Raw genomic sequence first — 53,616 nt, 5'->3', positions numbered from 1 at the left:
TCACCGAGCCCGCCGGCCATGCTGTCCGCGCCCGCGCCGCCGACCAGCCGGTCGTCGCCGGCACCGCCCAGCAGCTGGTCGTTCCCGCCATTCCCGACCAGCGCGTCCTCGCCATCCAGCCCGGAGAGGATGTTCGCCCCGTCGGTGCCGAGGATGCGGTTGTCGAGCGCATTGCCCGTGCCCGAAACCGCCGCGCCCTCCAGCATCAGCTTCTCGACATTCGCGCCCAGCACGTAGTCGATCCGCGCCGTCACCCGGTCGTAGCCCTCGCCGGCCAGCTCCACCACCACGTCCCCGGCATCGTCCACCATGTAGCCGTCATCGCCCAGGCCGCCGAACATCTGGTCGCTGCCGGCACCCCCGAGGAGACGGTCGTCGCCGCCGAGGCCATGGAGCGCGTCGCGCCCACCATCGCCCAGCAGGCGGTCGGCGCCTTCGGTGCCCTGCTGCGGGCTCCCTAGCACCGTATCCTCGCGCACCGCGACGTTCTGGATGCGCTCGTCGCCGGCCTGTCCGCCATCGGCCTCGTCATAGGCGGCCTCCGCCGTCCCATGCACGGCCTTCAGATACTCGGCCAGCGCGTCCTGCTCGCTTCCCTTGGCGGCGAAGCCCGAGGCGCCGTCGGAGAGAAGGGAGTTGTTCAGCAGGTCCACCCGGTCCTCGGCATAGAGGCCGATCGGATAGCCGTCGCCGCCATCCGCCAGGAAGCTCAGCGTGACCATCCGGATGGCACGGGCCGCATCGCCCACCAGCTCGCCGTCGCGCATGATGGTGTCCAGCACCGCGCCGTCCTCGCCGAGGATGACCAAGTTCTGCACCCGCTGCCCGGCCCGCTGCACGCTGCCATCCGCATTCAGGACTTGCGAGGGCGCCGTCGCGTCATAGCTGAAGGAAACGCCGCCGATCTGGCCGAACGAGCCCGGCGTGGCGCCCGGCGCGACGCCGGCCACCGCATGCTCGAAGATCCGCACCAGCTCCTCGGCCGAGACGGTCACGATGGACAGCGCGTTGTTGAAGCGCAGCGAGTTCTCGATGTCGAGCTGGCTCACCGCGCCGGCCGGCTTGCCCGCAGCCGGGTTGCCTTGCGGCGGCAGCTCGCCCGCCTCCGCGCCGGTGCCGATGGCGCCGATCTCGGCCCGGATGCCCCCGCCATTCTTGATGGACACGGTCACGGCCGCATCCACCTGCTTCGCGACGAAGAGGTTCGCATCGGCCGAGAGGTTGCCGAGATTGGTCTCCTCCGTGCGCACCTCGGCGCGGCGGCCCTCCAGATACACGTCGGTGAAGCCCAGGACGTTGCCGTCCTTCTGGGTGATCACGGCCGAGACGGCATCCGTCACGTCCTTCACCTCGCCGCCGCGCGTGCCCTCCGCATAGGCGTCCTCATTGCCCCACAGGTCGGCGACGGTGTCCTCGTTCACCACCACGGGGCCGGAGAGGCCGGGGTCGATGCTGTCGGGGACGATGTCGCCATTCTCGTCGAAGGTGACGACGAGGCGCCCGACATAGGAGTACTCGCTGCCCGTGTTCACCACGGCCACCGGCTTGCCGTTGGCGCCTGTCACGATCACCGGATAGGTCTGGGCGGCGGCGTCGCCGGGCTGCAGCGGCTCGTTCCCGTCGGCAAAGACGGCATGGCTGCCGCCGGCGACGATCACGTCCACGCCACTCAGCTTGCCGGCCAGGTCGAGCTCCAGCTGGTACTGCTGCAGGTGGCTGAGCAGGATAATCTTGTCCAGGCCCTGCGCCGTCATCTGGTCGATCAGCGGCTGCAGGATGGCGGCCAGCTCATCAGTGTTGTCCACCCCGCCATCGCCCGCGGGGTCCTTCACCGCCACGCCACCCACGGAGGAGATGGAGGCCAGGAGCTGCGTCGTGACGCCCAGCACCCCGATGGTCTCGCCACCCTCGGTGATCGTGGTCCAGGGCGCGACCTGCTGGTCCGCGGCCTCGGCCGCCAGGCCGCCCGGCGTGGCCAGGTCCCCGGCCGTCGTGGCGTAGCTCGCCGCGTCGCGCAGCAGCTCGGTGAACAGCGCCTTCATCGCGCTGTCGTCGCTGAAGTCCAGATTGGCCGAGAGATAGGGGAACAGCGCACCAATCGAGGTGATCGCCCCGCTCGTCGTGCCGCTCCCCTTCGCGAAGTCGATCGCCGCCGCCAGCGCGTTCGAGCCGTAGTCGAACTCGTGGTTGCCGATGGTGCTGGCCTGCACGCCGAGCGCGTTCATGATGGCGATGTCGATGCCACCCTGGCTGAGCGAAAGCCCGCTCAGCTCGCTCGCCGGAACGCCGAGCAGCCAGGCATAAAGGTCGATCATCTCGTCGCGGACGGTGGGGTCGGTCCCCGCCGCGCCGAAGGGGCTCGGGATGAAGTTGTCACCCGAGGAGAGGGTGATGCTGTTGGCGACGCTGTCCTCGAGCCTGTCGACGATGGCGGCGAACTGGCTCGCGCGGGTGGTGGCCGCCAGCCCCGCCTCGAAGTCGGAGGCGTGCAGGATCTGCAGCGTGAAGTGGCCCGAGGACGGCGCCTCGACCTCCAGCTCATGCACGGTGGTCAGGCCGGAGCCCTCGTTCGGCGAGATCAGGAGCGGCCCGTCCACGCCATCCGGCCCATCCCCGGCCGAAACCACATGGATCACCTCCGGCGCGTCATCCGTCTCGATGAGACCGGCATATTCGGCGCTGGTGGGAGAGGTGATGGCGAAGGCCATCACGGAATCGGCCCGCTCCAGCGCGACGAAGGCGTAGAGCTGGCCGTCGATGGTGCCGAGGGTGATGCTCTCCGGCTCAGGCCCCTTGCTGTCCGAGCGGTTGTCGTCGAACAGGTCCGGCCGGGCCTCGGCCAGCATGCGCTCGATCATGTCGCCGGAGTCGAAGGTCTGCTCCAGCCCGTTCTCCGTCACCTGCCAGATCGAGAAGCTCCGCCCGCCCATCGAGTGCAGGACGTCAATGTCGCCGTCCCCATCCGTGTCACCGTCCACGGCGGAGACCTCGAGCCGGCCCAGCACCGCATCGGCCTTCAGCGCGGCCACCGCTTCCGCCCCGCCGAAGCTCGCCTCGTCGAGATTCAGGTCCTTCACCCGGGCCACGTCGTCGTAGTCGCCCCATTCCGAGGCATCGCCCTCATTGGCGGTGACGAGATAGGTGGCGCCCTCATACTCGAAAGTCGCGATCCCGTCCGGCATGTAGAGGCCGCTCAGCGGGGCATTCACGATGTTTACCCCGCCATCCCGGTCGGAGATGTCGAGACCGTTGCCCTCGGCCGAATGATCCTTGGTACCCAGCCCGTAGACGCCCTCATAGGTCAGCGTCTCCAGGTCCAGCACCGCAATGGCGTTGTTCTCCTGCAGCGTGATGTAGGCCATGCCGCCATCGGCCGAGAGCGCGATGTATTCCGGCTCCAGATCGGTCGCGGCGGTGACGCCCTCGACGCCCGTGATCCGCACCCCGGCCGCGCGCAACGCCTCGGTGTCGAAGCCGCCGAAGCCGAGGAAGGTGCTGGCACCCGTCGCCACGTCGATCACCGCAACGCCGCCCACCGGGTCGCCCGAGGCATTCACGCCGTAATCGTCGTTCGGCTCGCCCTCGATCGCGACAAGGAGGCGGCTGCCATCGGGAGTGAAGGTCAGCATGTCCGGCACGGCGCCGACCTCGACCTGGCGGATCAGCTCGGCGCCGCTGCCATCGGCGGCCAGGCGATAGAAGGCGATGACGCCGTTGCCACCATCCTCGGCATTGTCATAGGCGACCGCCATGATGTCGCCCTGCACGGCGACGCTGTTCCCCGTGCCCAGGCTGCCGAGATCCGCGGCGGCGAGGCTGAAGCGCAGCGTGCCGTCGGCGATGTCCAGCGCCTCGACCCCCGTGGGCCCGAGCACGAGCACGAGGCCGCGCTGCGCGTCATAGGCCACGACCTCCGCGCTTCCCGCGGTGGATCCCGAGCTGTCCTTGGTCCAGAGGAGCTCTGAATTGATCGCAGGCATGTACATCATCCCAGACATGGCGTGACTGGGCGCAGCGCTTAACGAAAGATGAATCGCGCTTCATGCATGGTTTCGTGACACTTACCTCCGCCCTCCGGCACGCGCCCCGTCGGCAAGCCGCCGGAGCCAGCCGAGCCGGGCCATGCAACTCCGCCCAGGCGCAGCCCGATGTTCAGCCAGCGGCCGCAACCTGGGAAAGGGACGAGCGATGACGGATCCCGACGAGGAGGAGCCGGCGGAATACGCCTCCCCCGCCTGCTTCCTGCACGAGCTCAGCCCTGAATTCGCCGGGCTCACACCGGCCGCGCCGCCCCCCGGCGCCCCGCCCGGCGCGGGAGCATCACCGCCGGAAGCCGGATTGCCGGAAGAGAAGGGGCAGGCCCCCGCGATCCCCGCCCACGCGCCGCTCCCCCGCGCGGAGGAGAAGGGCTGACCGGGGCGCCCGCCAGCGCCCTACTGCAGCGCGCCCCAGCGCGGCACGGCGGGCTCCGCCGCCGCCCATTTCCAGCGCCCGTCCTGGCGGCAGGCGGTGGTGACGAACCAGTCGCCATCGGAGACGGAGAACAGCGCCTCCCGGCAGGTGGCGAGCGGCGTCACCATCTCCCGCACCAGCCGCACCTCCCCCTCCTCGTTGCCGATGGGGATGTCATGCTCGATCCGCCAGCGGCGCACCTCGCCCGGCGCAAGGCCGCCGATCGCCTCGGCCACCGCATCCTGCTCGCCCCGCGCCCGGACGCGCACGGCCCAGTTCAGCCCGGCCTGCACACCCGCCCGGGTGCCCACCGCGATGGCGAAGCCCGCCGCCGGATTGCCCGTGGCCGTGCCGGCCGCGATTCCGGCCACGGCCCCCGTCACATCGGCCGCCACGCCGCACCCGGCCAGGGGGAGCAGCAGCAGCAGGGCCAGTGCCCGGCTCATTGCAGGCTGCCCCAGCGCTCCGTCGCCGGCTCGGCCGAGGCCCAGCGCCAGGCCTGCCCGTCGCGGCAGACATAGGCGGTGTAGAAGCCGCGCCTCGGCGCCTCCTCCGGCCGCGTCGTCGCATCGACCGAGAAGATGATCTCCTTGCAGTGGATCGGCCCGGCCTCGATCACCCGGACCACCGTCACCTGGCCGCGCTCATCCGGCTCGATCGGCACGTCATGGGCAATGGCCCAGCCGGCCACGCCGCCCACGGGCAGCGGGCCCGCCGCGGCGGCCACACGGTCCTGCGCCGCCGCATGGGCGCGCCGCTGGGCATAATGCAGCCCCGCCCGCACCCCGGCCTGCACGCCCAGCCCTATGCCGGTGGTGGTAGTGGCCCCGGCGCCCACCGCATCGGCGATGGCAGCGCCGCCCAGCCCAGCGCCGGCCGCACTGCCTTCGGCCAGCAGCTCGGAGCAGCCCGGCAGGGCCAGCCCCGCCAGGGCGACCAGCAGGAGAGGGTGGCTGGCCAGGGGCCATCGCAGCCATCGGCTCGGGGTCATGCTCTCTCCTGGCCCTGGTTCTTCAGCAAACAGGCCCAGGAAGCGCAGCCGGCGATCTTCCGCAACCGTCGCCCGGGCAGGTCTCGCGCGCCCCGCGATCAACTCGCCGCGCTTACGGCGCCGGCTGCCGGGGCGCCTGGGCGCCGCCTACCGGGGCGCGTCCTCCGCATCCGCGGGCTCGCCCTCGGGCCGCCCGGACCCGGCGGCGTTCTCCTCGGCCGCCTTCTGGTCCAGCTTCTTCTGGGCCTTGGCCTGGGCCTTCGCGGCCTTGTCCCGTTCCCGCTGCGCGCGGTCCTGGCTGTAGTTCGGCTTTCTCAAATCAGCATCCTTCCGGTGTGGTCGGGCTCGTGTGCCGCCTTCCGCGGCCCGGCGCCAGACCCTTCCCCAATCCTGTGATCCAGGGCAGCGCCGGCCACGGGGCCAGCCCCGGCCCGCCGCGCCGCCGCCCGGCCCCGGCTAGCGGTTCCGCGGCCCACGCCCGAGATGCGCCAGCGCCGCCGCATAGGCGTCCTCCGCGCTGCGGAACCCGCCCGGCCCGCTCTTGAAAGGCTGGTCGTCCCGCGTCAGCCGCCAGCCCCAGCCGGCCGCTCCGGGACCTCGACGCTCCACGACGATTTCAGGAGCGGAAGCGGAGGGCTGGGTGGACGGGCGAGTCATCATCATGGCACCCGGACAGGCCGCGACGCCAGCCGCTCACAGATAGGAAGAATGGAGGAGATATGCCCGAAGGCGGCCCGACCCGCATCGGAAGGCTGGCAAGGCCTGCGCCCGCCAACGCCCGATGGCGTCCCCAAGGGGATTCGAACCCCTGTTACCGCCGTGAGAGGGCGGTGTCCTAGGCCTCTAGACGATGGGGACGTTGTGGCCGTCGGTGGAGGCGGCTTCTATCCGCCATGCGGGGGGTGATCAAGCGGGGTCCGGCGCTTTTTCCGAATTCTTTTTCGCCAGAGGCTTCGCCAGCGGGCTCGCAAGTGGGTGCCGCCCCTCCCGGCAGGCGGCGGAGCAGAAGCGCACCGCCTCCCAGTCCCGCGCCCATTTCCGCCGCCAGGCGAAGGGGCGGGCGCAGGCCGCGCAGGTCTTCTCCGGCAGGGAAGCCTAGCGATGCGCCACGCCCTCGGTCGCCCCTGATCAATCGCCCAGCCGGATCTCGCCCAGCGCCCGGCCGTTCCGCGTGTCGAGGATCACGAGCCGCTCGCCATCCGGGCGCTGCACCCACACGGCCACCCGCCCCTCGAAGCCCGGCGCGATGCCGGCGATGCGGCTTCCGGCCGGCTGGCCGAGGGACATCTCCACCGGCGGGCCGGAGGGCGCGGCCGGAATGGCCTTGCCGGCGCGCTGCACGATCATCACAACCAGCGCCACGCTGGCGGCGACGATCAGCACCCCCATACCGACGACGAGAATCTTGAGCGCGCGCACCGAACCCTCCGAAAGCCTGCCCGGCACCCTGGAATTCACCGCCACCGCCGAACAGGCGGGGGACAGGCTGGACCGGGCCTTCGCCGGCATGGGCGGTCTCTCGCGCTCCCGCGTCAAGGCGCTGGTCGAAGCCGGGCACGCGGCGCGGGGTGGCGTGACCACCACCGACCCCTCCGAATCGCTCCGGCCCGGGCTGCGCTACACCCTCGCCGTCCCCCCGCCCGAGGCCGCCACCCCCCAGCCCCAGGCCATGGACCTGACCATCCTCTTCGAGGACCGGCACCTCATCGTGCTCGACAAGCCCGCCGGCCTCGTCGTCCACCCCGCCCCCGGCAACCCGGACGGCACGCTGGTCAACGCCATCCTCGCCCATGCGGGGGAGGAGCTCTCGGGAATCGGGGGGGAGAAGCGCCCCGGCATCGTCCACCGGCTGGACAAGGACACGAGCGGGGTGATGGTCGTCGCCAAGTCCGAGCCGGCACACCACGCCCTCTCCACCGCCTTCGCCGAACGCGACCTGGAGCGCAGCTACCTCGCCCTCACCTGGGGCACCCCCTCCCCCATCTCCGGCAGCGTGGAAGCCCCGATCGGCCGGCACCCGGCGGACCGCAAGCGCATGGCCGTGGTCGACCGCGGCGGCAAGAACGCCCTCACCCACTACGCCACGGAACGCGCCTGGGGGGCGGCCTGCGCCCTGGTCCGCTGCCGCCTCTCGACCGGCCGCACCCACCAGATCCGCGTCCACATGGCCCATATCGGGCACCCTCTGGTGGGCGACCCCGTCTATCTCCGCCGCACCCCCGCCGCCGCCCGCGGCCTGCCCGAAGCGGCACGGGAGGCCCTGCTGGCCTTCCCCCGCCAGGCGCTCCACGCCCAGTCCCTCGGCTTCCGCCACCCCGTCACCGGCGAGCCCCTCTCCTTCTCGTCGCCCCTCCCGCCGGACATGGCGGCCCTAATCGCCACCCTCGACGCCGCCGCCTGACCACCGCGCGCGGGCAGCCCCGCATGACCGGCGAGCAGGCCAGGGCTGCACCCCCGCGCCAGGTAACCAGACTGTATCAGTCGGGTTTTTTCTTGCGAACAGGGCGGGAATAGATTACAAGCGGGTCAGCTTCAGCGGCCGGGTGCCTCGAAAGGGGTCCGTAAGGAAAGCCTGCCAAGCTCCTTTCGCTCCCGCGAAACATCGCGGGAAAACCTGAGGGGTCACAGGCGTTCTAGAGGGCTCAGGGCCCAGCACGCGAAGATGAGGTGCGGATCCTCCGTACCAACGATTAGACCGCCCGTGCGCCCGCCATCTCTACCGGGGGCAGCCCGGCCGGCTCAGGAGGCAGATGCGTTCATGGCTTCCACTTCGATGATCCCCATTGCCCCTGAGGGCAATCTCTCCCGCTACCTGCAGGAGATCCGCAAGTTCCCCATGCTCGCGCCGGAGGAGGAGCTCTCCCTCGCCAAGCGCTGGCGCGACAACCACGACGAAGGGGCCGCCCACAAGCTGGTCACCTCCCACCTCCGCCTCGTCGCCAAGATCGCCATGGGCTACCGCGGCTACGGCCTGCCGGTCGGTGAGCTGATCTCCGAGGGCAATGTGGGCATGATGCAGGCGGTGAAGCGGTTCGACCCGGACCGCGGCTTCCGCCTCGCCACCTACGCCATGTGGTGGATCCGCGCCGCGATCCAGGAATACATCCTGCACTCCTGGTCGCTGGTGAAGATGGGCACCACCGCCGCGCAGAAGAAGCTGTTCTTCAACCTGCGCCGCCTGAAGGGCCAGATGGCCGCCCTCGAGGAGGGCGACCTGAAGCCCGAGCAGGTCGAGAAGATTGCCCGGGTGCTGCAGGTGCCGGAGCAGGACGTGGTGTCGATGAACCGGCGCCTCGCCAGCCCCGACAACAGCCTGAACTCCCCCATCCGCGCCGATAGCGAGGGTGAGTGGCAGGACTGGCTGGTGGACGACAGCGAGAGCCAGGAAGAGGAGCTCGCCGAGCGGGAGGACATGTCCAACCGCCGCGACCTGCTCAACGGCGCCCTCAGCACCCTCAACGACCGCGAGCGCCACATCCTGATCGAGCGCCGGCTCAAGGACGAGCCGACCACGCTCGAGGAGCTGTCGCAGCAGTACAACATCTCGCGCGAGCGCGTGCGCCAGATCGAGGTCCGCGCCTTCGAGAAGCTGCAGAAGAACATGAAGCAGCAAATCGTCGAGCGGCGCCTGGCCGTCAGCTCGTAAGGCCGGGCAACACGCCCTGGGGCGGTGGAGCAATCCACCGCCCTTTTTTTGTGCCCGCTTCTTCCCGCGCCACTCGGAGGGCTCCGCCCTCCCCCCGCCAAGGGCCTGAGGCCCTTGGAACCCCGTCTGACTGCCGTGGATACCCTTGATCGAGGGGATCTCTGGTTGAGGGTGCCCTTCCTGCCGTTGCGGTCGCCTCGGGTCATCGACCCGAGGCGCACCGTCAGCCGAGTGAATCCAACTTGAAGAAAAAGATGATGGTGAGGGGTCCGGGAGAGGAAGAATTCCTTCTTCCTCTCCCCGGGACAGACCGTCAGCTCAAGCCCCGCCCACCGGCCGGTCCCGCCCCAGAAGCAGCAGCACCCCGCCCAGGCACCCGATAGCCCCGGCCAGGAACACGGCCGGGTAGCCGCCGAGGCCCACGATCAGCCCGGCCAGTGGCCCGGAGAGCCCCACCGCCACGTCCAGGAAGGCGCTAAAGCTGGCGATGGCCAGCGCCCGGCTGCCCTCCGGCACCCGCCGCACCGCTTCCACCCCCATGGCGGGGAAGATGAGCGAGAAGCCCGCCCCGGTGAGCGTGGCCCCGAGCAGGGCCAGCGAGGCGTTCGGGGCCTGCCAGAGCAGCAGCTGCCCCACCGCCTCCAGCAGCAGGGACCCGCCCGCAACGCGCCGGCCACCGAGCCGGTCCGGCAGGTGGGAGAAGAAGGCGCGCATCAGGATGAAGCCGATTCCGAATCCGGTCAGGGAAAGCCCCGCCCCTTCCCAGCCCCGGCTGGCGAAGTAGAGGGCGACAAAGCTGCCCAGCACCGCCTGGGGCGCCGTGCCGAGGCAGAGCACCGCCCCCTGGCGCCAGACCAGGCCGATGACGCCCAGGAAGGAGGCCCGCCGCCCCCGCGCCTGGTGCGGCGCCATGGCCGGCCGGCTCAGGGCGATGAGAAGGCCGATGAGCGGGAGCAGAATGGCCGCCACCGCCACCCCCGCGAAGCCCGCCCGCTGCATCAGCAGCAGGCCCAGCGGCGCCCCGGCCCCGAGCGCCACGAACATGGCGATCCCCTGCCAGGTCATCACCACCCCCGTGCGATGCGGCCCGAGGGTCAGGATGCCCCAGCTCATCGCGGCGGTGAGGAACAGGCTTTCCGCCGGCCCCATCACCAGCCGACCGACCAGGAGCACCGCGAGGGAATGGCTGGGATCGGCCAGCAGGGTCGAGAGCAGGAGGAGCACGCCGGACAGCGCGGCGAGTGGAAGCCCGATGAGCGCCGCCGTCTTCGGCCCGCGCGCATCGATGAAGGACCCCGCCCATTGCCGGGTGAGGATGGTGGCCAGGGACTGGATCCCGACCACCCACCCCGCGGTGACAAGGCTGAAGCCGAGCTCGTCATGCACGCGGAGCGAGAACACCGGCAGCGGCATCGCGATGGCGAGGAAGCCGGTGAGGACGATCGCCACGAAGGGCAGAAGGCGGCGTGTCGGAACGGGGGGAGGATTCATGCGCAAGGCGCCTCTTTCGGGGCCCGGGGGCCCGTGGGCGCGTTGGATGACGCTAACGCTTGCGGCCGGCGCGGACTGGCCCGCCGGGCGGCGCCTTCTGCCCGCCCGGCACGCGCCGCGTCAAGCCGCCGCTACCCCTGCCCGGCCGGCTCCGGCCCCCGCGTCGGGCCGGGCGGCCGGGGCAGCTCCACCGGGCGCCCCTCTGCGGCGGAGCGGTAGATCGCCGCCATCAGCGCCTGGTCCTGCGCCCCCTCCTCGCCCGGCGTATGGGGCCGCCGGTCGGCGCGGATGCAGTCGGAGAAGTGGTCGATCTCCAGCGCGAACTGGTTCTTCTCCTCGATCCGCTTCTGGAGCCGCCCCGCGACATCGCCCTCGCGGCGCGCGATGTAGAATTGCTGCCCCGTATAGGCGAAGGCATTGGGCATCTCGATCGTGCCGCGCTCGAAATGCAGCCGCATCGTCTTGTCGTTGAAGGCGTCGTAGCCGCAGAGGCAATTCGCCATCACGCCCGAGGGGAAGCGCAGCGTGAAGGCCACACTCTCCTCGATCTCCTTCCAGCGCGCATCGCCCGGCGGCGAATACTGCCGCGCGAAGACATCCACCGGCTCCTCGCCCGTGATGTAGCGGGTGGCGTTCAGACAGTAGAGGCCGATATCCGGCAAGGCCCCGCCCCCCGCCAGCGCCTTGCTGAACCGCCATTGCGGCGCCGTGCCGGAGGACTGCACGTTGGTTGCCTCGATGAAGCGCAGCTTGCCCAGCTCCCCGCTGCGAACCATGCGGATCGCCTCGCGGTTGTTCGGCTCGTACTGGCAGCGATAGGCGATCATCAGCTTCACCCGCGCGCGCTCGCAGGCGGCCACCATCGCCGCCGCGTCCTCGGGCGTGGTCGCCATCGGCTTCTCGCAGAGAACATGCTTGCCGATGGCGGCCGCGCGCTCCGTGTATTCGCGGTGCTGCGCGTTGGGCAGGGCGATATAGACGGCCTGCACGGCCGGGTTGTCCCGCAGCCGCTCCATTTCCTCGTAGGAATGGATGGCCTCCTGCGGAATGCCATAGCGCCGTGCCACCACGCGCGCCTTCTCCGGGCTGCCGCTGACCAGCGCCACGGCGCGCGAGCCCTTGGCCTCGCCCAGCGCCGGCAGCATCTCCTCCACGCTGATCCGGCCCAGGCCGATGATGGCGTAGCCGATCCGCTCGCCGGGCGGCACCGGGTTCGGCGCGGCCGCCGGCGGCGGCTCCGCCTCGCCCCGCCAGTTCGGGAAGAGCACCCGCCCCTCGCTCACCCCGCCCAGATCGGTCCCGGTCGGCGGCGGATATCCAGGGGCCCCGGCCCCGCCCAGGGCCAGCCCGGCCGCGGTCAGGCCCCCGGCACGCAAGAGGCCACGCCGGCTCGCGCCGCCATCGGAATCCTGGGGCATGTCATTCTCCGGGCTGAGGGTGCCGCCATGAACGCGGCTGCCACCCGCCCCGTTGCCCGATCAGCCGCATCCATGCCGCCCATTCGCCAGGGCGATTGGATACCTGGCCGGGGCGGGACCAGATTGGGGGCGGAAGGATCACCCCATGCCCGACACCCACCCCGCGCCCCTCCCCCAGCCCGTGACCGCGCCCGTGACCGCGCCCGCCGGGCTGCGCATCGGCCACACCCATCTGAAGGTGTCGGATCTCGACCGCGCCCTCGCCTTCTGGCGGGACGTGATCGGGCTGGAGGAAACGGCCCGCTATCCCGGCGCCGTCTTCCTCTCCGCCGGCGGCTACCACCACCACATCGCGCTCAACACCTGGGACAGCGCGGGCGGCCCTCCCCCGCCGCGCGGCACCACGGGGCTGTTCCATGTCGCCCTGCTCTACCCCGACCGCGCCTCCCTCGCCCGCGCGGTGAAGGCGGTGCTCGCGGCCGGCATCAAGCTGGACGGCGCCTCCGACCACGGCGTCTCCGAGGCCATCTACCTGCACGACCCCGACCATAACGGGGTGGAACTCTATGTGGACCGCCCGCCGGAAGCCTGGCCCCGCAACGCCGACGGCTCGCTGGCCATGTTCACGCGCCGCCTGGACCTCGCGGGCCTGCTCGCGGAGGGATAGCGGCCCGGGGACGGGGCGCCCGGAGGCAGCCCCCTTCCTCCGGGCCCGCCGCCCTAGCCCTCCAGAACGCGCCGCGCCCCTTCCGCCAACACCCGCATCCCCATCGCCAGGTCCTCGTCCTTCGTATCCTCGGTCCAGTGATGGCTGATCCCGTTGATCGAGGGCACGAAGAGCATCGCCGCCGGCATCACCCGCGCCAGGTACTGCGCGTCATGCCCCGCGCCGGAGGGCATGCGCTGCCACTTGCCCGGCGCCAGCGCCTCCGCCGCATCCGCCAGCGCATCCTGCAGCGCGGGGTCGCTCACGGCGGGGGTGGAGAGGGACATGGCCTCCAGCGTGGCGGTGCAGCGCTCCCGCCGGTTGCTCTCGGCCACGCAGCGCCGCAGCACCACCTCCAGCCGCCGCAGCACCTCGATATCCACGTCGCGGTACTGGAAGAGGATCTCGGCGCGGCCCGGAATGATGGAAGGCGCGCCAGGGCTCAGCGCGATCCGCCCGGCAGTCCACACCGTGCGTTCGGCGCAGTGGCGCGGGAATTCCTCGTCGATCATCGCCAGCAGCCGCACCGCCGCCATGCCGGCATCGCGCCGCTCGGCCATGGTGGTGGTGCCGGCGTGGTTCTGCTGCCCCTCGATCGTGATCTTCCACTGCCAGATCGCCACGATGCCCGTCACCACGCCGATCTGCAGCCCCTGGCCCTCGAGCTGCCGCCCCTGCTCGATATGCATCTCCAGGAAGGCCTTGTAGCGCCCGGGCTCCACCCCGAAGCGCGGCCGCCCCTCCAGCCCCGCCTCGCGCAGCGCCTCGCGCAGCGGCTTGCCATGGTACTTGTTGGCCAGCGCGTCGATTTCGGACTCCTCCAGGATGCCCGTGAAGGAGCGGCTGCCGATGAAGCTGCCATAATGCCCCTCCTCATCCGAGAAGACGGCGACATCCACCGGCAGGCCGGAGGCGGCGAGATGCAGCGCCGCGACGCAGCCCAGCGCCCCGTCCAGCCACCCCGCCTCGTTCTGGCTCTCCAGATGGCTGCCGGCCAGCAGATGCGGCCCGGGCTTCGGGCTGCGCCCGAGGATGTTGCCGATCCCGTCGATCTCGGCCTGCAGCCCCTCCTCCCGCAGGCGGGAGACGAACCAGTGCCGCGCCTCCATGTCCTGGGGCGAGAAGGTCGGGCGGTGCACCCCGGTCTTGAAGGCGCCGAAGCGCCGCAGCGTCTTCAGATCCGCGAGGAAGCGATCCGTGTTCACCGGCATGCCCGCCGTCCATTCCCCAAAGTTGCAGGAAGGGGTGTAGAGCGGATCACGCCACCGCGAAATCGCCGCCCGGCATCGCGCGGCTAGAACAGCCAGTCCGAGGCCGGCGCCTCCACCCCGTCCACCAGCACCTGCACCGCCTCGAAGCCCGAGATGGCGACGCCGAGCCATTCATCCACAAGGGCCAGCGCCTCGCCGGGCCCGGAGGCGACCCAGCGCGCGAGCGCGGCCGCCGACTCGCGGTTCGCGGCATCGCCCCAGAAGCCCGCATCGAACTCCAGTTGCAGCACGTCCCTCCCTGCGCCGCCGACGAGGATGTCCGGCGCCATCTCCCGGTCCGCGAAGCGGTGCACCACGCGGTCGTCGCCCACCCCGCCCAGCACCGCATCCACCCCCGCGCCGCCGGAGAGGATGTCGTCTCCCGCCCCGCCCAGAAGCCGGTCCTGCCCGGCCTGGCCGAGGATGTAGTCCGCCCCGTCGCCGCCCTCGCCAAGGTCGTCGCCATCGCCCAGCAGGATGAAGTCGTCCCCTGCTCCGCCTTCCACCGAGTCCGCGCCCCCGCCCGAGGCGATCAGGTCGTCGCCATCGCCGCCCAGGATGGTGTCGTCCCCGCTGCCGGCGCCGATCAGGTCCAGCCCCGCGCCGCCCTCGACACGGTTGCGGCCATCTCCGGCCTGGATCAGGTCGTTCCCCTCCCCGCCGAGGATGGTGTCATCCCCCGCCCCCGCGGTGATGTCGTCCCGACCCCCGCCGCCGAGCAGGCGGTCCGCGCCGCCGCCACCGAAGATCGTGTCCCCGGCCTCGCCACCCGCCAGCGTCTCGCTCGCTGCCCCGCCCCGCAGGTTCAGCGGCACCGGCGGGGCAGTCGGCACAGGCGCGGGGTCGGCCACGGGCGGGATGACGGTGGGCGCGAGGGGCTCCGGCGCCGCCACCTCCGGGGTCCCGTCCTCCGGGGTCGCCGCCTCGACAAGCGCGGGCACAGGCGCCGTCTCGACGGGCGACTCCGGCGCGGACGGGTGGTCCGGCGCAGCACCGACCACAGCGTCCAATACGGGTACGGGGGGCGCGGCATCCCCTCCCCGCACCAGCTCGCCATGCGCCGGCCCGGCCGAGACCAGCCCGGGCACCAGGGGCAACGGCGCGTCGTTCAGCGCATCCGGCGCAGGCCCGGAAGCCCCACCCGGTGCTGGCACGAGCACCGGGTGGGGCGCCGCCATGGGGACGAACAGGCCCGACCAGTCGAAGGCCATCGCCGCCGCATGCAGCTCATCCAGCGCGGAAGCGTCCAACCCGGCCCGGAGAGGGAAGAAACCGTTGCGCACGAATCGTTCACCATTCGCTAACGATCTCTTTTCTGAGACGTTACCGCCGCGCCTTCAACATCATTCTTCATTAACTATTTTGACCTTCCCGTGAGAGATGGCGGGCCCATGCGGCCCCGCCGCGCTTGCCCCGAGCCCCGGGAAGGGCTACCCGCCCCCGCCCCCGGAATCGGCCCGAACCCTTGCCCCGCCCCCTCTCCACCAACGACTTCGCCTTCGACCTCCCCGAGGCGCTGATCGCCCAGTCCCCCGCCCGCCCCCGGGATTCCGCGCGCCTGCTGCGCATCGCGGAGGACCGGCAGGACCTGACCATCCGCGCCTTGCCGGACCTGCTCCGCCCCGGGGACCTGATGGTGGTGAACGACACCCGCGTGATCCCCGCCCGCCTGCGCGCCCGGCGTGGCGAGGCGAAAATCGAGATCATGCTGAACCGCCAGGAAGCGGACGGCACCTGGCACGCCCTGGTCCGCAACGCGCGAAAGCTGCGCGCCGGCGACATCCTCTCCGTCGAAGGCGCCTCCGAGCTCGCCCCCCGCGTGGTGGAGAACCCGGAGGGCGGCGCCGTCCGCCTCGATTTCGGCCCGGACCAGGCGGCGCTGGCCGCCGCGCTGGAAAGGGCGGGCGAAATCCCCCTACCCCCCTATATCGCCCGCCCCGAAGGCCCCAGGCCCGAGGACCGCGAGGACTACCAGCCCATCTTCGCCCGTATCCCCGGCGCGGTCGCGGCACCCACCGCCAGCCTGCACTTCACCCCGGAACTGCTGGCCGCGCTGGAGGCCCGCGGCGTCGCCCGCACCACCCTAACCCTGCATGTCGGCGCCGGCACCTTCCTGCCCCTGCGCGGCGAGGACCCGCGCGCCCAGCGCCTGCACGCCGAATGGGGCGAGGTGACGGAGGAGGCGGCGGCGGACATCAACGAGACCCGCGCACGCGGCGGCCGCGTCGTCGCCATCGGCACCACCGCGCTCCGCCTCCTGGAAACCGCGACGGGGGAGGACAACACCACCCGTCCCTTCCGGGACCTGACCGACATCTTCCTCCTGCCCGGCCACCGCTTCCACGGCGCCGACCTCCTCCTCACCAACTTCCACCTGCCGAAAAGCACCCTCTTCATGCTCGTCTGCGCCTTCGGCGGCACCGACCGGATGCGCGCGGCCTATGCCCACGCCGTCGCGGCCGGCTACCGCTTCTACTCCTACGGCGATGCCTGCCTGATCGATCGCGACGACGGGGAGGCAGGGGCATGAACGGCCCGCTGAACTTCACCCTTCAGGCGAAGGACGGCGCCGCCCGCGCCGGCACGCTGCACACGGCCCATGGGGAGGTGCAGACCCCCGTCTTCATGCCCGTCGGCACCGCCGGCACGGTGAAGGCGATGACAGCCGATGCCGTGCGCTCCACCGGCGCGCGCATGGTGCTGGGCAACACCTACCACCTCATGCTCCGCCCGGGCGCCGAGCGCGTCGGCCGCCTCGGCGGGCTGCACAGGCTGATGGACTGGCACGGCCCCATCCTGACGGATTCCGGTGGATTCCAGGTCATGTCGCTGGCCGGGCTGCGGAAGATGGATGCGGATGGCGTCACCTTCCAATCCCACATCGACGGCAGCAAACACCGCCTCACGCCCGAGCGCAGCATCGAGATCCAGCACCTGCTCGATGCCGACGTGACCATGTGCTTCGACGAATGCACGCCCTTCCCGGCGACGCATGAGGTCGCGGCGAAGAGCATGCGCCTCTCGATGAAATGGGCCGCCCGCTCGCGCGAGGCCTTCACGCCGCGTCCGGGCTACGGCCTCTTCGGCATCCAGCAGGGCAGCATCTTCGAGGACCTGCGCGCCGAAAGCGCGAAGGCCCTGACGGAGATCGGCTTCGAGGGCTACGCCATCGGTGGCCTCGCGGTGGGCGAGGGCCAGGCGGAGATGTTCCGCACCCTCGACTTCTCCGTCCCCATGCTGCCGCAGGACAAGCCGCGCTACCTCATGGGCGTCGGCACACCCTCCGACATCATCGGCGCCGTCGGGCGCGGCGTGGACATGTTCGACTGCGTGATCCCCACGCGCTCCGGCCGCACCGGGCGCGCCTATACCAGCCGCGGCGTGCTGAACATGCGCAACGCGCGCCACGCCGACGATGCGTCCACGCTGGACCCGGAATGCGATTGCCCCGCCTGCACCCGGCATTCGCGCGCCTATATCCAGCACCTCATCCGCGCCGAGGAAATGCTCGGCCCGATGCTGCTGACCTGGCACAACATCCGCTATTATCAGACCCTCACGGCACGCCTCCGCGCCGCCATCCTCGAGGGTCGCTTCGAGGCCGAGGCCGCCGCGATCATGGCGAAGTGGGAAACCACCCCGCCACCCGAGCCGCCCTCGCCGGAGGAGACGACATCATGAGCCACGACGTTTCCGGCCTGACCATGCTCGGCCGCAGCACCGCCCAGCCCAACAGCCCGGAAGAGGCGGTGCTGGAGCGCGTCCCCAACCCGCATCCCGGCACGCACTACGTCGCCCGCTTCACCGCGCCCGAATTCACCAGCCTCTGCCCCATTACGGCGCAACCCGATTTCGCGCATCTGGTGATCGACTACATCCCGGGCGAATGGCTGGTGGAGAGCAAGAGCCTGAAGCTCTACCTCACCTCCTTCCGCAACCACGGCGCCTTCCACGAGGCCTGCACCATCGACATCGCCAAGCGCCTCGTGGAGCTGCTGGAACCGGCCTGGCTCCGCATCGGCGGCTACTGGTACCCGCGCGGCGGCATCCCCATCGACGTCTTCTGGCAGACCGGCGCCCCGCCCGCCGGCGCATGGATCCCCGACCAGGGCGTCCCGCCCTATCGCGGCCGCGGATGACGGAAGGGGCGCGCGCCGCCATCCGCGACGAAGCCCTGCGCCTGGGCTTCGACGCGGTTGGCTTCGCGCGCGCCGATCTTGGCCCGGAGGTCCGCGACCGCCTCGCGGACTTCCTGGCCCAGGGCCTCCATGGCGAGATGGGCTGGATGGAAACCCGCGCCGAACAGCGCGCCCATCCCCAGGCCCTCTGGCCCGAAGCCCTCTCGGTCATCTCCCTCGGCCTCTCCTACGCGCCCGAGGACGACCCGCTCTCCTACCTGCAAATGCCCGATCGCGGCACGATCAGCGTCTATGCGCGCCACCGGGACTACCACGACCTCGTCAAATCCCGCCTGAAGGCCCTGGCCCGCTGGATGGTCGCGCGCTTCGCCGGCTCCCAGGCCGAAGCACCGGGCGTGAAGGTCTTCGTGGACACCGCCCCGGTCTCGGAAAAGCCCCTCGCGCAACAGGCAGGGCTCGGCTGGCAGGGCAAGCACACCAACCTCGTCTCGCGCTCCCACGGCTCCTGGCTCTTCCTCGGCGAGGTCTACACCACCCTCGCCCTCGAACCCGACGCGCCCCATGCGGACCGCTGCGGCTCCTGCACCCGCTGCCAGACCGCCTGCCCCACCGACGCCTTCCCCGCCCCCTACCAGCTCGACCCGCGCCGCTGCGTCTCCTACCTCACCATCGAGCACCGTGGCCCCATCCCGGAAGACCTGCGCCCGCGCCTGGGCAACCGCATCTATGGCTGCGACGACTGCCTCGCCGTCTGCCCCTGGAACCGCTTCGCCACCCCCACCACCATCCCCGGCCTGATCGCGCGGGAAGACCTGGTGGCACCGCGCCTCGCCGAACTCGCAGAACTCGACGACGCCGCCTTCCGCGCCCACTTCTCCGGCTCCCCCATCAAGCGCATCGGCCGCAACCGCTTCGTCCGGAACGTGCTGAACGCCATCGGCAATTCCGGCGACCCCAACCTCCTACCCGTCGCGCTTCGCCTGCGGGACGACGAAGACCCGGTGGTGGCCGACAGCGCCCGCTGGGCCGCCTCTCGCCTTCAGGCGATCTCCACGGCGTAGCGATGCGCCCGCGTATCCAGCCGGGACACGCGCAGCTCCACCACCCGCCCCGCCGCATCGAAGGTCACGCGCTCGATCAGAAGCAGCGGCGTGCCCACCGGGCAGTTCAGCACCGCCGCATCCGCCTCCGTCGCCGCCGTGGCCGAGAGATTCTCCTCGGACTTCACCACGATGATCCCATGCGCGTTGCGGTAGTGCACATAGATCTCGCTCGCCAGCTGCGCGGGCGCCAGCGGCAGCGAGAGCCCGGGGAAGAGCGCCGCCGGAAGGGTGATCCGCTCCGCGATCCGCGGCTCGCCCTCGAAGATCCGGCTCCGGTCGATCCGGTGCACGGCCTCGCCCTGCCTTAACCGCAGCCGAGCCGCCTCCTCCTCGCTCGCGGGGCCGGTGGAGACGCCGGTGATGAAGGTGTCCGGCTCCACCGGCCGCCCGGCCAGGTTCCGCACGCGGAAGAACTGCCCCAGCGCCTGCTCACTGGTCTGCTGCGTGACATAGGTGCCCCGCCCCTGCCGGCGCTCGATGAGGTGGCGCTGTTCCAGCCGCGCCAGCGCGCGGCGCAGCGTTCCTGCCGAGACGCCGAGCTCGGCGGCCAGCTCCGGTTCGGCGGGAAGGGCCTGGCCCGACTTCCAGTCGCCCGAGACGATCCGGTCATTCAGGATCGCCTCGACCTGCACGTAGAGGGGTCGGGCGTCGGGGCGACGCATCTCGTTCAAGGGGCGCTTCTACGGTTGGAGGGATCCATCCAACTCTACCATCCCGGGGCACCGCAGCGCGAGAGCGGGCCGGCGCAGCCCCCCGACTCCATCCCTGATAACGGTTTCGCGAGCATGAACGGCAGCCGGCAAAGCGTCTTGTGTCTTATACAAGACTATGCGAGACGAGTTCTGCCGCCGTCAAAGACGGGCCGGGTTTGGGGAAGGAAACGAGGAGACGGCGCTGTGCCGCGTGGTTCCCGGGGTGCCCAGGCATCCTGAACCGGCGGACGGCGTCGTCATCCCATATCCGCCTTCCCGCGCCGACATCTCCGCTTCCGGCTTGGCGCGAAATCAGCAGCTTGCGCGAATCCGCCCCTCGACGGCTCGGCCGGCCGCGTTCGCGCACCCGCGCTCCGGCACCCACCACCCCACCCGGCACTCCATGCCCGCACGTGCCCACCCGCGCGAGCCCCCACGCGGCCGCCTTGCGCGGGCACTCGCCTAATACTGTATTCGCAAGTCAAACTCCGCCGCGTCGCGCCTCTCCTTAAGTATAAACTTCATGATTTATACTTGAGGCCGTGCATCAGGCGAAACGTCAACCGCAGATTGTGGCGGCACCGGGGCGGAAACCTTCGTTTCGTCGTCGCGTTTTTACCCCCGCGACCAACCCCGCGGCATTTTGGGTTGCGCTGACCTGCGCCTTGCTGGTAGCGGTTTCTACATGACGTCCGCGCCCCGACTGTCGGCCCCCCCCGGCCGGCTGCCCAACGCGGCGTTCCCGTGCGCGATGCCGCGGAGCGCCCCTCCGACCCGAGCCGGAAGCCCGACCCGACGACGCCAGAGCCGCGTCGCCAGGGCCGCGCTCGCCTCGACCCTCGTGATCAGCCTCGGCTTCATGGCCGCCGGCTGCGCCACGGCGGATGAGCCCGAACTCGCTTCCCAGCCCAATCCTTCCCCGGCCCAGCTGCCGCAGAACATCCGCCCGGTCTCGCTGGTGTCCCCCGGCACCACCATCCGGGCCCGTCCCGCCGTCCTCCGCCGCACCGATCTCGACAGCCCGCGCGCCGCCTGCCTCGATGCCGTCCGCCAGGCGGAACTGGCTCACAACATCCCCGAAGGCCTGATGGTCGCCATCTCGCTGGCGGAATCCGGCCTGCACGCCCATGCCATGAACATCGGCGGCCGCGCCTACTACCCCGACACGCCGGAGGAGGCCCGCCGCATCTACCGCGCCGCCCCGGCCCGGTCCTACGTCATGGCCGGCTGCGTGCAGGTGAACGCCCGCGTCCATGCCCGCAACTCCGACTGGCCGCTGGACCCCTGGCGCTCGGCCGACTGGGGTGCCGGCTACCTCCGCCAGCACTACGAGACCTACGGCAACTGGGCGGATGCCATCCGCCGCTGGAACGGCGCAGGCAACGACAAGCTCGCCTGCCGCGTCCAGGCGAAGCTGCAGGTCACCAACCCGGACAGCGACGTGCTGGACAACGTCCGCTGCGGCAACACCGCCATCGCGCGGGAACGCCGGAATGGCGCCGCCCTGCTCGAGATCGCCGAGGCGGCGGAGTAGAAGCCTGCTTGAAGCGGGGCGGCCCGGCCCAATCTAGGGCTTTCCCATGCCCGCCCCGCATCCCGAAACCTGGATGAAGGTCACCCCCCTCGGCCTCTATTGCGAGCCGGGGGGTTTCTATGTGGACCCCTCCCGCGCGGTGGACCGCGCCGTGGTCAGCCACGGCCATGCCGACCACGCCCGCCCCGGCCATGCCGCCGTCCTCGCCACGCCGGAAACGTTGGCCATCATGCGCGCCCGCTTCGGCGAGGACCGGGCCGGCGACCAGCAGCAGCCCCTGGCCTATGGCGAATCCATCACCCGCAACGGCGTCCGCATCACCCTCCACCCCGCCGGCCACGTCCTCGGCTCCGCCCAGGTCGCGCTGGAATGGCAGGGCAGCCGGATCGTCGTCTCGGGCGACTACAAGCGCCGGCGCGACCCGACCTGCGCGGGCTTCGTGCCGGTGGAATGCGACGTCTTCGTCACCGAAGCCACCTTCGCCCTCCCCGTCTTCCGCCACCCGCCGGATTCGCACGAGATCCGCCGCCTGCTCGACAGCGTCGCCCTCTTCCCCGAACGCGCGCATGTCGTCGGCGCCTATGCCCTGGGAAAGACCCAGCGGATCATCGCCCTGCTGCGCGAGGCCGGCTGGGACCGCCCCGTCCATCTCCACGGCGCGGTGGAAAAGCTCTGCACGCTCTACGAATCGCTCGGCGTCCCGCTCGGGGATCTCCGCCCCGTGCCCAAGGGCCTGAAGCGCGGCCACCCGCCCATCCTCGCCGGGGAGATCGTCATCGCGCCCCCCTCCGCCGAGGCCACACCCTGGGCCCGCCGCCTGGCGGATCCCGTCACCTGCGCCGCCTCGGGCTGGATGACCGTCCGCCAGCGCGCCAAGCTGCGTGGCGTCGAACTCCCCCTCATCGTCTCCGACCACGCCGACTGGGACGAGCTGCTGCAAACCATCGACGATGTCCGGGCGCCCGAGGTCTGGGTCACCCATGGCCGCGACGACGCCCTCGTCCACGCCCTCTCCCTCAAGGGCATCCGCGGCCGCGCGCTCCATCTCGTCGGGCGGGACGAGGAGGAGGACGAGGGCGCGCCCGAGCCCGCGGCGGAAGAGGCCGCCCCGTGAGCGTCCAGGCCTTCGCCGACCTGCTGGAACGCCTCGTCTTCACCCCCGGCCGCAACGCAAAGGTGGCGCTCATCCGCCGCTGGTTCGCCGAGCAGCCCGACCCCGAGCGCGGCGTCGGCCTCGCCGCGCTGACAGGCGAGCTCGCCTTCACCGCCGCCAAGCCCGCCATCATCCGCGACCTCGTCGCCAGCCGCGTCGATCCCACGCTCCTCGCGCTGTCGCATGACTATGTTGGCGACTTCGCCGAAACCGTCGCCCTCATCTGGCCCGAGCGCCAGGGCGTGAACGCGCCCCCGCCCACCCTGTCCGAAGTGGTCGAAAGCCTTGAACTCGCATCGCGCGCGGAGGTGCCCGCGCTGATGGAGGGCTGGCTCGACACGCTGGATGCCGGCGGCCGCCTCGCCCTCATCAAGCTCGTCACCGGCGGCCTGCGCGTCGGCGCTTCCGCACGGCTGGCGAAGACCGCGCTGGCCGAATGGTCCGGCCAGGAGATCGGCGAGATCGAGGAGGTGTGGCACGCCGTCGCCCCGCCCTATCTCCCGCTCTTCCACTGGCTCGAAGGCACCGGCCCACGCCCCGATGCCGCCGGCGCCCCCGTCTTCCGCCCGCTGATGCTCGCCCATCCGCTGGAGGCCGAGGCCGACATCGCCGCCATCGAGCACGCCCCGCAGGACTGGCGCGCCGAATGGAAATGGGACGGCATCCGCGTCCAGCTCACCGGCGCGCCCGGCGGCCGCCGCCTCTGGTCCCGCACGGGGGAGGACATCTCCGGCGCCTTCCCCGAGATCGCGGAGGCCATGGACTTCCGCGGCGTGCTGGATGGCGAGCTCCTCGTCATCCGCGACGGGCCCGACGGAAAGCAGGTCGCACCCTTCTCCGACCTGCAGCAGCGGCTGAACCGCAAGGTCATCGGCCCGAAGCTGATGCGCGACTACCCCGTCGCCGTGCGCCTCTACGACCTGCTGATCGACGGTGAGGAAGACCTCCGCCCGCTCCCCCTCACCGAACGCCGCGCCCGCCTCGAAGCCTGGTTCGCGCGCCACGCCCCCGCGCGCATGGACATCTCCGAGATGATCCCGTTCGAGAAGCTGGACCATCTCTCCGCGCTCCGCGACAGCGCGCGCGAGGCCTCCATCGAAGGGCTGATGATCAAGCGCGCCGACAGCGCCTATGTGCCGGGGCGGGTGAAGGGCCTGTGGTGGAAGTGGAAGCGCGCCCCGCTCTCGGTCGATGCCGTGCTGATGTACGCGCAGCGCGGCCACGGCAAGCGCAGCTCCTACTACAGCGACTACACCTTCGGCCTCTGGCGCACCAACGAGGACGGCATGCGCGAGCTCGTCCCCGTCGGCAAGGCCTATTCCGGCTTCACCGACCAGGAGCTGATCTTCCTGGACCGCTGGGTGCGCAACCACACCACCGGCCGCTTCGGCCCGGTGCGCGAGGTGGAGAAGAGCTTCGTGCTGGAGGTCATCTTCGACGCCGCGCAGCTCTCCACCCGTCACCGCTCCGGCGTCGCCATGCGCTTCCCGCGCATCGCCCGCCTCCGGCAGGACAAGCCGGCGGAGGAGGCGGACCTGCTCGAAACCCTCATGGCCATGGTGGAGAACAAGCCCCAGTGAGGATCCCGACGCCCCTCCCCGCCGCCATCCTCCTCGCCGCCCTCCTGGCCGCCACCCCGGCACGCGCCGAAACGCTCGCGCCCATCGACGAGCCCAGCCTCGCCGCCGCCGGCGCCCATCTCGCCACCACCCCGCAGCGCGCAGCCAGCATCCAGCGCGATGCCTCCTGGCTCCTCCTGCGCGGCCGCGAGCGCGTCGGTTCCCTCGTCGCGCTCCGCGGCCCCGTACCGGAACGCGCGAGCAGCCCGCGCCCCTGCCACCTGCTGCTGCTGCGCCCCGGCGCGCCGGCCGCGCTCCTGCCCACCATCGGCGAAGGCGAATGGGAGGCGGAGACCTGCCTCGGTCTCGAAGCCGTCGGGATGCTTCCGCCGGACGGCGCCACGCCGCGCATCGGCCTGATCTACCGCGCCGCTTCGCCGAATGCCGAGCCGCGCGAGCCGATCGTGCTCCGCCTGGACCCCGCCGCGCCGCGCATCGACATCGAGGCCTCGCGCCGCGCGTCCGAAGCCGGCGCCACCACCATCCCGGCGATGCGCCGCATCCCCGCGCGCTAGGCTAGGGCGTCGCCGCCCGCAGCCGCTCCTCCATCACCGCGATCCCCGCCAGATCCACATTGGCGAAGGCGATCCGCAGATGCGCGTCCTCCCCCGCGAAGGCGGGGCCCGGCAGGCACATCACCCCGTGCCGGTTCACCAGCTCCTCCACCACGTCCCAGGCCGTGCGCCCGGCGAAGGGATGCCGCACATAGGCGAAATAGGCGCCCGAAGCCTCCAGCCGCCATCCGGGCAGGCGCGAGAAGACGGCGCGCACCGCCTCCACCCGCTCCCCCATCTCCGCCCGCTTCTCCGCCCGCCAGCCGTCCAGGTTCGGCAGCCCCCAGGTCAGCGCCGCCTGCCCGACGCGCCCGGCGCAGATCTGCACGGAATCCACCACCTTCCCGATCTCCGGCATCGCCGAGGCCGGTGCGCCCAGCGCGCCCAGCCGGTAGCCGGGAACCGCGAAGGACTTCGAGAAACTGTAGAGCTGCACGAGGTTCTCCGGCCACGCATCGCCAGCCAGAAGATCATGCGCGCGTGCCTGCCCCGCCGGCAGGAAGTCGCGATAGGTCTCGTCCAGCACCAGCCAGACCCCGCGGTCCCGGCACAGCGCATGGAAGCGCGCGATCACCTCCGGCGGATAGATCGCGCCGGTCGGGTTGTTCGGCGTCACCAGCACGATCGCCCGCACGCGCTCGTCGATCAGCGCCGCCGCATCCTCTACATCCGGCACGAAGCCCTGCTGCGCGCGGCATGGCAGCGCCCGCGCCTCGATACCGAGCATGTTCAGCGTCATCTGGTGGTTGAAGTACCAGGGCGTCGGCAGCATCACCGCATCGCCCCGCTGCGCCAGCGCCATCATCGCGATGAAGAAGGCCATGTTGCAGCCCGAGGTGATCGCGACCTCCGCCGCAGTCCGCCGCCCGCCATATACCGCCGAAAGCTGCGCCGCATAAGCCTCGCGCAGCGCCACATCGCCCATGATCGGCCCATAGCCGGCACTGCGCGGATCCGCGGCCGCCTCCGCCAGCCGCGCCAGCATCCCCGGCGGGGGCGCATGGGACGGCACGGCCTGGCACAGGTTCAGCAAGGGCCCCGCCGCGCCGCCATACCGCGCGCCCCAGCCCTGGATCTCCGGGATCGGCGGGCTGCCCGTGTCGAGAAGAAGCGGATTGATCGGCGGCATCGTCGGCTCCTGTCGGGCAGCACGTCGCGCGCGTGATAAGCCAAGCGCCCGCCGGCGGCACCCCCCTTAGGACGTCGCCGGGTGGGTCGCGGCTTCCCGCGCCGCGGGCCAGCATGCCCGGGAGGGCGAGACGCGGCCAGGACCGCGCCCCCCGCCGCCGCGATCAGTCGATCAGCATGCCCACGGCGGCAAGGCGCCGCTTGATCTCCGCCAGATCGCCTTCGTATTCCCAGGTCTGCACCGTATCGTGCGGCGTCTCGATGAAGATGTAGTCCTCCGTCACGGAGAGGATGCGCTCGATCTTGATGACCTTCTCCACGAAGTCGGAGGCCGGCATCTTGTCCACGATCAGCGTGCGGTTCTCGTCATAGCCGTGGAACACGCGATCCGGGCGGATGCGAATGGAGATGTACTTCACGCCGTCTGCTCCCTTTGGGCGGGCGGCAGGTTCCCCGCCGGAATCCGCGTCTCCTGCTCCCGAACATCGGCCCCGGCACCACGGGCGCGCATCCGCACCAAGGGCTCCGTCGCCCTGCGCGCGACCGATATTCACGAGAGCGAATCTGTTCTTGCACTTTGCGACCACGCGGTAAATAGTCACGGAACGCAGGCCGCGGACACGCATGTCCGGCACCTGCCGCAGCGGGCCGGGCCGCACCATCCCTCAGGAGGGCAGACATGCTTCGTCGTCAGTTGCTGGGCTCGCTCCCCCTTCTCGGGGCCGGGGTCGCCGGTCTCGCACATCCCTCCGCAGCACGCGCGCAGGCCGCGCGCGGCAACACGCTCGTCGTCGTCACCACGCCCGAGCCCACGGTACTGACGAACGCGATCAACTCCGCGCCCTCCGTCGCGGAGCTGGGCACGAAGATCTATGACGGCCTGCTCGAATACGACATGCAGATGCAGCCGCAGCCCTCGCTCGCGGAATCCTGGGAGGTTTCGGGAGACGGCAAGTCCGTCACCTTCAAGCTGCGCCGCGGCGTCACCTGGCATGACGGCAAGCCGTTCACCAGCGCGGATGTCGCGTTCTCCCTGCTGGAGGTGGTGAAGAAGTTCCACCCGCGCGGCCCGGGCAATCTCGGCCCGCTGGAGGCGGTGGACACGCCGGACGAGCACACCGCGATCCTGCGCCTCGCCCATCCCTATCCGCCGATGATGAAGGGCCTCTCCAGCCTCGAATCCCCGATCGTCGCGAAGCACCTCTATGAGGGCACGGACATCCGGAACAACCCGGCGAACAACCGCCCCATCGGCACCGGGCCGTTCAAATTCACCGAGTGGAACCGCGGCGCCTCCATCGTTCTCGAGAAGAACCCGAACTACTGGCGCCCCGGCCGTCCGTATCTAGACCGGCTGATCTTCCGCTTCATCAACGACCCCGCCACCCGCGCCGCCGCGCTCGAGAGCGGCGAGGTGGACGTGGCCTTCTTTGGCACCATCACCCCCGCCGAGATGCGCCGCCTGGCAGGGCTCCCGAACATCGAGATCGCCCAGGGTGGCTATGAGGCGCTGGCGCCCGTGATGCTGCTGGAGCTGAACACGAAGAAGAAGCCGCTGGACGACCGGCGCGTGCGCCAGGCGCTGGCCTATGCGATCGACCGCAAGTTCATCGCCGAGAATGTGTGGTACGGCTTCGGCAAGCCGGCGGTGGGGCCCATCTCCTCCGTCTACTCCGGCTCGGGCCTCTACACCGACCAGGTGCTGCGCTTCGACGTGCCGGACCGCGTGGCCCGCGCCAACGCCCTGCTGGACGAAGCCGGCTACAAGCGCGGCGCCGGCGGCATCCGCTTCGAGCTGACCCAGGATGTCGGCCCCTATGGCGACGACTACCGCCGCATGGGCGAGTACATGCGCCAGGCCTACAACCGCATCGGCGTGCGGCTGAACCTGCGCACGGTGGACCAGGCCACCTATGTCCGCCGCGTCTACACCGACTACGACTTCGACATGACCTCGGGCTGGTATGTCGGCATGGGCGATCCCACGCTGGGCGTGCAGCGCCAGTTCGTGACCAGCAACATCCGCCAGGGCATCCCCTTCAACAACGTCGCCCAGTACAGCGATCCGGAGAACGACCGGCTCTGGGCCCAGGCGGCGGTGGAAACGGACGCAGCCAAGCGGGCGGAGCTGTTCCACGCCATCCAGCGCAAGCTGGTGGAGGACAGCCCGATCATCTGGATCATGGAGATGGAGCTCGTCGCGCTGCAGAACAAGCGCGTGAAGAACCTCATCACATCAGGCCTCGGCGTGCGCGGCGGCCTGTACGAAACGCGGATCGAGGGCTGATCGCGGCGTGGCCGGGCCGGGCGGGGGCGGCAGCCGCTGGCGTTTCCTGGGGCGCCGCGCGCTCCAGGGAATTCCGACGATCCTGCTGATCGTCACCTTCAACTTCTTCCTCCTGCGCCTCGCGCCCGGCGACCCGGCCACCGTGATGGCCGGAGAGGCGGGCGCGGCCACGCCGGAATACATGGCCCAGCTCCGCGCCCAGTTCGGCCTCGACCGTCCGCTGGCGCTCCAATATGCCAGCTATGTCTGGAACATCCTCCGCCTCGATTTTGGCTACTCCTTCCGCTACCAGGAATCGAACCTCTCGCTGATCCTCGGGCGGATGTCGGCCACGCTGCTGTTGATGGGCGCCTCCGTCCTGCTCTCCGTCGGGCTCGGCACCCTGCTCGGCCTGATCGCGGCGGTGCGGCGCAACCGGATCGAGGCGGCGCTGATCCTGCTGGCCACCGTCCTCGCCTATGCATCGCCCATCTTCTGGCTCGGGCTCATGTTCATCGTCGTCTTCGCCATCCAGCTCGGATGGGTGCCGACCAGCGGGATGACGACCGTGGGCGGGCCCGGCGGCGGGATGGCCCATGTTCTCGACGTGCTGCACCATCTCGTGCTGCCCGCCGTCACCCTCTCGCTCTTCTACATGGCGCTCTACACCCGCCTGATGCGCGCCTCGGTGCTCGAGAACCTGCGGATGAACTACGTCGTCACCGCCCGCGCCAAGGGCGTGCCGCCGCGCCGGCTCGTCTTCCGCCACGTCCTGCGCAACGCGGTGCTGCCCATCGTGACCATGGCGGGCGTGCAGATCGGCGGCGCGCTGGGCGGCTCGGTGGTGGTGGAATCCGTCTTCGGCTGGCCCGGCCTGGGCCAGCTCGCCTTTGAGGCGCTGTTCGCCCGCGACCTCAACCTGCTGCTCGGCATCCTCACCCTCAGCTCGGTCGTCGTCGTCATCGCCAATCTCCTGGTGGATCTCGTGCACTCGATCATCGATCCCCGCGTGGCCCTCGCCTGATGCGCCTTCCCCCGGCCCTGCGCCGCTTCCTGCGCCAGCCGGCGGCCGTGGCCGGCGCCGTGCTGCTCCTCCTGGTCATCGGCCTCGCGGCCTCAGCCGACCTCCTCTATCCGGAGGATCCGTTCGAAATCGTCGGACGGCCCTACCTGCCGCCCCTCACCGGGGAATTCCTGCTGGGCACGGACACGCTGGGGCGCGACCTCGCCGCCGGCATCGTGCACGGCGCGCGGGTCTCGCTGCTGATCGGCACGCTCGCCGCGCTGGTGGTCACGGCCATCGGCATCCTCGTCGGCGGCGCGGCGGGCTATGTGGGCGGCCGGGTGGACACGCTGCTGATGCGCTTCACCGAGCTGTTCCAGACCATCCCCTCCTTCCTCTTCGCGATCGTGCTGGTGGCGATCATGGAACCCTCGCTGAACGCGCTGCTGATCGCCATCGTCGTGGTCTCCTGGGCGCCGCTGGCCCGGCTGGTGCGCGCGGAGGTGGCGGGGCTGCGGAGCCGGGACTACGTGCAATCCGCCATCGCCATCGGCATGGGCGATGCCAGCGTGCTCGCCCGCCAGATCCTGCCGAACGCGCTGCCGGCGATCCTCGTCGCGGCCTCCGTGATGGTCGCCACCGCCATTCTCTTCGAATCCGGCCTCTCCTTCCTCGGGCTGGGGGATCCCAATGTCATGAGCTGGGGGCTGATGATCGGCGCCGGCCGCTCGGCTATCCGCACGGCCTGGTGGATGGCGGGCATCCCCGGCATCGCCATCCTCCTCACCGTGCTCTCCATCAACCTGGTGGGCGATGGGCTGAACGAGGCGCTGAACCCTCGCGCGGCGGGGCGGGCATGAGCGGCGTGCCGGGCGAGCCCGTGCTGCGGGTCGAGGGCCTGCGCACCGTGTTCGAAACCCCACGCGGCACCGTCACCGCGGTGGCGGACATGGACCTCTCCGTGCATGCCGGCGAAACGGTCGCGGTGGTCGGCGAATCCGGCTCGGGCAAGAGCGCCTTCGCCTATTCGATCATCCGCCTCGTCCAGTCGCCCGGCCGGGTGGCGGCGGGGCGCGTGGTGCTCGGCGGCCGCGACATCCTGCCGCTGGACGAGGACGCCATGCGCGACATTCGCGGGCGCGAGATGGCGATGGTCTTCCAGGAGCCCTCGACCAGCCTCAACCCGCTGATGCCCGTCGGCGCGCAGATCGCCGAATCCATCCTCCTGCACGAGAAGGGCGTGACCAAGGCCCAGGCCCGCACGCGCACGCTGGACCTGCTGCGCCTCGTCGGGATCCCCGCGCCGGAGCGGCGGGTGGACGAGTATCCGCACCAGCTCTCCGGCGGCATGCGCCAGCGCATCGTCATCGCCATGGCCCTGGCCTGCCGCCCCGCCCTGCTGCTGGCGGACGAACCCACCACCGCGCTGGACGTGACCGTGCAAGCCCAGGTGCTGGACCTGATCGACGGGCTGAAGGCGGAGCTGGGCATGGGCGTGGTGCTGATCACCCATGACCTCGGCCTGGTGGCGGACCACGCGCAGCGCGTCGCGGTCGTCTATGCCGGGCGGAAGGTGGAGGAAGGGCCGGTCGAGCAGGTCCTCGCCGACCCCACCCATCCCTACACCCGCGCCCTGCTCGCCTGCCGCCCCGACCCCTGGCAGGACGTGTCGGAGCCGCTGGTGGAGATCCCAGGCGTCGTGCCCCCTCCCCTGGCGCTTCCGCCCGGCTGCGCCTTCGCCCCCCGCTGCGTCCGCGCCGAGCCCGCCTGCTCGGAAATCCGCCCCACGCTGGATGCCATCGGCCCGGGCCGCCAGGTCGCCTGCCTCGTCGCCAGCCGCGAGAGGGCCGCCGCATGAGTGATGCGCAGGAACTCCTGACCGTCCGCGGGTTGCGGAAGTACCACCGGGCCGCCGCCGGCACCGTGCATGCGGTGGATGGCGTGGATTTCGGCATCGCCACCGGGGAGGTGCTGGGACTGGTGGGGGAATCCGGCTGCGGCAAGTCCACCCTCGGCCGCACGCTGAACGGGCTCGACGCGCCGGAAGCCGGTTCCATCCGCTTCCGGGGCGCGGAGCTGGTCGGGCTCGGCCGCCGTGCCCTGCGCCCGCACCGGCGCGAGATGCAGATGGTGTTCCAGGACCCCTTCGGCTCGCTCAACCCGCGCGACAGCATCGGCACCATCCTGCAGGACCCGCTGCGCGTGCACGGCCTCGGCACGCGCGCGGAGCGGCGCGAGACGGCGGCCGCGCTGCTGGAGCGCGTGGGGCTGCGCGCCGCGGATCTGGACCGGTATCCGCATGAGTTCAGCGGCGGACAGCGCCAGCGCATCAGCATCGCCCGCGCCATCGCGCTGCGCCCGCGGCTGGTCATCTGCGACGAGGCGGTCTCGGCGCTGGATGTCTCGATCCAGGCGCAGATCGTGAACCTGCTGCGCTCGCTGCAGGTGGAATTCGGCCTCTCCTACCTGTTCATCTCCCATGACCTCGCCGTGGTCGGATACCTGTCGGACCGGATTGCGGTGATGTATCTCGGGCGGATCGTGGAGATCGGCTCGAAGGCCTCGCTGCTGCGCCAGCCGCGCCATCCCTACACAAGGGCGCTCTTCTCCGCCCTGCCCGGCCGTGGCGGCAGCCGCGCGGACCGGCAGGCGCTGCGGGGCGAGCCGCCCAGCCCCCTCAACCCGCCGCAGGGCTGCCGCTTCCATCCGCGCTGCCCCATCGCGGTGGAGCGCTGCCGCGTGGAGGTGCCCGCCATGCGGGAGCTGGGCGATGCCCACGCCGCCGCCTGCCACCTGGCCGCCTGAACAGGTCACGAGCGAACACCATGCCCGAGCAGCCCCTCGCCCGGCCCGCCACCGGCATCGGCCATTCCGTCCGGCGGCGCGAGGACCAGCGCCTGCTGCGCGGCCAGGGCCGCTATGTCGCGGACATGGCCGTGCCCGGCCAGCTCCACGCCGCCTTCCTGCGCTCCCCCCACGCCCATGCGCGCATCCTCGGCCTGCATCTCGATGCGGCGCGCGGGATGCCGGGGGTGGTGGCGATCTTCACGGGCGCGGATCTCTGCGCGGATGGCGTCGGCAGCCTGCCCTCCGGCTGGGTGGTGCGGGACCGCACCGGCCGCCCCAACGCCGAGCCGCCGCACTATCCCCTGGCCGTGGACAAGGTCCGCCATGTCGGCGAGCCGCTGGCGGTGGTGATCGCCGGAACCCCCGCCCAGGCGCGGGACGCGGCCGAGGCGATCGAGGCGGATTACGAGGTGCTGGAGGCCGCGGCCGATCTCGGCACCGCGCTGCACGCCACCGCGCCGCGCGTGTGGGACCACCTGCCCGACAATCTCTGCTGCGACTGGGAGATCGGCGACGCCGCGGCGGTGGAGGCCGCCTTCGCCCGCGCCGCGCATCGCGTCCGCCTCTCGCTCGTCAACAACCGCCTGGTGCCCGCCCCGATGGAGCCCCGCGCCGCCGTCGCCGCGCATGACACGGCCATGGGCACCACCACGCTCTGGACCACCAGCCAGAACCCGCACACCGTGCGCGGCACGCTGTGCGGCAGCGTGCTGAACATCCCCGAGACCGACCTGCGCGTGATCTCCCCCGATGTCGGCGGCGGCTTCGGGACGAAGATCTTCCTCTACCCGGAGGAGACGACCCTCACCTGGGCCGCGCGCCGCCTGGGCCGCGCTATCCGCTGGGTGGGGGACCGGACGGAGTCCTTCCTGACCGACGTGCAGGGCCGCGACCACCGCACCGAATGCGAACTGGCGCTGGACGCGGAAGGCATTTTCATCGGGCTGCGCGTGGTCACGCTCGCGAATGTCGGCGCCTATCTCACCGGCGGCGCCACCGCCATCCCCACCTACTACTACGCCCCGCTGCTGGCCGGCGTGTACCGGACGCCCGCGATCTGGTGCAACGTGAAGCTCACCTTCACCAACACCGTCAGCGTGGACGCCTATCGCGGCGCCGGCCGGCCCGAGGCGAGCTACGTGCTGGAACGCCTGGTGGACGAGGCCGCGAAGGTCACGGGGATCGACCGCGTGGCACTGCGCCGCCGGAACTTCATCGGAGCGGACCAGTTCCCCTATCCCACGCCGCTCGGGCTCGAATACGATTCCGGCGATCATGAATCCACGCTCCGCCTCGCCCTCGAGGCGGCGGATCTGGAGGGCTTCCCGGCCCGGAAGGCGGCGGCGCGGCAGCGCGGGCGGCTGCGCGGCCTCGGCATCTCCACCTATGTCGAGATCGCGGGCGGCACGCCCTCCCGCGTCGTCGGCCAGCTCGGCGGGCGCGGCGCACGCTCGGAATCCGCGCAGGTGCGCGTCCATCCCAGCGGCGCGGTCACAGTGTTCAGCGGCGCGCACAGCCATGGCCAGGGCCACGAGACCACCTTCGCGCAGATCGTCGCGGACCGGCTGGGCGTGCCCTTCGAACGCGTGCGCGTGGTGCAGGGCGACACGGACCAGGTGCCCTTCGGGCGCGGCACCGCCGCCTCCCGCTCCCTCGTCGTCGGCGGCTCAGCGATCCTCAAGGCCGTGGACAAGATCGTCGCCAAGGGCCGCATCATCGCGGCGCACCGGCTGGAGGCCGCGGCGGGAGACGTGGTGTTCGAGCCCGGGCTGTTCCGGGTGGACGGCACGGACCGCACCATGAGCTTCGCCGAGGTCGCCCGCGCCGCCTACACGCCGCATGACTACCCGATCGACGAGATCGAACCCGGCCTGGACGAGACAGCCTTCTACGACCCGAAGAACTGGACCTATCCCGGCGGCTGCCACATCTGCGAGCTGGAGGTGGATCCGGACACCGGCGAGGTGACGCTGGAAAAGATCGTCGCGGTGGACGACCTGGGCGAGATCATCAACCCGATGATCGTGCACGGGCAGATCCATGGCGGGCTCGCGCAGGGCGCCGGCCAAGCCCTGCTGGAGGGCTGCGGCTTCGACGAGGCGGGGCAGATGGTGACCGCCAGCTTCCAGGACTACGCCATCCCCCGCGCGCATGACCTGCCCAGCTTCACTGTGCTGACCCACGGCACCCCCTGCGAGCACAACCCGCTGAAGGCCAAGGGCTGCGCGGAGGTCGGCTCGGTCGGCCTGCCGCCGGCGGTCGTGAACGCGCTGCTGGATGCCCTGGCCGAGCTGGGCGTGCGGGACATCTCCATGCCCGCCACCCCGCTGCGGGTGTGGCAGGCAATACAGGATGCCCGCGGGACCGCGCCCCGCCCCGCCTGACACCCCCCTTCTCGCGGCCGGCGCCCGGGCTGCGGAGTGCACCCTCGCGAGCTATAAGGCCGCCGAATTACTGAGGGGACCCCATGCCCAAGGCCCGAGCCGCGAGCCCGCCGGCCGCTCCGCGCCGACCCCGCGTGGCGGCGGCCGAGCGGGAGCGGATGATCCTGGACGCCGCGATCCCCTTCTTCGCGGAGCAGGGCTTCTCCGGGCAGACGCGGCTTCTCGCCCAGTCCATCGGCATCTCCCATTCCGTCCTCTACCGGCATTTCCCGACGAAGGAGGACCTGATCGCCGCGGTCTGCACCGAGATGTTCGAGCGCCGCTGGGACCCGGCCTGGGATGAAGTCCTCCGCGACATCACCCTGCCGCTGGAGGAGCGGCTGCTGCGCTTCTACGGGGATGCCGGGACGCTGCTCCTCTCCCCGGAATGGATGCGGATCGCGCTGCAGGTGGGGCTGGAGGGCGAGGCCGCGCTGGCCGGGCTCGCCACACTGCTGCGCGAGCGCATCATCGGCCCCTTGGCCCAGGCCCTGCGGGCGGAGCGGGCCGCCGGCGGGGCGCCGCTGTCGGAGGAGGCGGCGGTCGAGGCGGCCTGGGCGCTGCACGGGCGCGTCTTCTATCTGGGGGCCCGCCTCGCCGTATGGCGGGGCGCCACTCCTCGCCAGCCGGACGCGGCCCTGGCCGCCGCGATCGCGAGCTTCTGCGGCGGCGCGCGTCGCCTGGCCGCGGCGTGCTGAAAGGGAAGCCGCCCTTGCCGCGCGCCCGGCGCCTGCCGCCCGAGGAGCGGGAGCGCCAGATCGTCGCCGGCGCCATCGCCTATTTCGCGGAGCATGGGCTGGACGCGCAGATGCGCGACCTCGCACTCCACCTCGGCATCACCCACCCCCTCCTCTACCGGTATTTCAGCACCAAGGAGGCGCTGATCGACCGGGTGTACCAGGAGTTCTATGCCACGCGCTGGCAGGCCGAATGGGACGAGCTGCTCGGCAACAGCCCCCTTCCGCTGGCGGAGCGGCTGACACGCTTCTACGCCGCCTATCTCGATGCGCTCGAGGACGGCCCATGGCTGCGGATCTTCGCCTTCTCCGGCCTGCAGAACCAAAAGGCGAGCCAGAACTACATGGCCTCCATCCGCGTACGGGTGATCCAGCCGGTCGCGGCCAGCCTTCAGGCCCTGGTACGCGGTGAGGCCGGGCCGCCGGATGCGGTCACGATGGAGCTGGCCTGGGCGCTGCACGGGGAACTCTGCTTCGGCCCGATCTGCAACCGCCTGCTGGGGCTGCGGGCGGGGCGGCTGCGGCCGGAAGACATCCGCCGGCGCATCGCGGAATGGCTGGAAGGCCGCCTGGCCCCCACCCCGCCCACCTGCCCCAGGACGTGAATGCACCGCCCCGGCGCCGTCAGGGCACCGACAGGTCGGCCGGCTGCCGTTCCGGGTCCGCGGCCATGATTTGCCCGCGCAGGGCCGGCGCCACCCGCGCCAGCTGCGCATGCGGCTCGGTCAGCCCCATGGAGAAGGGCCAGTCGGAGCCGAACAGGACATGATCCCGCCCGAAGGTCTCGGCCACGAGATCGAGGGCAGCCTCGGAATGGGTGATGCAGTCCACCAGGAAGTGGCGGAAGGCCGTCGTCATGGGCGGCGCGCCCGTTTCCGCGCCAGGGCGCCGCACCGCCTGCCCGCGTGACAGCCGGCCCGCCACCATCGCCGCGCTTCCCCCGCCATGGGAGAGGATGAAGCGGATGCGGGGAAACCGCTCGATCACTCGCGACATGGCGAGATGCGCGGCCGCGAGCGCGGTTTCCCCCGGCCCACCCAGCAGATTGTGCAGGAAGAAGGGATCCAGCCGCGGGTCCTGCCCGGCGGTCGGGTGCAGCAGCAGGAAGGCGCTGGCCTCGTCCAGCGCCTCCCAGAGCGGCTCATAGGCGGCATCCGACAGCAAGAGGCCGGAGGCCGCATGCCCCGCCGCCATGGCGAAGCGGGCGCCCCTCGGCGCGAAGCCGCGCACGATCTCCGCCGCCAGCGCGGGGTGGCGGACCGGAAGGAGGAAGCTCGGCGCCAGCCGCCCCGCATGGGGCGCGCCGATGGCGAGAAGCGCGGGGTTCACATAGTCGCACCACTGGCGCGCCGCCACCTCGTCCAGGTTGGCGCGGTACATGGGCGGCGGCACCGAGAACCAGGCGCGGGCGATGCGGTTGGCGTCCATCCACGCCACCAGCGCCTCCGGCCGGAACACCGCCGGGGTGCCGAGCGTCACCTTGCCGTCCAGCAGCAGCCTTGGCTCCCCGGGAAACCATTCGACACCGGGCAGCCCTGCGAGGCGCTCCGGCACGATCGGCGCCAGATGCGCGTGGCAGTCGAGAGCGATGCGGTCCATGGGAGCTTTCAGACGCGTTCGTGCAGCAGGCCGGCGCGGAGATCCGCCAGCGCGGCCTGGGCGGCGTTGTGGCCGGAAAGGCCCGAGATGAAGTTGCCCGGCCAGGTGCCGTTGCCGGAAAGGTACAGGCCGCGGCTGGGCGTGCGGTATTCATGCAGCCCCGGCAGCGGGCGCATCCAGAAGCTGTTCCAGGGCGCCAGGTCGCCATGCACCATGTTGGCGCCGACCAATCCGAACTCCCGCTCGAAGTCTTCCGGGTCGAGGCAGCGCCAGTCGGTGATGATGTCGGGCAGGTTCGGCATGTACTCGGCGCAGGCCGCGATGGTGCGGCGTGCCAGCGCCTCGCGCTCGGTCTTCCAGTCGCCCGTCTTCAGGCGATACGGCGCCGTGCCGACATTCAGGCTGAGCACATGCCGGCCCGCTGGCGCGAGGCCGGGCGAGCTGAGCGAGGGGCAAAGCCCCCAGACCACCGGCTTCTCGGCGATGCGGCCGAGCAGCAGGTCCGAATGGCTCTCCTCGAGGTAATCGAGCGAGGGCGCGATGCGGAACTGCGCGGAGGCGAGCTGCGCCGGATCCGCATCCGCCGGCGCGTTCGCATAACGCGGGATGCCGTCCAGCGCGAGCACCACCTTGAAGGCCTTGCCGTCCATCGGGCGCTTGGCCATGCGCTCCCGGAACGGGGCCCAGGCCTCCTCGTCCCGCAGCAGGCTGCAGACCGCCACGCGCGGGTTGATGGCGGAGAGGACGAGCGGCGCGCGGTACTCGTCGCCATCCCGCGTGACCACGCCGCGCACCGCGCCATCCCGCAGCAGGATGCGGTCCGCGGGCGCCCCGGTCTTCATCACCACCCCGCGCGAGACGGCGGACGAGACCATGGCCTCCACGATCGCTCCCATGCCGCCGATGGGCATGCCGGTGGAGCCGCGCAGCGGCATGCGGCGGGGATCGTAGCCCTCCTCCGCCGCCAGGGAGGCGAGCGAGAGGGGACGGGCCAGCAGGTTCACCGGCGTGCCGGGGGTGGAGGGGGTGCAGCTGCCGCCCACCACCGCCATCGGCCCGATCAGCGCCTGGGTCTGCCAGCTCAGGTCGAACTGCCGCATCAGGTCCCGGATGCTGCCGAGGAAGACCCGGCCGAAAGCCTCCTGGTCCTCCAGGCTGGTCAGGTTGCGCACCAACTCCTGCAAGCCCGGCGGGGCGCGGAACATGGAGATGCCGAGCTTGCGGGCGAAGGCATCCAGATAGGCGAAGAAGGCATCGTAGCGCGCGGCCTCGCCAGGGGCGAAGGCCTCCATCTGCGCGGCGCCGCGCGCACGGTCCCGCCAGCCGACGAAGAGCGAGCCGTCCGCCAGCGGATGCACCAGCGTGGGGTCGATGGGTTGGAAGCGCAGCCCGTGCGCCTCCAGCTCCAGGTCGCGGATGATCATCGGCTCCAGCGAGCCGGGGGAGTTCGCGATGGTGGTGCGGTAGCCCGGCATGAATTCCACCGTGGCCACCGGCCCGCCCAGGCGCGGCCCGGCCTCCAGCAGCAGCACGCGCTGCCCGGCACCGGCGAGGTAGCCCGCCGCGACAAGGCCGCTATGCCCGCCACCGAGGACGATGGCGTCGTAGTCTCCCGCCCCCATGGCCGGCTATGCCCGGGGGAGCAGGTCGTTGGTGAAATAGCTCTCGACCGGGCGCTGCTGCCGGATTTCGCCCACCGCCGTCAGCGTGTCCACCAGCGCCTTCCACTCCGCCTCGGTCTGCCGCCCCCAGCCCGCATCCGTGGGCGACTGGCTCAGCGCCTGCAGGCCCCGGGTGTAGTTCACGCATTGCGCCTGGTTGCCGGCCACCTGCACCTTGCCGCGAATGAGGGTGCAGGCCGCCTCCGTGTCGTTCGCGGCATCCGCGAAGGCGCGGCGCATGGCGGTGAGCACGCGGCGGATGCCCTCGGGCTTGTCCTTCACCGCCTGCTCGTTGGCGGCGAAGCCGAAGCCGAGAAGCGGCACGCCATAGCGGGCGAGCTCCAGCACCTCCGGCTCATGCCCGGCCCCCATCACGATGGCGCGGTAGGCGTGGCTGTCGCCGCTGACCACGTCCACCTGCCCCGTCAGCAACGCCGCCGTCTTGGAGGAGGCATCGAGCGAGATGACGTTCAGCGCGCTGTCCGGAATGTTGTTGGACCGCTTGAAGACGGAAAGGCTGAGCCCGTCCGAGCCGCCCGGCGTGCTGCCGATCTTCAGCCCCTTGAGGGAATCCGGCCCCGTCAGGCTCACCCGCCCCTTGATGCCGACGAAGGAGGCGGAGGTGCGGTGCTGGTACACGGCCACGGACTTCAGCGGCACCCCCTTGGCGATGGCCGCCGCCGCGTTGGTGATGTTCAGGTGCCCCATGTCGTAGCTGCGCTGGCCGACCACGATGGCGGTGGTGTTGGAACCGCGCCCCTGCTCGATCTCGACCTCCACCCCCGCGTCGCGGAAGTAGCCCTTCTCCTGCGCAAGGAAGAAGGCCGAATGATAGGGCAGCCAGCCCCAGTCGAGCAGGATGCGGATCCTCTCCGCCCCCTGCGCGCGGACGAGCGAGGGCAGGGCCAGGCTGCCGGCCGCGCCCAGCAGCAGGCTGCGACGGCGGAACGCGGGGATCGTGGTCATCGGTCTGCTCCTGTAGGGTGGTTGGCTTGCACTATTCGGCGGCACGGCCACGCTGGCTGGCATGCCAGGGAATGGCCACGCGCTCGAGCCATTCGGCCAGGTACCAGGTGAGGATGCCGAGGATGGAGACGACCACCACCGCGGCGAAGGCCGTCGGCACCTCCAGGCTGCCGACGGACTGGATGAGCATGTGGCCGAGCCCCTTGTTTGAGGCCACGAACTCCCCGATCACCGCGCCGAGCGGCGCCAGGGTGATGGAGATCTTGATGCCGGCGATGATGCTGGGCATCGCGCTCGGCAGGCGAATGGCCCGCAGCGTCTGCCAGGTCGTGCCGCCCATGGACCGTGTGACGAGCAACAGCTCCGGATCCGCCGAGCGCAGCCCCGTCACCGTGTTCACCAGCATAGGAAAGAAGGTGAAGACGACGACGAAGATGATGCTGCTCTGCAGCCCGAACCCGATCCACACCAGCAGCAGCGGCGCGACCACCACCTTCGGAATGGCGTGGAACACCACGAGCCACACATAGATCACCCGCTCCACCGCCGGCGACGCGGCGATGAGCGCGCCGAGCACGATGGAGATGACGAGCGCGATCACGAAGCCGACGACCGCGGCCAGCGCGGTGTACTGGAGCTGGTCGAGCAGGAGCCGCCACTTCTCCACCATCACCACCATCACCTCGCTCGGCGCGGGAAGAAGGTAGGAGGGCAGCGCAAAGGCATGCACCGCCAGCTCCCAGAGAAGCAGGCCTCCGATGCCGCTCAGCACCGGAAGAAGGAAGCTGCTGCGGAGGCGGCGGGGCGCGGCCTCTGGGGTGGCGATCGCCGCGGCGGCGGAGGCCTGGCTCATGCGGTCAGAACTCCCGTGCGCTCGAAATGCATGCGGATCCGGCGGGTCAGGGCGGTGAACTCGGGCTCGTCGCGCAGGGAAAGCGGGCGCGGACGCGGCAGGTCCACCGGAATGTCGTCCAGGATCATCCCGGGGCGGCCGGACATCACCAGCACCCGGTCCGACAGGAACACCGCTTCCGGAATGCTGTGGGTGATGAGCACCGAGGTGGTCTGCCCCGCATTCTGCACCCGCTGGAGCAGAACGCCCATCTGGTCACGCGTCAGCGCATCGAGGGCGGAGAAGGGCTCATCCATCAGCAGGAAGGCGGGGTCGCAGAGCAGCGCCCGCGCGATCGCGACGCGTTGGCGCATCCCGCCGGACAGCTCCCAGGGCTGGCGCATGGCGAAGTCCCCCACCCCCAGCTCGCGCAGCAGCATCAGTGCCCGGCTGCGCGCCTGGCCGAGATCCCGGTGCTGGAGCTGGGCGGGGAGCAGCACATTGTCCAGCACGTTGCGCCAGTCCAGCAGCAGGTCCCGCTGGAAGACGACGCCGATCCCGGTCGTCCCCTCCTTCGCCACCTGCCCGCCGAGCAGCACGCGGCCGGAGGAGGGCCTGTCGAGCCCGCCCATAATGCGGAGCAGCGTGCTCTTGCCGCAGCCGCTGGGGCCGACGATGGCCGTGGTCTTGCCCGGCTCCAGAGTGACGGAGATCGGGCCGAGCGCATGCAGCTCCGCCCCGCGCACGCCATAGGTGCGGGTGACATCCTCGATCCGGATGTCCTGCGTGTTCAGCATCCGAAAACCTCCCCATAGAGGCGCAGCCAGTTGCCATGCGCGATCTTGGCCACCTCCTCCGCGGAGAAGCCGACCGAGGCGAGGCCGCCCTCGATCTTGCCGATGTCGCGCACCTCGATCAGCCAGTCCGGCGGCGGCGCCTTGCCGGGGCGCGAGGGCGGGGAGGCGCCGAGATCGACGCCGCGCGTCCAGCGCCCCATCCGCATCCAGTCGTAATCGGGCTTGGTGAAGTGGTGGCTGCGATCCGTGCCGATCGCGACATGGTCGATCCCGGCGATGTCCACCGTGCGCGCCACCATCTCGCACCACTTCTCGACGGAACCGCAATACGCGTCCCCCGTGATGTTGCGGTAGGTGGCGCAGCCGATCACGCCGCCCCGTTCGGCCAGGGCGCGGATCACCTCGTCCGACTTGTTACGCCGGTGGTCGAACAGGCGCTTGGGATTGGCATGGGTGATGGCCACTGGCTTCTCGGAATGCCGGATGGCATCGAGCGAGGTGCGGTCCCCGACATGGGAGAGGTCGATCAGCACGCCGGCCCGGTTCAGCTCCCGCACCACCTCGCGGCCGAAGCGCGCAAGGCCGGAATCCTCCTCCTCGTAGCAAGAGCCGCCAAGTGCGTTCTGGTTGTTGTAGGTGAGCTGGACCACGCGCACGCCGAGCTCGGCGAACATCTCCACCAGCCGGATGCGGCCGCCGAACAGGTCCGAGTTCTGGAAGCCCATGATAAGCGCGGTGCGGCCGCTTTCCACGATGCGGCGGATATCCGCCGCGCCCCGGGCCTCATCAACGAGATCGGCATTCTCGCGCACCAGATCCCGCCAGCGGCCGAGGCTGTCGAGGGATTCCAGCGGATCCTCCCAGAAGCCGCAGGTCACGGTGACACAGCCGATATCGGCCTGCCGCAGCTGTTGGAAGATGTCGCGGCCGAAATGGCCGCATTGCAGACCGTCGATCAACATGCGCGCACCGTCCCAGGAAGGAGCGTGGAGGCGCCGCCATCGGGCACCTCGGGAAATCGTTTTCTCGCCGGGCCGCAGCTTGAAGGGCCGCGTCCGGCACTGTCAAGCCTTCTTCACGCGCCAGAGGCGTCGCCGATGACCGCCTTGGTCTCCAGGAACTCGGAAAGCCCGTGCTCCCCCCATTCGCGGCCATTGCCCGAGGCCTTGTAGCCGCCGAAGGGCGCGCCGCGGTCCAGCGGCGGATAGTTGATCTGCACCACACCCGCCCGGATGCGCGCCGCGACGCGCGCCGCCCGCGCCGGATCGCCGGACTGCACGAAGGCCGCGAGCCCATAAGGCGTGTCATTGGCCAGCCGCACCGCCTCCTCCTCGTCCGAGTAGGTGAGGATGCAGAGAACGGGGCCGAAGATCTCCTCCCGCGCGATCCGCATCTCGGGCGAGACGCGGCCGAACACGGTGGGGCGGGCATAGTATCCGCGGTCCAGCCCTTCCGGCCTGCCGGGGCCGCCCGTGATCAGCTCCGCGCCTTCCTCGATCCCCGCCTCGATCAGCCGCTGCACCTTGTCGAATTGCGCCCGGCTGACCAGCGGGCCGAGATCGGTCGCGGGATCGGAAGGCGCGCCGGTCCGCAGGGATTCAGCCGCCTCCCGCGCGGCGGCCGCGGCGACCTCGTAATCCGCCTCATGCACCAGCATGCGCGTCGGCGCGCTGCAGGACTGGCCACTGTTGCCGAAGCAGCGCAGCACGCCGAGGCGCACCGCCTTCGCGATCTCCGCATCCGGCAGGATTACGTTCGGCGACTTCCCGCCGAGCTCCTGCGCGACGCGCTTCACCGTGCGGGCCGCCTGGGCCGCCACGTCGATACCGGCGAGGGTGGATCCGGTGAAGGACATCATGTCCACCTCCGGATGCGAGGAAAGCGCCCGCCCCACGGTCGGGCCATCCCCGTTCACCAGGTTGAACACGCCGGGCGGCGTGCCCGCCTCCTCCAGGATCTCGGCGAAGATCAGCGCGTTGAGCGGCGCGATCTCGCTCGGCTTCAGCACCATGGTGCAGCCCGCCGCCAGCGCGGGCGCCACCTTGCAGACAATCTGGTTCACCGGCCAGTTCCAGGGCGTGATCAGCCCGCACACGCCGATCGCCTCGCGCCGGATCACGGTCGTGCCGCGGCGCGTCTCGAAGGCGAAGCTCTCCAGTGTCCGGACCATCTCGGCCAGGTGGTTGGGGCCGCTCGCCACCTGGGCGGAAAGCGCGCTCTTCGCCGGCGCCCCCATCTCGCGCGACAGCACCGCCGCCATCTGGTCCCGCCGGCGATCGAAGGCCGCGAGGATCCGGCGGAGCAGCTCCAGTCGCTCAGCGACGCTGGTGTCGGCGAAGCCGGGGAAGGCCGCCCTGGCCGCCTTCACGGCCCGGTCCACGTCCTCGGCATTCCCCATCGCGATGCTGGCGAAGGGCCGCTCCGTGGAGGGGTCCACCAGATCCGCCGTGGCGCTGGAAGCCGGCTTCACCCACTGTCCGCCGATGAAGAACTCGTGCTCGTGCGACATGGGGCGGTCCTCTTCCTAAGGCTCGGGAAAACGTTTACTTCCCTGGCATAGGACGGTGCGATGCAGATCGTGTCAACCAGCCACGGCTCCGCTAGCTTGGCCCGCGGCAGCTCAGGGACCAGACGGAAATGGAGAGCGCATGACGACCGTGCTCGATGTCGCGAAGCGCGCGGGCGTCTCCTCGGCCACCGTCTCCCGCGTCCTCAATGGCCGGGAGACGGTGAACAGCCAGGCACGGGAACGCGTTCTCGCAGCGGCGCTGGAACTGGGCTTCCAGCCGAACCGCATGGCCCAGGGGCTGCGCAGCGGTCGCGGCCGCAGCGTCGCGCTGCTGGTCGGGGATATCGAGCAGAACCTCTATTCCGCCCTCACCAAGCATGTGCAGGCCGCCCTGGGCCAGATCCGGCTGGACGTGCTGCTCTACAACCTCAACCACAGCGCGGACCGCCTCCGCAGCTTCCTCGCGCTCGCGCCCTCTCTCGGGCTGCGGGGTATTTGCCTCGCCACCACGGACCGTATTCCGCCGGAGCTGGACGCCGCCCTGGCGGAGCTCCAGCGGAGCGGCCTGATCATCCTCTCGCTCGCGCAGCGCCTCGATGAGCGCGGCATCCCCTCCATCGTGCATGAGGAATTCGCGGCCAGCCGGCTGGGGGTGCGCCGGCTGATCGAAACCGGGCGGACCCCGGCGATGTATGTGGGCCGCATCAACAGCTCCGCCCTGGGCGCGGAACGCTATCGCGGATACCGCGCCGCGCTGTCGGAGGCGGACCAGCCCCTGCGGCGCGACCTCGTGCACGACGCCGTCTTCAGCTACGAGGCCGGCTATGACGCCATCCAGCGAAGCCTGGACGCCGGCACGCCCTTCCGCGGCGTTCAGGCCGGAAGCGACGTGATCGCCCTTGGCGCCATGGCCGCGCTCCACGACCGCGGCCTGCGCGTGCCGGAGGACGTGGCGGTGATCGGCTTCGGCAATGCGGACTGGACCGCCCATATCCGCCCGGCGATGACCACCCTGAGCGTGCACCACGAATCCACGGCCACGGCCGTGCGCTCCGCCTTCGAATCGGCCGAGGCAGGGGCGGAGGTTCCGATGCTGGTGACGATCGCGCGCAGCCTCATCATCCGCCAGTCAGCCTGAGGCGGCACGCGGCCCCTCACCCCGTCGGACCCGCCCCGGCCGTATCAGGGCACCGAATCAGGGCGCCGAAGCGGCCATGGAAGGCCGCCGGCCGAACTCCGCGTACCAGCCGGCCAGGGCGTCGCGGCCCCCGCGCCAGTCCAGATCGGGAAAGCGGAAGTCGAGATAGCCCAGGGCGCAGCCGAGCGTGATGGTGCCGATATCCACCCGCCCCCGCAGCGACGGCGCCCATTCCTGCATCCGGTCGAGCGCAACCGCGATCTTGTCCATCTGCCCACCCACCCAGGGCTCGAAGCGCGCCTCGGCCGGCCGCACCACGGCCTCGTAGCGGGCCAGCAGGGCGGCATCGATCAGCCCGTCCCCCAGGCTCTGCTCCACCAGCGCGCGCCAGCGCCCCGGCCCGGGCGCAGGAAACAGCCGCCCCCCGCCCGCCACCGCATCGAGATATTCGCAGATCACCCGGCTGTCGTAGAGCACCGTGCCGTCATCCGCGAAGAAGGTGGGCACCTGGCCCAGCGGGTTGTCGGCCACGATCACGCGGTCGCGCTCCACCGGATGCGCCTGGCTCGGCAGCCGCTCGACCTCCAGCCCCAGCTCCTGCGCGCAGACCATCACCTTGCGCACGAAAGGCGAGGCGGGGGAAAAATAGACCTTCATGCGGGCATCTCCTGGGCGGGCGGGCGCAGCGCATGGTCGCGCCCCTGCCGGTGGGTGAGGAATCCGGCGGTGAGCCCGCCATCGACATCGAGCACGGTGCCGTTGACATAGCCGGCCTCCGCCGAGAGGAGGAAGGCGATCGCGGCCGCCACCTCCTCCGGCCGCGCGAAGCGCCCCATCGGCGTGCGGTCCAGCATCACGCCCTCGCGGAACGCGGCGGGCACGCCCTGGGTCAGCATCGGCGTGTCCACGCCGTTCGGCGCCACGGCGTTCACCCGCAGGCCCCGGTGCCCCCATTCCACCGCCAGGCTCTTCACCAGCCCGATCAGCCCCCATTTCGAGGCCGCGTAGCTCGCGCGCGCCGGCTGGCCGCCGCGCCCGGTGATGGAGGCGATGCCCACCATCGCGCCGCGGCCGCGCGCCAGCATGGCCGGCGCCGCGGCGGCGAAGCAGTGGAAGCTGCCGGAGAGATTCACGTCCAGCACGTCCTGCCAGTCCCGCGGCGCCATCGCCTCGGCGGGGGCGGAACGCGCAATGCCGGCCGCGGGAACCACCGCCTCGATCGGCCCCAGCTCCCCCTCCACCCGCGCCACGAACCCGTCCAGCGCGGTCCGCTGGCGCACATCCAGCGCCGCCGTCAGCACCGGCACGCCGAGGGAGAGCGCATCCAGCGCCGCACGGTCCGCATCCACCGCCGCGATGGCGTAGCCGTCCGCCGCCAGCCGCCGCGCGACCGCCAGGCCGATCCCCCGCCCCGCGCCGGTCAGAAGCGCGACCCTCACGCCCCCTCCCCCGCCGGCTCCGGCATGAACTTGGCCGAGGACCAGCCGCCATCGACCGGCAGCACCACCCCCGTGACGAAGGCCGCCTCGTCGGAAGCCAGGAAGCGGCAGGCGCGCGCCACCTCCTCGGCCCGCCCCGGCCGGCCGAGCGGACAGTTCTCGATCATCATCCGGCGGAACCAGGCATTGCCCGCCAGCCTCTCCCGCGTCAGCGCCGTCTCGATCAGCCCCGGCGCCACCGCGTTCACGCGGATGCCGTGCCGGCCGTATTCGGTGGCCAGCTGCAGCGTCAGCCCGATCAGCGCCGCCTTGGTCGGCGCATAGCCGCTGCTGCGCGCCGCCCCCACCAGCCCGAAGGCGGAGGCCATGTTGATGATGCTGCCCCCCTCCCCCGCCGCCACCATGGCCCGGATGGCGGCGCGGCAGAGCGCGAAAGGCGCCGCGAGGTTGACCGAGAGGTAACGCTGCAAGGCCGCGTCATCCGTCTCCAGGATGGGGCGCGCATCCCCGATCCCCGCATTGTTCACCAGCACCTGCGGCGCGCCCCCCGCCGCGCGGCAGGCCTCCACCACCGCCTCCCCGGCGCCCGGCGCGGCAAGATCGGCCACCAGGGCGCGAAACCTGGGATGCGTCGCCAGGCTGTCCGGCGGCGGCTCGCGGTCCGCCCCGATCACCACCGCGCCCGAGTCCAGGAACAGGCGCGCGATCGCAAGGCCGATCCCCGCGGAGCTGCCCGTGACGATCGCGCGCCGCCCCTCCAGCGCGCCGCTCATGCCGAAGTTCCCCCGGCGGCGGCCGCCAGCTCCCGCCCCGCCACATAGCCGAAGGTCAGGCCCGGCCCGAGCGTGATCCCCGCACCGGGATAGGTGCCCGCCATGACGGAAGCCGCGTCGTTGCCGCAAGCGAACAGCCCCGGCACCGGCTCGCCCGCCTCGTCCAGCACGCGGCTGCGTCCATCCACCCGCAGGCCGGAAGCGGTGCCGATATCCCCCGGCCAGACCTGCACCGCATAGAAGGGCGCGGCCTCGATCGGGCCGAGGCAGGGATTAGGCCGGTGCGCCGGATCGCCGAGATAACGGTCATAGGCCGAGGCGCCACGATGGAACTCCGGGTCCTCCCCGCGCCGCGCCGCCTCGTTCATCCGCGCGACACTCTCCGCCAGCGCAGCGGGCGGCACGCCGATGCGCGCGGCCAGCGCGCCGAGATCCGTCGCCTCGATCAGATAGCCCGCCCGCACCAGCGCCCGGGGCGAGGATCCCGGGCGCAGCATCCCCAGCCCGTAGCGGCGCAGGAAGCGCCGGTCGCAGACCAGCCAGGCCGGCACGGCGCCGGCGCGGTGCATGCCCTCGACAAAGCCGTGATAGGAGGTCGCCTCGTTCACGAAGCGCCGCCCCGTGCCGTCCACCGCCATCAGCCCCGGCTTCTGCCGGTCGGTGACGAGATGCGGAAACACCGTCTCCCCGCCATCCGGGCGGCGCAGCACCGAAACCGGCGTCCAGAAGGCGGGCCCCGCCCCGGCCTCCTCCATCGCCGCCCCCACCGCCCGCGCCAGGGCGATGCCGTCCCCCGCATTGCCCTCGGGCGACATGGAGCGATGCACGGCCGCATGCGGCATCCGCTCCGCCCGCATCGCCGCGTTGCGCGGAAAGCCCCCGGTGGCAAGCACCACGCCCCATCGCGCCCCGATCCGGCACGTCCGCCCCGCCTCCTCCACCACCACGCCATCCACGCGGCCCCCGCGGCGGCGAAGGCCCGTCACCGTCACCTGCCGCCGCAGCACCACCCCCGCCCGATCCGCCGCCCAGAGCAGATGCCCCGCCAACGCGTTGCCCAGCACCAACCGCGTGCCGCGCCGCCAGCGCAGCCGGTCCCGCGCATGGCGGGCCAGCAGCCCGGCGGCATGGCGGAAAGCCTGGGCGCCGGACAGCGGGCGCAGCAGGGAATCAATGTCCTTGCGGTTCACCATCATCCCGCCGAGGGCGAGAAATATCGGCAGCGGCGGCCGCAGCGCCTCGAAAAGCGGCCCCAGGCGGCGTCCGTCGAACTCCGCCGGGTCCATCGCCCGCCCGCCCGGCATCCCGCCCTCCCTCTCCGGCTGGTAGTCCGGGGATACGGCGCGGGCGATCAGCCGCAGCCCCGCCTCCCGCTCCAGGAACCGCACCATCTCCGGCCCATGGTCGAGAAAGGCCTCGATCCGCTCGGGCCGGAGGTGGTTGCCCAGCGCCCCGCGCAGATAGGCCATCACCTTCTCGCGGCTGTCCTCATGCCCCAGCTCAGCCATGCCGGGATTGGAGGGAATCCACACCGCACCGCCGGAGACCGCGGTGGAGCCGCCGAAATACCCCGTCTTCTCCAGGAGCAGGACGGAAAGCCCCGCCGCCCGCGCCGTGATGGCGGCGGCCAGCCCGGCGGCACCGGAGCCCAGCACCACCACGTCGAAACCCTCCTCCGCCGCCTCCAAGCGCCCGTCCATCAGAAGCCGAAGCCCCCGCCCAGGGACTTGCCACCGTCCACCAGCAGCACCTGCCCCGTGATGCCATCCATCCCCGGCGCGGCGAGGAAGGAGACGGCGTTGGCGATGTCCTCCGGCCGGCTCGCCCGGCCGGTCGGCTGCAGGGCCAGCTGCTGCGCCAGCCGCTCCGGCGTCAGCGCGCGCAGCATCGGCGTGTCCACCAGCCCCGGGGCGATCGCGTTCACCAGGATGCCGCGCGGCGCCAGCTCCATCGCCATGGCACGCGTCAGCCCGACCACCGCCGCCTTCGAGGCGACGTAATGCGCGTGGTTGCGCGCGCCGAGGAAGGCGCGGGAGGCCATGTTGACGATTTTCCCGCCCGCCCCCATCCGCCCGATCCCGTGCCGGCTGAGCCGAAACAGCGCAATCAGGTTCACCTCGTAATGGCGGCGGAAATCCTCGGCCGAAAGCTCCAGCAGCGGCCGCTCGTCGAAGATGCCGGCGTTGTTCACCACCGCATCCAACCGCGGCAGCCGCCCCACCAGCGCCTCCACCGCCGCCTCGTCGCGCAGGTCCAGCGGCGCCGCCTCGGCGGAGCCGCCCTCCGCCCGCAGCGCCGCCGCCACCGCCTCCGCCCGCTCGGCCGCCATGTCGAGGGCGACGAGGTGAAAGCCATCCGCCACCAGCCGCCGCGCGATCGCCCCCCCGATCCCGCCGCCCGCGCCCGTGACGACCGCGACCGGCCTCTCCCCTGCCGCCATCCCTAATGCCCCCCGAGATAGGCGTTCTGCACCGCCCCATCCGCCGCCAGGCTGGCCGAGGGGCCGTGATGGGCGATCTCCCCGTTCTCCAGGATGTAGGCATAGGAGGAGCAGCCGAGCGCGACGCCGACATTCTGCTCCACCAGCAGGATCGTCGTGCCGTCCTCGTTGATGCGGCGGATGATCCCGAAGATCTGCTGCACCAGCAGCGGCGAGAGGCCGAGCGAGGGCTCGTCGAGCAGCAGCAGCGCCGGCCGGGCCATCAGCGCGCGGGCGATCAGCAGCATCTGCTGCTCCCCGCCCGAAAGCGTGCCGGCGCGCTGCCGGTAGCGTTCCCGCAAAACGGGAAAATAGGCGAAGGCCCGCTCCACATCCTCCGCCACGCCGCGCGCGTCGCGCCGCAGATGCGCGCCCAGCTCCAGGTTCTCCCGCACGCTCATCTCGCGGAACACCTCGCGCCCCTCCGGCACCTGCGCGATCCCCGCGCGCACCACCTCATGCGAGGCGCGGGCGGCGATGGAGGCACCCCGGAACAGGATCTCCCCCCCGGACTGCGGCACCAGGCGGGAGATGACGTTCAGCGTCGTGCTCTTGCCCGCCCCGTTGGCACCGAGCAGCGCGACGATCGCCCCCTCCGGCACGGAAAGGCTGACATGCGAAAGCGCCTGGATCCGGCCATAGGCGGCCGAGACGTCGCGCAGCGACAGCAGCTCAGGCATGGGCGGCCTCCTGCCCCAAATAGGCCTCGACCACGAGCGGGTCGCGCCGCACCTCGGCCGGCGTGCCCTCCGCGATCCTCGCGCCGAAATTCATCACCGTGACGCGGTGCGAGATGGCCATCACCAGCTGCATCACATGCTCCACCAGCAGCACGGTCAGGCCGTCCCGCTCCACCAGCTCGTTCAGGAGCCGGTCCAGCGCCCCGATCTCGCGGTTCCGCAGCCCCGCGGCCGGCTCGTCCAGCAGCAGGATCCGCGGGCGGATCGCCAGCGCCCGCGCCAGCTCCAGCATCTTCTGCCGCCCGAAATCGAGCGCGCTCGCCTGCGCATGGCGGAACTCCGCCAGCCCGACGCGCTCCAGCAGGTGCTCCACATGCCCGATCACCGCCGGCGGGCGCGCGGCCAGCCGCTCCCGCAAGCCGCCGCCGCAATGCACATGCGCCCCGATCAGCACGTTCTCCAGCACCGAAAGCCCGCCGAACAGCTCCAGGTTCTGGAAGGTTCGCGCCACGCCAAGTGGCGCCAAGTCCTGCGGCCTCAGGCCGGAAACGTCCCGCCCCAGCACGCGGATGCGCCCCGATGTCGGCCGGTACAGCCGCGAGATGCAGTTGAAGGTGGTGGACTTGCCCGCGCCATTGGGCCCTATCAGCGCGTGGATGGTGCGCGGCCGCACCACCAGGGAGAGGTCGTTCACCGCCACCAGCCCGCCGAAGCGCAGGGTGAGGTTCTCCACCTCGATCATCGGAGCCTCAGACATGGCCGCGCCCCCGCACCCAGCGCGACACGGCGGGCGCGAGGCCCCGCGGGACGAACATCATGAAGAGGATGAGGATCAGCCCATAGGTCATCTCCTGCACCGCCGGCGCCTGCCGCAGCAGCTCGGAGATCAGGCCGAACACCACCGCGCCCAGCAGCGCGCCACCCGTGGAACCCAGCCCGCCCACCACCACCATGGTCAGCACCGTCATCGTGGTCTGGAAGCCCAGGCTCTCGGGATGGATGTAGGTGGAGAAGGTGGCGAAAAGCCCGCCCGCCACCCCCGCGTAGAAGGCCGAGAGAAGGAAGGCCATGATCTTCACGCGCCGCACGGGAATGCCCATGGCCATCGCCGCCACATCGGATTCCCGCACGGCGCGGAAAGCCCGGCCGAGGCGCGAGCGCGAGATCACCACCGTCGCCCCCAGCATCAGCAGCGCGACGCCGAGCACGACCGGATAGGCCTGCTTGTCGTTCAGGATCTCCACCCCGAACAGGGAGGAAGGCGGGATGCGCAGCCCGTTCGGCCCGCCCGTCACCGGCTCCCAGTTCAGGAAGAGCCACTGCATGGCCTCACCGAAGGCGAAGGTGGTCAGCGCCAGGTAGATGTCGCGCATCCGCAGCGCGATGGTGCCGATCACGCCGCCCAGCAGCGCCGCCACCACTCCGGCCAGCAGAAGGCAGCCCACCAGCGGCAGCCCCAGCAGCTTGTTGCCGAGCGCCGCGGCATAGATGCCGATTCCGTAGAAGGCCGCATGGCTAAGCGAGAACTGCCCCGCCTCCCCGATCACGAGGTTCAGCCCGAGGCTGAGCACCACATAGACCAGCAGCACATTCGCCACATAGACCACATAGCCCGAGGTGAAGACCGGCAGCAGCGCCAGGGCGACGACCGCCGCGACGGCGGGGACCAGCAGCCCCAGCCGCAGGTTGGAGGAGGCGCGCGCGGGCAGCGCCGCCACGGCCTGTTGCGGGGGCATGCTCATACCTTCCGCATCTGCGGGCGGCCGCCCAGCAGCCCCTGCGGCCGCAGCACCAGCACCGCCATGATGGCGAGGAAGGGCGTGACCACGATGGCCGAGGCGGAAACGAACAGCCCCACCAGATTCTCGGCGATGCCGATGATGAAGCCCCCCAGCACCGCCCCCGGCAGGCTGTTGAACCCGCCCACGATCGCCGCGGCGAAGGCCAGGATGGCCACATGCCCCATCTCCGGCGTCATCAGGATCTTCGGCGCGATCAACAGCGCGCTGATCGCCGAGACCAGGCCCGAAAGCCCCCAGACGAAGGCATGGGTGCGCCGGATGTCGATGCCCACCAGCGCCGCCGCCTTGGGGTTCATCCCCAGCGCGCGCATGGCGCGCCCCGCGCGGGTGAAGTTGAACAGCAGGAACACCGCGGCCATTACCGCCACCGCCGTCCCGACGATCGCGAGGTCGAGCCGCGTCAGCATCGCCTGCCCGATCTGCACCGGATCGGTCGAGACGAGGGAGGGAAAGGAGCGCGGCGTGTCCCCCAGCCCCGTCTGCCGCACCAGGCCGCGCAGCAGGAAGGAGAGGCCGAGCGTCGCGATCACCAGGTTCACCGGCTCACCCAGCGCCTTCTTCACCCGCCGCAGGATGCCCGCCTCGAACAGCATCATCCCCGCCACGGTGAAGAGCAGCGCGGCGGGGATCACCACCCACATCGGCAGGCCGTAGAACACGATCAGGAACAGCGCCGCATAGGCCGCGACCATGAAGACCTCGCCCTGCGCGAAGTTCGGCACCTCGGATGTCTTGAAGATCATCACGATGGCCAGGGCGAGCAGGGCATAGACGCTGCCGGAGACGATGCCCGAGGCGATGCCCTGCTGGAGGAAGAGAAACAGCACCTCGCTGTCCATGGCGTCCACCCCTGCCCTTCCGCCGCTACTCGAAGCGCCAGTCGCTGGCGAAGCTGCCGGGCACGCGCTCCATCGTGGCGCCGTCATACTTGATGTAGATCGCGGCCTGCTGGGCGGCGCGGTTGCGCGGGCCGAAGCGGATCGGGCCGGCCATCACCCCGCTGTCGAAATCCAGCCCCTGCAGCGCGGCCAGGAACTTCTCCCGCGTCAGCTCCGGCCCCGCCGCCTCCAGCGCGCGGGTGACGGACATGGCCGAGGGCAGCCCATAGGGCATGTAGACCTGCGGCCGCCCCTCCTGCGAGGCGAGCTGCGGATAGGCTTGGCGGTACATGTCGTACACCCATTGCAGCCGCGCGCTGCCCGGCAGGTCGGCCAGCACCTCCTGGATATAGACGTTGCGGAACGCCTCCGGCCCGCCGCCATTGGCCACCATCTGGCGCAGGTCGGCCGTGGCGTTCACCGCCACCACGATCGGGCCGCGATAGCCCAGCTCCATCGCCTTGCGGATGATGAGCGCCGCGGGCCGCGCATAGGTCATGATGACCAGCACCTCGGGATTGGCGGCGCGCAGCCGCACCATCGGCGCCGTCACATCCGTGATGTTGGGGCTGATCGACTGCACGTTCAGCCCCGCCCCGCGCCGCTCCGCCTGGAACTTCGCCGCGTTCAGGTTCCACGCGCCATAGGCGTCGTCATGGTTCACATAGGCGATGCGGCGCGCGTTGAAGTGCCGCGCCGCGAACTCCACCGCCGACCCGCCGGCCGCGTGCTGCGAGATCGAGAAGGCGCCGTAGATATAGTCGTTGGGCGGGAACAGCGCGCCGTCGCCGGAAGCGTTCAGCATCACCAGCGGCACCCGGTTCCGCACCACATAGTCGCTGGCCGCCACCACCGCGGCCGAGCAGGAGCCGCCGTTCAGCGCGAAGACGTTGCTCTGCTCCACCAGCTTC

52 protein-coding genes and 1 tRNA gene (1 of these 53 cut by a window edge) are annotated in these 53,616 nt (G+C 71.2%); 21 read left to right on the top strand and 32 right to left on the bottom strand.

The genetic code is table 11. The features are described from left to right. Positions 1–3,980 (bottom strand): choice-of-anchor I family protein (locus tag BUB97_RS16430; protein WP_073136660.1); only part of this gene is annotated, 3,980 nt, incomplete at its 3' end. 208 nt (positions 3,981–4,188) lie between these two features. Between BUB97_RS16430 and BUB97_RS16425 the strand changes: the two genes are divergently transcribed. Next, a complete protein-coding gene (locus tag BUB97_RS16425; protein ID WP_073136658.1) occupies positions 4,189–4,413 on the top strand; it encodes a hypothetical protein in 225 nt (74 codons plus the stop codon). A gap of 20 nt (positions 4,414–4,433) precedes the next feature. On the opposite strand, the gene BUB97_RS16420 is transcribed toward BUB97_RS16425, so the two are convergent. The 7 genes from BUB97_RS16420 to BUB97_RS16400 all read right to left on the bottom strand — a co-directional run bounded on the left by BUB97_RS16420 (position 4,434) and on the right by BUB97_RS16400 (position 6,862). Further along, complete coding sequence (locus BUB97_RS16420; RefSeq protein ID WP_073136656.1) at positions 4,434–4,898, bottom strand: hypothetical protein; 465 nt, start codon at positions 4,896–4,898, stop codon at positions 4,434–4,436. After that, positions 4,895–5,443, bottom strand: a complete 549-nt coding sequence (locus BUB97_RS16415) for a hypothetical protein (RefSeq protein ID WP_073136654.1) — start codon at positions 5,441–5,443, stop codon at positions 4,895–4,897. Before BUB97_RS16415 ends, BUB97_RS16420 begins: the two co-directional genes overlap by 4 nt. A 147-nt stretch (positions 5,444–5,590) precedes the next feature. Next, entirely contained in the window at positions 5,591–5,761 is a 171-nt protein-coding gene (locus BUB97_RS26275) for a hypothetical protein (protein ID WP_175562653.1), read from the bottom strand. 138 nt (positions 5,762–5,899) lie between these two features. Continuing rightward, positions 5,900–6,052 carry a hypothetical protein gene (locus BUB97_RS26270; protein ID WP_175562652.1) on the bottom strand — a complete coding sequence of 51 codons (153 nt, stop codon included), beginning with the start codon at positions 6,050–6,052 and terminating at the stop codon, positions 5,900–5,902. Between the two features lie 173 nt (positions 6,053–6,225). Next, positions 6,226–6,301 (bottom strand) — tRNA-Glu (locus BUB97_RS16410). Between the two features lie 48 nt (positions 6,302–6,349). After that, a complete protein-coding gene (locus tag BUB97_RS16405; RefSeq protein WP_073136652.1) occupies positions 6,350–6,532 on the bottom strand; it encodes a DUF2256 domain-containing protein in 183 nt (60 codons plus the stop codon). A 39-nt stretch (positions 6,533–6,571) separates the two neighbouring features. After that, positions 6,572–6,862, bottom strand: coding sequence for a hypothetical protein (locus BUB97_RS16400; RefSeq protein WP_245818328.1), 291 nt, complete (start codon positions 6,860–6,862; stop codon positions 6,572–6,574). Between BUB97_RS16400 and BUB97_RS16395 the strand changes: the two genes are divergently transcribed. Next, a complete protein-coding gene (locus BUB97_RS16395) occupies positions 6,849–7,844 on the top strand; it encodes an RluA family pseudouridine synthase (protein WP_073136650.1) in 996 nt (331 codons plus the stop codon). The two genes, BUB97_RS16400 and BUB97_RS16395, sit on opposite strands and share 14 nt — an antisense overlap. Positions 7,845–8,201: 357 nt before the next feature. Further along, positions 8,202–9,089 (top strand): RNA polymerase sigma factor RpoH, encoded by an 888-nt coding sequence (gene rpoH, locus BUB97_RS16390; RefSeq protein ID WP_175562651.1) that lies wholly within the window; start codon positions 8,202–8,204, stop codon positions 9,087–9,089. 318 nt (positions 9,090–9,407) lie between these two features. Here rpoH and BUB97_RS16385 read toward each other — a convergent pair whose 3' ends face one another. Continuing rightward, on the bottom strand, positions 9,408–10,580 hold the full coding sequence (locus tag BUB97_RS16385) for an MFS transporter (RefSeq protein ID WP_073136648.1): 1,173 nt from the start codon (positions 10,578–10,580) through the stop codon (positions 9,408–9,410). A 131-nt stretch (positions 10,581–10,711) separates the two neighbouring features. Further along, the gene (locus BUB97_RS16380; protein ID WP_073136646.1) at positions 10,712–11,998 is read right to left on the bottom strand and encodes a Gfo/Idh/MocA family protein; all 1,287 of its coding nucleotides are present in this window, start codon (positions 11,996–11,998) and stop codon (positions 10,712–10,714) included. 145 nt (positions 11,999–12,143) lie between these two features. Between BUB97_RS16380 and BUB97_RS16375 the strand changes: the two genes are divergently transcribed. Continuing rightward, a complete protein-coding gene (locus BUB97_RS16375) occupies positions 12,144–12,665 on the top strand; it encodes a VOC family protein (RefSeq protein WP_073136644.1) in 522 nt (173 codons plus the stop codon). Positions 12,666–12,718: 53 nt separating this feature from the next. On the opposite strand, the gene BUB97_RS16370 is transcribed toward BUB97_RS16375, so the two are convergent. After that, a complete protein-coding gene (locus BUB97_RS16370; protein ID WP_073136642.1) occupies positions 12,719–13,915 on the bottom strand; it encodes a Zn-dependent hydrolase in 1,197 nt (398 codons plus the stop codon). Positions 13,916–13,998: 83 nt separating this feature from the next. After that, complete coding sequence (locus BUB97_RS16365; RefSeq protein WP_073136640.1) at positions 13,999–15,237, bottom strand: calcium-binding protein; 1,239 nt, start codon at positions 15,235–15,237, stop codon at positions 13,999–14,001. 182 nt (positions 15,238–15,419) lie between these two features. Between BUB97_RS16365 and queA the strand changes: the two genes are divergently transcribed. The 4 genes from queA to queG are packed head-to-tail and all read left to right on the top strand — an operon-like array spanning position 15,420 to position 19,154. Next, on the top strand, positions 15,420–16,484 hold the full coding sequence (gene queA / locus BUB97_RS16360) for a tRNA preQ1(34) S-adenosylmethionine ribosyltransferase-isomerase QueA (RefSeq protein ID WP_073136638.1): 1,065 nt from the start codon (positions 15,420–15,422) through the stop codon (positions 16,482–16,484). Next, entirely contained in the window at positions 16,481–17,635 is a 1,155-nt protein-coding gene (gene tgt / locus BUB97_RS16355) for a tRNA guanosine(34) transglycosylase Tgt (protein WP_073136636.1), read from the top strand. The genes queA and tgt overlap by 4 nt, the downstream gene beginning before the upstream one ends. Then, positions 17,632–18,093 carry a preQ(1) synthase gene (gene queF / locus BUB97_RS16350; protein ID WP_073136634.1) on the top strand — a complete coding sequence of 154 codons (462 nt, stop codon included), beginning with the start codon at positions 17,632–17,634 and terminating at the stop codon, positions 18,091–18,093. The genes tgt and queF overlap by 4 nt, the downstream gene beginning before the upstream one ends. Further along, entirely contained in the window at positions 18,090–19,154 is a 1,065-nt protein-coding gene (gene queG / locus BUB97_RS16345) for a tRNA epoxyqueuosine(34) reductase QueG (protein WP_073136632.1), read from the top strand. The genes queF and queG overlap by 4 nt, the downstream gene beginning before the upstream one ends. Here the strand turns inward: queG and BUB97_RS16340 are convergent. Then, positions 19,133–19,858: a GntR family transcriptional regulator gene (locus tag BUB97_RS16340; protein WP_073136686.1), complete on the bottom strand. Its 726-nt coding sequence runs from the start codon at positions 19,856–19,858 to the stop codon at positions 19,133–19,135. The genes queG and BUB97_RS16340 overlap by 22 nt on opposite strands. 889 nt (positions 19,859–20,747) lie before the next feature. Between BUB97_RS16340 and BUB97_RS16330 the strand changes: the two genes are divergently transcribed. The 4 genes from BUB97_RS16330 (at position 20,748) to BUB97_RS16315 (ending at position 24,709) form a co-directional block, all read left to right on the top strand. Beyond that, the gene (locus BUB97_RS16330) at positions 20,748–21,422 is read left to right on the top strand and encodes a transglycosylase SLT domain-containing protein (RefSeq protein ID WP_086062260.1); all 675 of its coding nucleotides are present in this window, start codon (positions 20,748–20,750) and stop codon (positions 21,420–21,422) included. Positions 21,423–21,495: 73 nt separating this feature from the next. Beyond that, a complete protein-coding gene (locus BUB97_RS16325; protein WP_217659691.1) occupies positions 21,496–22,536 on the top strand; it encodes a ligase-associated DNA damage response exonuclease in 1,041 nt (346 codons plus the stop codon). Further along, positions 22,533–24,155 (top strand): cisplatin damage response ATP-dependent DNA ligase, encoded by a 1,623-nt coding sequence (locus BUB97_RS16320; RefSeq protein WP_073136626.1) that lies wholly within the window; start codon positions 22,533–22,535, stop codon positions 24,153–24,155. Before BUB97_RS16325 ends, BUB97_RS16320 begins: the two co-directional genes overlap by 4 nt. Continuing rightward, on the top strand, positions 24,152–24,709 hold the full coding sequence (locus tag BUB97_RS16315; RefSeq protein WP_073136624.1) for a hypothetical protein: 558 nt from the start codon (positions 24,152–24,154) through the stop codon (positions 24,707–24,709). Before BUB97_RS16320 ends, BUB97_RS16315 begins: the two co-directional genes overlap by 4 nt. A gap of 1 nt (position 24,710) precedes the next feature. On the opposite strand, the gene BUB97_RS16310 is transcribed toward BUB97_RS16315, so the two are convergent. Continuing rightward, entirely contained in the window at positions 24,711–25,877 is a 1,167-nt protein-coding gene (locus tag BUB97_RS16310) for an aminotransferase (RefSeq protein WP_073136622.1), read from the bottom strand. 163 nt (positions 25,878–26,040) lie between these two features. After that, the gene (locus BUB97_RS16305; protein WP_073136620.1) at positions 26,041–26,295 is read right to left on the bottom strand and encodes a hypothetical protein; all 255 of its coding nucleotides are present in this window, start codon (positions 26,293–26,295) and stop codon (positions 26,041–26,043) included. A gap of 260 nt (positions 26,296–26,555) precedes the next feature. Here BUB97_RS16305 and BUB97_RS16300 point away from each other — a divergent pair, with 260 nt between their 5' ends. The 8 genes from BUB97_RS16300 to BUB97_RS16265 all read left to right on the top strand — a co-directional run bounded on the left by BUB97_RS16300 (position 26,556) and on the right by BUB97_RS16265 (position 35,757). Then, a complete protein-coding gene (locus BUB97_RS16300; protein WP_086062259.1) occupies positions 26,556–28,163 on the top strand; it encodes an ABC transporter substrate-binding protein in 1,608 nt (535 codons plus the stop codon). Positions 28,164–28,170: 7 nt separating this feature from the next. Next, the gene (locus BUB97_RS16295; RefSeq protein WP_073136618.1) at positions 28,171–29,166 is read left to right on the top strand and encodes an ABC transporter permease; all 996 of its coding nucleotides are present in this window, start codon (positions 28,171–28,173) and stop codon (positions 29,164–29,166) included. Next, positions 29,166–30,005 carry an ABC transporter permease gene (locus BUB97_RS16290; RefSeq protein WP_073136616.1) on the top strand — a complete coding sequence of 280 codons (840 nt, stop codon included), beginning with the start codon at positions 29,166–29,168 and terminating at the stop codon, positions 30,003–30,005. Before BUB97_RS16295 ends, BUB97_RS16290 begins: the two co-directional genes overlap by 1 nt. Next, entirely contained in the window at positions 30,002–31,003 is a 1,002-nt protein-coding gene (locus BUB97_RS16285; RefSeq protein ID WP_073136614.1) for an ABC transporter ATP-binding protein, read from the top strand. The genes BUB97_RS16290 and BUB97_RS16285 overlap by 4 nt, the downstream gene beginning before the upstream one ends. Beyond that, positions 31,000–31,950 (top strand): ABC transporter ATP-binding protein, encoded by a 951-nt coding sequence (locus BUB97_RS16280; protein ID WP_073136612.1) that lies wholly within the window; start codon positions 31,000–31,002, stop codon positions 31,948–31,950. Before BUB97_RS16285 ends, BUB97_RS16280 begins: the two co-directional genes overlap by 4 nt. A gap of 20 nt (positions 31,951–31,970) precedes the next feature. After that, on the top strand, positions 31,971–34,376 hold the full coding sequence (locus BUB97_RS16275) for a xanthine dehydrogenase family protein molybdopterin-binding subunit (RefSeq protein ID WP_073136610.1): 2,406 nt from the start codon (positions 31,971–31,973) through the stop codon (positions 34,374–34,376). Positions 34,377–34,459: 83 nt separating this feature from the next. Then, a complete protein-coding gene (locus BUB97_RS16270; protein ID WP_217659690.1) occupies positions 34,460–35,113 on the top strand; it encodes a TetR/AcrR family transcriptional regulator in 654 nt (217 codons plus the stop codon). 14 nt (positions 35,114–35,127) lie between these two features. After that, entirely contained in the window at positions 35,128–35,757 is a 630-nt protein-coding gene (locus tag BUB97_RS16265) for a TetR/AcrR family transcriptional regulator (RefSeq protein ID WP_175562650.1), read from the top strand. Between the two features lie 19 nt (positions 35,758–35,776). On the opposite strand, the gene BUB97_RS16260 is transcribed toward BUB97_RS16265, so the two are convergent. The 7 genes from BUB97_RS16260 to BUB97_RS16230 all read right to left on the bottom strand — a co-directional run bounded on the left by BUB97_RS16260 (position 35,777) and on the right by BUB97_RS16230 (position 43,516). Next, a complete protein-coding gene (locus BUB97_RS16260; RefSeq protein ID WP_073136605.1) occupies positions 35,777–36,751 on the bottom strand; it encodes an amidohydrolase family protein in 975 nt (324 codons plus the stop codon). An 8-nt stretch (positions 36,752–36,759) separates the two neighbouring features. Continuing rightward, positions 36,760–38,373: a phytoene desaturase family protein gene (locus BUB97_RS16255; RefSeq protein WP_073136604.1), complete on the bottom strand. Its 1,614-nt coding sequence runs from the start codon at positions 38,371–38,373 to the stop codon at positions 36,760–36,762. A gap of 6 nt (positions 38,374–38,379) precedes the next feature. Beyond that, entirely contained in the window at positions 38,380–39,378 is a 999-nt protein-coding gene (locus BUB97_RS16250) for an ABC transporter substrate-binding protein (RefSeq protein ID WP_073136602.1), read from the bottom strand. 31 nt (positions 39,379–39,409) lie between these two features. Then, positions 39,410–40,231, bottom strand: coding sequence for an ABC transporter permease (locus BUB97_RS16245; RefSeq protein ID WP_073136600.1), 822 nt, complete (start codon positions 40,229–40,231; stop codon positions 39,410–39,412). Beyond that, a complete protein-coding gene (locus BUB97_RS16240; protein WP_073136598.1) occupies positions 40,228–41,007 on the bottom strand; it encodes an ABC transporter ATP-binding protein in 780 nt (259 codons plus the stop codon). Before BUB97_RS16240 ends, BUB97_RS16245 begins: the two co-directional genes overlap by 4 nt. Next, a complete protein-coding gene (locus tag BUB97_RS16235) occupies positions 41,001–41,969 on the bottom strand; it encodes a membrane dipeptidase (protein ID WP_073136596.1) in 969 nt (322 codons plus the stop codon). Before BUB97_RS16235 ends, BUB97_RS16240 begins: the two co-directional genes overlap by 7 nt. A 113-nt stretch (positions 41,970–42,082) precedes the next feature. After that, the gene (locus BUB97_RS16230; RefSeq protein WP_073136594.1) at positions 42,083–43,516 is read right to left on the bottom strand and encodes an aldehyde dehydrogenase family protein; all 1,434 of its coding nucleotides are present in this window, start codon (positions 43,514–43,516) and stop codon (positions 42,083–42,085) included. Between the two features lie 139 nt (positions 43,517–43,655). Here BUB97_RS16230 and BUB97_RS16225 point away from each other — a divergent pair, with 139 nt between their 5' ends. Then, positions 43,656–44,654, top strand: a complete 999-nt coding sequence (locus tag BUB97_RS16225) for a LacI family DNA-binding transcriptional regulator (RefSeq protein WP_073136592.1) — start codon at positions 43,656–43,658, stop codon at positions 44,652–44,654. A 57-nt stretch (positions 44,655–44,711) separates the two neighbouring features. Here the strand turns inward: BUB97_RS16225 and BUB97_RS16220 are convergent, their stop codons facing one another. The 10 genes in view from BUB97_RS16220 to BUB97_RS16175 are tightly spaced (at most 25 nt apart) and all read right to left on the bottom strand, a layout consistent with a single transcriptional unit that may run on beyond the window. Continuing rightward, complete coding sequence (locus tag BUB97_RS16220; protein WP_073136590.1) at positions 44,712–45,311, bottom strand: glutathione S-transferase; 600 nt, start codon at positions 45,309–45,311, stop codon at positions 44,712–44,714. Continuing rightward, on the bottom strand, positions 45,308–46,093 hold the full coding sequence (locus tag BUB97_RS16215; protein WP_073136588.1) for an SDR family NAD(P)-dependent oxidoreductase: 786 nt from the start codon (positions 46,091–46,093) through the stop codon (positions 45,308–45,310). The genes BUB97_RS16220 and BUB97_RS16215 overlap by 4 nt, the downstream gene beginning before the upstream one ends. Next, positions 46,090–46,866 carry an SDR family NAD(P)-dependent oxidoreductase gene (locus tag BUB97_RS16210; RefSeq protein ID WP_073136586.1) on the bottom strand — a complete coding sequence of 259 codons (777 nt, stop codon included), beginning with the start codon at positions 46,864–46,866 and terminating at the stop codon, positions 46,090–46,092. Before BUB97_RS16210 ends, BUB97_RS16215 begins: the two co-directional genes overlap by 4 nt. Then, a complete protein-coding gene (locus BUB97_RS16205) occupies positions 46,863–48,566 on the bottom strand; it encodes an FAD-dependent oxidoreductase (protein ID WP_073136584.1) in 1,704 nt (567 codons plus the stop codon). The genes BUB97_RS16210 and BUB97_RS16205 overlap by 4 nt, the downstream gene beginning before the upstream one ends. Then, positions 48,566–49,306: an SDR family NAD(P)-dependent oxidoreductase gene (locus tag BUB97_RS16200; RefSeq protein WP_073136582.1), complete on the bottom strand. Its 741-nt coding sequence runs from the start codon at positions 49,304–49,306 to the stop codon at positions 48,566–48,568. Before BUB97_RS16200 ends, BUB97_RS16205 begins: the two co-directional genes overlap by 1 nt. 2 nt (positions 49,307–49,308) lie before the next feature. Beyond that, on the bottom strand, positions 49,309–50,025 hold the full coding sequence (locus BUB97_RS16195; RefSeq protein WP_073136580.1) for an ABC transporter ATP-binding protein: 717 nt from the start codon (positions 50,023–50,025) through the stop codon (positions 49,309–49,311). Beyond that, a complete protein-coding gene (locus BUB97_RS16190; RefSeq protein WP_073136578.1) occupies positions 50,018–50,782 on the bottom strand; it encodes an ABC transporter ATP-binding protein in 765 nt (254 codons plus the stop codon). The genes BUB97_RS16195 and BUB97_RS16190 overlap by 8 nt, the downstream gene beginning before the upstream one ends. After that, positions 50,775–51,761, bottom strand: a complete 987-nt coding sequence (locus tag BUB97_RS16185; RefSeq protein WP_086062255.1) for a branched-chain amino acid ABC transporter permease — start codon at positions 51,759–51,761, stop codon at positions 50,775–50,777. Before BUB97_RS16185 ends, BUB97_RS16190 begins: the two co-directional genes overlap by 8 nt. 2 nt (positions 51,762–51,763) lie before the next feature. Then, entirely contained in the window at positions 51,764–52,666 is a 903-nt protein-coding gene (locus BUB97_RS16180) for a branched-chain amino acid ABC transporter permease (RefSeq protein WP_073136676.1), read from the bottom strand. Positions 52,667–52,691: 25 nt separating this feature from the next. Beyond that, positions 52,692–53,616 carry the 3' portion of an ABC transporter substrate-binding protein gene (locus BUB97_RS16175; protein WP_217659687.1) on the bottom strand. The gene runs 284 nt beyond the window's last position, so the window shows 925 of its 1,209 coding nt (coding positions 285–1,209); the start codon falls outside the window, past its right edge; its stop codon occupies positions 52,692–52,694.

Source organism: Muricoccus roseus, from assembly GCF_900141905.1.
Classification (GTDB): Bacteria; Pseudomonadota; Alphaproteobacteria; order Acetobacterales; family Acetobacteraceae; genus Roseomonas; species Roseomonas rosea.
The sequence above is the reverse complement of the archived record's forward strand: the minus strand, read 5'-3'. Positions and strand labels throughout refer to the sequence as shown.

Bases quoted from the DNA above. Each gene is read 5' to 3' on its own strand.
- BUB97_RS16415 (WP_073136654.1), bottom strand. From the start codon at position 5,443: ATGACCCCGAGCCGATGGCTGCGATGGCCCCTGGCCAGCCACCCTCTC.
- rpoH (WP_175562651.1), top strand. From the start codon at position 8,202: ATGGCTTCCACTTCGATGATCCCCATTGCCCCTGAGGGCAATCTCTCC.
- BUB97_RS16185 (WP_086062255.1), bottom strand. From the start codon at position 51,761: ATGCCCCCGCAACAGGCCGTGGCGGCGCTGCCCGCGCGCGCCTCCTCC.
- BUB97_RS16380 (WP_073136646.1), bottom strand. From the start codon at position 11,998: ATGCCCCAGGATTCCGATGGCGGCGCGAGCCGGCGTGGCCTCTTGCGT.
- BUB97_RS16325 (WP_217659691.1), top strand. From the start codon at position 21,496: ATGAAGGTCACCCCCCTCGGCCTCTATTGCGAGCCGGGGGGTTTCTAT.
- BUB97_RS16275 (WP_073136610.1), top strand. From the start codon at position 31,971: ATGCCCGAGCAGCCCCTCGCCCGGCCCGCCACCGGCATCGGCCATTCC.
- BUB97_RS16205 (WP_073136584.1), bottom strand. From the start codon at position 48,566: ATGGACGGGCGCTTGGAGGCGGCGGAGGAGGGTTTCGACGTGGTGGTG.
- BUB97_RS16180 (WP_073136676.1), bottom strand. From the start codon at position 52,666: ATGGACAGCGAGGTGCTGTTTCTCTTCCTCCAGCAGGGCATCGCCTCG.
- BUB97_RS16310 (WP_073136622.1), bottom strand. From the start codon at position 25,877: ATGCCGCCGATCAATCCGCTTCTTCTCGACACGGGCAGCCCGCCGATC.
- BUB97_RS16260 (WP_073136605.1), bottom strand. From the start codon at position 36,751: ATGGACCGCATCGCTCTCGACTGCCACGCGCATCTGGCGCCGATCGTG.
- BUB97_RS16425 (WP_073136658.1), top strand. From the start codon at position 4,189: ATGACGGATCCCGACGAGGAGGAGCCGGCGGAATACGCCTCCCCCGCC.
- BUB97_RS16270 (WP_217659690.1), top strand. From the start codon at position 34,460: ATGCCCAAGGCCCGAGCCGCGAGCCCGCCGGCCGCTCCGCGCCGACCC.
- BUB97_RS16240 (WP_073136598.1), bottom strand. From the start codon at position 41,007: ATGCTGAACACGCAGGACATCCGGATCGAGGATGTCACCCGCACCTAT.
- BUB97_RS16195 (WP_073136580.1), bottom strand. From the start codon at position 50,025: ATGCCTGAGCTGCTGTCGCTGCGCGACGTCTCGGCCGCCTATGGCCGG.
- BUB97_RS16280 (WP_073136612.1), top strand. From the start codon at position 31,000: ATGAGTGATGCGCAGGAACTCCTGACCGTCCGCGGGTTGCGGAAGTAC.
- queF (WP_073136634.1), top strand. From the start codon at position 17,632: ATGAGCCACGACGTTTCCGGCCTGACCATGCTCGGCCGCAGCACCGCC.
- BUB97_RS16340 (WP_073136686.1), bottom strand. From the start codon at position 19,858: ATGCGTCGCCCCGACGCCCGACCCCTCTACGTGCAGGTCGAGGCGATC.
- BUB97_RS16420 (WP_073136656.1), bottom strand. From the start codon at position 4,898: ATGAGCCGGGCACTGGCCCTGCTGCTGCTGCTCCCCCTGGCCGGGTGC.
- BUB97_RS16375 (WP_073136644.1), top strand. From the start codon at position 12,144: ATGCCCGACACCCACCCCGCGCCCCTCCCCCAGCCCGTGACCGCGCCC.
- BUB97_RS16330 (WP_086062260.1), top strand. From the start codon at position 20,748: ATGGCCGCCGGCTGCGCCACGGCGGATGAGCCCGAACTCGCTTCCCAG.
- BUB97_RS16190 (WP_073136578.1), bottom strand. From the start codon at position 50,782: ATGTCTGAGGCTCCGATGATCGAGGTGGAGAACCTCACCCTGCGCTTC.
- BUB97_RS16245 (WP_073136600.1), bottom strand. From the start codon at position 40,231: ATGAGCCAGGCCTCCGCCGCCGCGGCGATCGCCACCCCAGAGGCCGCG.
- BUB97_RS16235 (WP_073136596.1), bottom strand. From the start codon at position 41,969: ATGTTGATCGACGGTCTGCAATGCGGCCATTTCGGCCGCGACATCTTC.
- BUB97_RS16370 (WP_073136642.1), bottom strand. From the start codon at position 13,915: ATGCCGGTGAACACGGATCGCTTCCTCGCGGATCTGAAGACGCTGCGG.
- BUB97_RS16200 (WP_073136582.1), bottom strand. From the start codon at position 49,306: ATGGCGGCAGGGGAGAGGCCGGTCGCGGTCGTCACGGGCGCGGGCGGC.
- BUB97_RS16220 (WP_073136590.1), bottom strand. From the start codon at position 45,311: ATGAAGGTCTATTTTTCCCCCGCCTCGCCTTTCGTGCGCAAGGTGATG.
- BUB97_RS16225 (WP_073136592.1), top strand. From the start codon at position 43,656: ATGACGACCGTGCTCGATGTCGCGAAGCGCGCGGGCGTCTCCTCGGCC.
- BUB97_RS16230 (WP_073136594.1), bottom strand. From the start codon at position 43,516: ATGTCGCACGAGCACGAGTTCTTCATCGGCGGACAGTGGGTGAAGCCG.
- BUB97_RS16285 (WP_073136614.1), top strand. From the start codon at position 30,002: ATGAGCGGCGTGCCGGGCGAGCCCGTGCTGCGGGTCGAGGGCCTGCGC.
- BUB97_RS16210 (WP_073136586.1), bottom strand. From the start codon at position 46,866: ATGAGCGGCGCGCTGGAGGGGCGGCGCGCGATCGTCACGGGCAGCTCC.
- BUB97_RS16290 (WP_073136616.1), top strand. From the start codon at position 29,166: ATGCGCCTTCCCCCGGCCCTGCGCCGCTTCCTGCGCCAGCCGGCGGCC.
- BUB97_RS16300 (WP_086062259.1), top strand. From the start codon at position 26,556: ATGCTTCGTCGTCAGTTGCTGGGCTCGCTCCCCCTTCTCGGGGCCGGG.
- BUB97_RS16385 (WP_073136648.1), bottom strand. From the start codon at position 10,580: ATGAATCCTCCCCCCGTTCCGACACGCCGCCTTCTGCCCTTCGTGGCG.
- queG (WP_073136632.1), top strand. From the start codon at position 18,090: ATGACGGAAGGGGCGCGCGCCGCCATCCGCGACGAAGCCCTGCGCCTG.
- BUB97_RS16250 (WP_073136602.1), bottom strand. From the start codon at position 39,378: ATGACCACGATCCCCGCGTTCCGCCGTCGCAGCCTGCTGCTGGGCGCG.
- tgt (WP_073136636.1), top strand. From the start codon at position 16,481: ATGAACGGCCCGCTGAACTTCACCCTTCAGGCGAAGGACGGCGCCGCC.
- BUB97_RS16255 (WP_073136604.1), bottom strand. From the start codon at position 38,373: ATGGGGGCGGGAGACTACGACGCCATCGTCCTCGGTGGCGGGCATAGC.